Source organism: Kitasatospora sp. NPDC015120 (assembly GCF_043080305.1).
GTDB lineage: Bacteria > Actinomycetota > Actinomycetes > Streptomycetales > Streptomycetaceae > Kitasatospora.
Window position 1 is genome coordinate 42,555 of sequence record NZ_JBIBVJ010000024.1, and the last position, 56,491, is coordinate 99,045.

General features: G+C 73.4%; 50 protein-coding genes and 8 tRNA genes. 40 read left to right on the plus strand and 18 right to left on the minus strand.

The genetic code is table 11. The features are described from left to right. Nucleotides 1-686: 686 nt before the first annotated feature. Nucleotides 687-2,837, minus strand: coding sequence for a serine/threonine-protein kinase (locus ACF1AK_RS32040; protein ID WP_391502341.1), 2,151 nt, complete (start codon nt 2,835-2,837; stop codon nt 687-689). 432 nt (nt 2,838-3,269) lie between these two features. On the opposite strand from ACF1AK_RS32040, the gene ACF1AK_RS32045 reads away from it, so the two are divergent. Further along, nucleotides 3,270-3,470 (plus strand): hypothetical protein, encoded by a 201-nt coding sequence (locus tag ACF1AK_RS32045; protein WP_391502342.1) that lies wholly within the window; start codon nt 3,270-3,272, stop codon nt 3,468-3,470. Between the two features lie 314 nt (nt 3,471-3,784). On the opposite strand, the gene ACF1AK_RS32050 is transcribed toward ACF1AK_RS32045, so the two are convergent. The 6 genes from ACF1AK_RS32050 to ACF1AK_RS32075 all read right to left on the minus strand — a co-directional run bounded on the left by ACF1AK_RS32050 (nt 3,785) and on the right by ACF1AK_RS32075 (nt 4,421). Then, nucleotides 3,785-3,856: transfer RNA gene (locus tag ACF1AK_RS32050), tRNA-Val, on the minus strand. Between the two features lie 41 nt (nt 3,857-3,897). After that, nucleotides 3,898-3,969 (minus strand) — tRNA-Val (locus tag ACF1AK_RS32055). Nucleotides 3,970-4,024: 55 nt separating this feature from the next. Beyond that, nucleotides 4,025-4,096 (minus strand) — tRNA-Val (locus ACF1AK_RS32060). Nucleotides 4,097-4,124: 28 nt separating this feature from the next. Continuing rightward, nucleotides 4,125-4,199, minus strand: a tRNA-Val gene (locus ACF1AK_RS32065). Between the two features lie 35 nt (nt 4,200-4,234). Continuing rightward, nucleotides 4,235-4,308, minus strand: a tRNA-Cys gene (locus ACF1AK_RS32070). A gap of 40 nt (nt 4,309-4,348) precedes the next feature. Then, a tRNA-Gly gene (locus ACF1AK_RS32075) sits at nt 4,349-4,421 on the minus strand. Between the two features lie 301 nt (nt 4,422-4,722). On the opposite strand from ACF1AK_RS32075, the gene ACF1AK_RS32080 reads away from it, so the two are divergent. The 3 genes from ACF1AK_RS32080 to ACF1AK_RS32090 all read left to right on the plus strand — a co-directional run bounded on the left by ACF1AK_RS32080 (nt 4,723) and on the right by ACF1AK_RS32090 (nt 7,656). Next, a complete protein-coding gene (locus ACF1AK_RS32080; protein WP_391502343.1) occupies nt 4,723-5,784 on the plus strand; it encodes a chorismate-binding protein in 1,062 nt (353 codons plus the stop codon). 90 nt (nt 5,785-5,874) lie between these two features. Continuing rightward, complete coding sequence (locus ACF1AK_RS32085) at nt 5,875-6,708, plus strand: aminotransferase class IV (RefSeq protein ID WP_391502344.1); 834 nt, start codon at nt 5,875-5,877, stop codon at nt 6,706-6,708. A gap of 105 nt (nt 6,709-6,813) precedes the next feature. Then, a complete protein-coding gene (locus ACF1AK_RS32090; protein ID WP_391502345.1) occupies nt 6,814-7,656 on the plus strand; it encodes a GNAT family N-acetyltransferase in 843 nt (280 codons plus the stop codon). 51 nt (nt 7,657-7,707) lie between these two features. Here ACF1AK_RS32090 and ACF1AK_RS32095 read toward each other — a convergent pair whose 3' ends face one another. Then, nucleotides 7,708-8,208: a DsbA family protein gene (locus ACF1AK_RS32095; protein ID WP_391502346.1), complete on the minus strand. Its 501-nt coding sequence runs from the start codon at nt 8,206-8,208 to the stop codon at nt 7,708-7,710. Nucleotides 8,209-8,342: 134 nt separating this feature from the next. Between ACF1AK_RS32095 and ACF1AK_RS32100 the strand changes: the two genes are divergently transcribed. Continuing rightward, complete coding sequence (locus tag ACF1AK_RS32100) at nt 8,343-8,858, plus strand: hypothetical protein (RefSeq protein WP_391502347.1); 516 nt, start codon at nt 8,343-8,345, stop codon at nt 8,856-8,858. 32 nt (nt 8,859-8,890) lie between these two features. Here the strand turns inward: ACF1AK_RS32100 and ACF1AK_RS32105 are convergent, their stop codons facing one another. Together ACF1AK_RS32105 and ACF1AK_RS32110 are read right to left on the minus strand one after the other, a co-directional pair. Next, entirely contained in the window at nt 8,891-9,460 is a 570-nt protein-coding gene (locus ACF1AK_RS32105; RefSeq protein WP_391502348.1) for a CGNR zinc finger domain-containing protein, read from the minus strand. A 459-nt stretch (nt 9,461-9,919) separates the two neighbouring features. Continuing rightward, the gene (locus tag ACF1AK_RS32110; protein ID WP_030056266.1) at nt 9,920-10,333 is read right to left on the minus strand and encodes an SsgA family sporulation/cell division regulator; all 414 of its coding nucleotides are present in this window, start codon (nt 10,331-10,333) and stop codon (nt 9,920-9,922) included. Between the two features lie 194 nt (nt 10,334-10,527). Here ACF1AK_RS32110 and ACF1AK_RS32115 point away from each other — a divergent pair, with 194 nt between their 5' ends. From ACF1AK_RS32115 to ACF1AK_RS32125, 3 genes are all read left to right on the plus strand, one after another. Then, the gene (locus tag ACF1AK_RS32115; protein WP_391502349.1) at nt 10,528-11,049 is read left to right on the plus strand and encodes a TIGR02611 family protein; all 522 of its coding nucleotides are present in this window, start codon (nt 10,528-10,530) and stop codon (nt 11,047-11,049) included. Nucleotides 11,050-11,151: 102 nt separating this feature from the next. After that, a tRNA-Val gene (locus ACF1AK_RS32120) sits at nt 11,152-11,223 on the plus strand. A 205-nt stretch (nt 11,224-11,428) separates the two neighbouring features. Then, nucleotides 11,429-11,500 (plus strand) — tRNA-Val (locus ACF1AK_RS32125). A 66-nt stretch (nt 11,501-11,566) separates the two neighbouring features. On the opposite strand, the gene ACF1AK_RS32130 is transcribed toward ACF1AK_RS32125, so the two are convergent. Then, complete coding sequence (locus tag ACF1AK_RS32130) at nt 11,567-12,334, minus strand: exonuclease domain-containing protein (RefSeq protein ID WP_391502350.1); 768 nt, start codon at nt 12,332-12,334, stop codon at nt 11,567-11,569. A gap of 153 nt (nt 12,335-12,487) precedes the next feature. Here ACF1AK_RS32130 and ACF1AK_RS32135 point away from each other — a divergent pair, with 153 nt between their 5' ends. From ACF1AK_RS32135 to ACF1AK_RS32150, 4 genes are all read left to right on the plus strand, one after another. Next, entirely contained in the window at nt 12,488-13,042 is a 555-nt protein-coding gene (locus ACF1AK_RS32135) for a DUF4365 domain-containing protein (protein WP_391502351.1), read from the plus strand. A 31-nt stretch (nt 13,043-13,073) separates the two neighbouring features. After that, on the plus strand, nt 13,074-14,261 hold the full coding sequence (locus tag ACF1AK_RS32140) for a hypothetical protein (protein ID WP_391502352.1): 1,188 nt from the start codon (nt 13,074-13,076) through the stop codon (nt 14,259-14,261). A 99-nt stretch (nt 14,262-14,360) separates the two neighbouring features. After that, on the plus strand, nt 14,361-16,340 hold the full coding sequence (gene thrS / locus ACF1AK_RS32145; RefSeq protein WP_391502353.1) for a threonine--tRNA ligase: 1,980 nt from the start codon (nt 14,361-14,363) through the stop codon (nt 16,338-16,340). A gap of 81 nt (nt 16,341-16,421) precedes the next feature. Then, nucleotides 16,422-16,982, plus strand: a complete 561-nt coding sequence (locus ACF1AK_RS32150; protein WP_391502354.1) for an HIT family protein — start codon at nt 16,422-16,424, stop codon at nt 16,980-16,982. Nucleotides 16,983-17,060: 78 nt separating this feature from the next. On the opposite strand, the gene ACF1AK_RS32155 is transcribed toward ACF1AK_RS32150, so the two are convergent. Then, nucleotides 17,061-18,704 carry a hypothetical protein gene (locus tag ACF1AK_RS32155; RefSeq protein WP_391502355.1) on the minus strand — a complete coding sequence of 548 codons (1,644 nt, stop codon included), beginning with the start codon at nt 18,702-18,704 and terminating at the stop codon, nt 17,061-17,063. A 187-nt stretch (nt 18,705-18,891) separates the two neighbouring features. On the opposite strand from ACF1AK_RS32155, the gene ACF1AK_RS32160 reads away from it, so the two are divergent. Beyond that, nucleotides 18,892-19,317 carry a thiol-disulfide oxidoreductase DCC family protein gene (locus ACF1AK_RS32160; protein ID WP_391502356.1) on the plus strand — a complete coding sequence of 142 codons (426 nt, stop codon included), beginning with the start codon at nt 18,892-18,894 and terminating at the stop codon, nt 19,315-19,317. A 7-nt stretch (nt 19,318-19,324) separates the two neighbouring features. On the opposite strand, the gene ACF1AK_RS32165 is transcribed toward ACF1AK_RS32160, so the two are convergent. Then, complete coding sequence (locus ACF1AK_RS32165) at nt 19,325-21,382, minus strand: elongation factor G-like protein EF-G2 (RefSeq protein WP_391502357.1); 2,058 nt, start codon at nt 21,380-21,382, stop codon at nt 19,325-19,327. A 294-nt stretch (nt 21,383-21,676) separates the two neighbouring features. Between ACF1AK_RS32165 and pgsA the strand changes: the two genes are divergently transcribed. The 16 genes from pgsA to ACF1AK_RS32245 all read left to right on the plus strand — a co-directional run bounded on the left by pgsA (nt 21,677) and on the right by ACF1AK_RS32245 (nt 37,739). Further along, complete coding sequence (pgsA, locus tag ACF1AK_RS32170) at nt 21,677-22,324, plus strand: phosphatidylinositol phosphate synthase (protein WP_391502358.1); 648 nt, start codon at nt 21,677-21,679, stop codon at nt 22,322-22,324. A gap of 17 nt (nt 22,325-22,341) precedes the next feature. Next, nucleotides 22,342-23,379 carry a phosphatidylinositol mannoside acyltransferase gene (locus tag ACF1AK_RS32175; protein WP_391502359.1) on the plus strand — a complete coding sequence of 346 codons (1,038 nt, stop codon included), beginning with the start codon at nt 22,342-22,344 and terminating at the stop codon, nt 23,377-23,379. A gap of 83 nt (nt 23,380-23,462) precedes the next feature. After that, complete coding sequence (locus tag ACF1AK_RS32180; RefSeq protein ID WP_391502360.1) at nt 23,463-24,644, plus strand: glycosyltransferase family 4 protein; 1,182 nt, start codon at nt 23,463-23,465, stop codon at nt 24,642-24,644. A gap of 86 nt (nt 24,645-24,730) precedes the next feature. Then, nucleotides 24,731-25,099, plus strand: coding sequence for a 5-carboxymethyl-2-hydroxymuconate Delta-isomerase (locus tag ACF1AK_RS32185; RefSeq protein ID WP_391502361.1), 369 nt, complete (start codon nt 24,731-24,733; stop codon nt 25,097-25,099). Between the two features lie 74 nt (nt 25,100-25,173). After that, on the plus strand, nt 25,174-25,674 hold the full coding sequence (locus ACF1AK_RS32190; RefSeq protein WP_391502386.1) for a hypothetical protein: 501 nt from the start codon (nt 25,174-25,176) through the stop codon (nt 25,672-25,674). Nucleotides 25,675-25,839: 165 nt separating this feature from the next. Continuing rightward, a complete protein-coding gene (gene pdxS, locus ACF1AK_RS32195; protein ID WP_391502362.1) occupies nt 25,840-26,751 on the plus strand; it encodes a pyridoxal 5'-phosphate synthase lyase subunit PdxS in 912 nt (303 codons plus the stop codon). An 86-nt stretch (nt 26,752-26,837) separates the two neighbouring features. Further along, on the plus strand, nt 26,838-27,455 hold the full coding sequence (pdxT, locus tag ACF1AK_RS32200; protein WP_391502363.1) for a pyridoxal 5'-phosphate synthase glutaminase subunit PdxT: 618 nt from the start codon (nt 26,838-26,840) through the stop codon (nt 27,453-27,455). 95 nt (nt 27,456-27,550) lie between these two features. Further along, a complete protein-coding gene (locus ACF1AK_RS32205) occupies nt 27,551-28,309 on the plus strand; it encodes a YebC/PmpR family DNA-binding transcriptional regulator (RefSeq protein WP_049651428.1) in 759 nt (252 codons plus the stop codon). A 118-nt stretch (nt 28,310-28,427) separates the two neighbouring features. Beyond that, nucleotides 28,428-28,982 (plus strand): crossover junction endodeoxyribonuclease RuvC, encoded by a 555-nt coding sequence (ruvC, locus tag ACF1AK_RS32210; protein WP_391502364.1) that lies wholly within the window; start codon nt 28,428-28,430, stop codon nt 28,980-28,982. Next, the gene (gene ruvA / locus ACF1AK_RS32215; protein ID WP_391502365.1) at nt 28,979-29,590 is read left to right on the plus strand and encodes a Holliday junction branch migration protein RuvA; all 612 of its coding nucleotides are present in this window, start codon (nt 28,979-28,981) and stop codon (nt 29,588-29,590) included. The genes ruvC and ruvA overlap by 4 nt, the downstream gene beginning before the upstream one ends. A 52-nt stretch (nt 29,591-29,642) precedes the next feature. Then, nucleotides 29,643-30,740, plus strand: coding sequence for a Holliday junction branch migration DNA helicase RuvB (ruvB, locus tag ACF1AK_RS32220; RefSeq protein ID WP_391502366.1), 1,098 nt, complete (start codon nt 29,643-29,645; stop codon nt 30,738-30,740). 272 nt (nt 30,741-31,012) lie between these two features. Further along, nucleotides 31,013-31,438, plus strand: a complete 426-nt coding sequence (gene yajC / locus ACF1AK_RS32225; RefSeq protein WP_391502367.1) for a preprotein translocase subunit YajC — start codon at nt 31,013-31,015, stop codon at nt 31,436-31,438. 144 nt (nt 31,439-31,582) lie between these two features. Continuing rightward, the gene (gene secD, locus ACF1AK_RS32230; RefSeq protein ID WP_391502368.1) at nt 31,583-33,382 is read left to right on the plus strand and encodes a protein translocase subunit SecD; all 1,800 of its coding nucleotides are present in this window, start codon (nt 31,583-31,585) and stop codon (nt 33,380-33,382) included. Nucleotides 33,383-33,386: 4 nt separating this feature from the next. Beyond that, entirely contained in the window at nt 33,387-34,505 is a 1,119-nt protein-coding gene (gene secF, locus ACF1AK_RS32235) for a protein translocase subunit SecF (protein ID WP_391502369.1), read from the plus strand. A 25-nt stretch (nt 34,506-34,530) separates the two neighbouring features. Continuing rightward, the gene (locus tag ACF1AK_RS32240) at nt 34,531-35,082 is read left to right on the plus strand and encodes an adenine phosphoribosyltransferase (RefSeq protein ID WP_387680964.1); all 552 of its coding nucleotides are present in this window, start codon (nt 34,531-34,533) and stop codon (nt 35,080-35,082) included. 221 nt (nt 35,083-35,303) lie between these two features. Continuing rightward, nucleotides 35,304-37,739, plus strand: coding sequence for a RelA/SpoT family protein (locus ACF1AK_RS32245; protein ID WP_391502370.1), 2,436 nt, complete (start codon nt 35,304-35,306; stop codon nt 37,737-37,739). 81 nt (nt 37,740-37,820) lie between these two features. Here ACF1AK_RS32245 and ACF1AK_RS32250 read toward each other — a convergent pair whose 3' ends face one another. Both ACF1AK_RS32250 and ACF1AK_RS32255 read right to left on the minus strand, forming a co-directional pair. Further along, complete coding sequence (locus tag ACF1AK_RS32250; protein WP_391502371.1) at nt 37,821-39,050, minus strand: DUF349 domain-containing protein; 1,230 nt, start codon at nt 39,048-39,050, stop codon at nt 37,821-37,823. 263 nt (nt 39,051-39,313) lie between these two features. Further along, nucleotides 39,314-40,147, minus strand: coding sequence for a peptidylprolyl isomerase (locus tag ACF1AK_RS32255; protein ID WP_391502372.1), 834 nt, complete (start codon nt 40,145-40,147; stop codon nt 39,314-39,316). A gap of 280 nt (nt 40,148-40,427) precedes the next feature. Between ACF1AK_RS32255 and ACF1AK_RS32260 the strand changes: the two genes are divergently transcribed. The 4 genes from ACF1AK_RS32260 to ACF1AK_RS32275 all read left to right on the plus strand — a co-directional run bounded on the left by ACF1AK_RS32260 (nt 40,428) and on the right by ACF1AK_RS32275 (nt 44,804). Beyond that, on the plus strand, nt 40,428-41,135 hold the full coding sequence (locus ACF1AK_RS32260) for an MBL fold metallo-hydrolase (protein WP_391502373.1): 708 nt from the start codon (nt 40,428-40,430) through the stop codon (nt 41,133-41,135). 11 nt (nt 41,136-41,146) lie between these two features. After that, nucleotides 41,147-42,409 (plus strand): histidine--tRNA ligase, encoded by a 1,263-nt coding sequence (hisS, locus tag ACF1AK_RS32265; RefSeq protein ID WP_391502374.1) that lies wholly within the window; start codon nt 41,147-41,149, stop codon nt 42,407-42,409. Then, entirely contained in the window at nt 42,406-44,196 is a 1,791-nt protein-coding gene (gene aspS / locus ACF1AK_RS32270; RefSeq protein ID WP_391502375.1) for an aspartate--tRNA ligase, read from the plus strand. Before hisS ends, aspS begins: the two co-directional genes overlap by 4 nt. Nucleotides 44,197-44,297: 101 nt before the next feature. Then, complete coding sequence (locus tag ACF1AK_RS32275; RefSeq protein ID WP_391502376.1) at nt 44,298-44,804, plus strand: GNAT family N-acetyltransferase; 507 nt, start codon at nt 44,298-44,300, stop codon at nt 44,802-44,804. Nucleotides 44,805-44,826: 22 nt separating this feature from the next. Here ACF1AK_RS32275 and ACF1AK_RS32280 read toward each other — a convergent pair whose 3' ends face one another. Then, nucleotides 44,827-45,762, minus strand: a complete 936-nt coding sequence (locus ACF1AK_RS32280) for a LysR family transcriptional regulator (RefSeq protein ID WP_391502377.1) — start codon at nt 45,760-45,762, stop codon at nt 44,827-44,829. A 271-nt stretch (nt 45,763-46,033) separates the two neighbouring features. Between ACF1AK_RS32280 and ppk2 the strand changes: the two genes are divergently transcribed. From ppk2 to rpsD, 3 genes are all read left to right on the plus strand, one after another. Then, nucleotides 46,034-46,819, plus strand: coding sequence for a polyphosphate kinase 2 (gene ppk2 / locus ACF1AK_RS32285; protein WP_391502387.1), 786 nt, complete (start codon nt 46,034-46,036; stop codon nt 46,817-46,819). Between the two features lie 82 nt (nt 46,820-46,901). After that, on the plus strand, nt 46,902-48,359 hold the full coding sequence (locus tag ACF1AK_RS32290; protein WP_391502378.1) for a replication-associated recombination protein A: 1,458 nt from the start codon (nt 46,902-46,904) through the stop codon (nt 48,357-48,359). 314 nt (nt 48,360-48,673) lie between these two features. Continuing rightward, nucleotides 48,674-49,288 carry a 30S ribosomal protein S4 gene (gene rpsD / locus ACF1AK_RS32295; protein ID WP_350545081.1) on the plus strand — a complete coding sequence of 205 codons (615 nt, stop codon included), beginning with the start codon at nt 48,674-48,676 and terminating at the stop codon, nt 49,286-49,288. 82 nt (nt 49,289-49,370) lie between these two features. On the opposite strand, the gene ACF1AK_RS32300 is transcribed toward rpsD, so the two are convergent. Further along, nucleotides 49,371-49,664 (minus strand): tetratricopeptide repeat protein, encoded by a 294-nt coding sequence (locus ACF1AK_RS32300; RefSeq protein WP_380761315.1) that lies wholly within the window; start codon nt 49,662-49,664, stop codon nt 49,371-49,373. A gap of 111 nt (nt 49,665-49,775) precedes the next feature. Beyond that, nucleotides 49,776-52,022 (minus strand): ATP-binding protein, encoded by a 2,247-nt coding sequence (locus ACF1AK_RS32305; protein ID WP_391502379.1) that lies wholly within the window; start codon nt 52,020-52,022, stop codon nt 49,776-49,778. Between the two features lie 243 nt (nt 52,023-52,265). Here ACF1AK_RS32305 and ACF1AK_RS32310 point away from each other — a divergent pair, with 243 nt between their 5' ends. Genes ACF1AK_RS32310 through ruvX form a run of 4 tightly spaced genes read left to right on the plus strand, consistent with a single transcriptional unit; the run spans nt 52,266 to nt 56,355 of the window. Further along, nucleotides 52,266-52,742 (plus strand): DUF948 domain-containing protein, encoded by a 477-nt coding sequence (locus ACF1AK_RS32310; RefSeq protein WP_391502380.1) that lies wholly within the window; start codon nt 52,266-52,268, stop codon nt 52,740-52,742. Between the two features lie 4 nt (nt 52,743-52,746). Beyond that, nucleotides 52,747-53,190, plus strand: coding sequence for a DUF6167 family protein (locus tag ACF1AK_RS32315; protein ID WP_391502381.1), 444 nt, complete (start codon nt 52,747-52,749; stop codon nt 53,188-53,190). Next, nucleotides 53,190-55,859: an alanine--tRNA ligase gene (alaS, locus tag ACF1AK_RS32320; protein WP_391502382.1), complete on the plus strand. Its 2,670-nt coding sequence runs from the start codon at nt 53,190-53,192 to the stop codon at nt 55,857-55,859. The genes ACF1AK_RS32315 and alaS overlap by 1 nt, the downstream gene beginning before the upstream one ends. Nucleotides 55,860-55,875: 16 nt before the next feature. After that, nucleotides 55,876-56,355 carry a Holliday junction resolvase RuvX gene (gene ruvX, locus ACF1AK_RS32325; protein WP_391502383.1) on the plus strand — a complete coding sequence of 160 codons (480 nt, stop codon included), beginning with the start codon at nt 55,876-55,878 and terminating at the stop codon, nt 56,353-56,355. Nucleotides 56,356-56,491 lie beyond the last annotated feature (136 nt).

Here is a 56,491-nt window from a genome sequence, read left to right on the forward strand (position 1 = left end):
GGGGGCCTCAGCCGTGCCTGGCGTCGGTGGCCGTGTGGGGAGGTGGGGCCCGCCGACTCTCAGCGGCGGCGCTTGCTGCCGCTGCGCGAGAAGTCGAGCCCGTCGACTTCTTGTTCCGGTGCGGGGCTGTTGCTGGGGTGCCTTCGCCCGGGCGGTTGCCGCCGGGGGGTGCGGTGTCGTTGCGTGGGACGTCGGGCTGGCCGATTTCCTGTTCCGGGCCGCTTGCCCATGGCAGCGCTGTGCGGGGCCCCTGGGGCGCGCGGTGTTGGGGGTCTCGGCGAGGCGGGGGTCCGCCTGCTGGGGGGCCTCAGCCGTGCCTGGCGTCGGTGGCCGTGTGGGGAGGTGGGGCCCGCCGACTCTCAGCGGCGGCGCTTGCTGCCGTTGCGCGAGAAGTCGGGCCGGCCGACTTCCTGTTCCGGGCCGCTTGCCCATGGCAGCGCTGTGCGGGGCCCCTGGCGCGCGCGGTGTGGCGGGCTCGCCGACTTGCTGTTTCGGCGTGCCTGCCTGCGGCGGCGGTTTCGGCTGTCCGGACTGCTGGGATGCGTGGCGTGCGAGGTCGGGCTGGCCGACTTCCTGCTCCGGTGTGCCTGCCTGCTCGTGGTGGCGGTTTCGGCTGCGCGGGCTGCTGGGGGGCGTGGCGTGAGAAGTCGGGCCCGCCGACTGCCTGCTCCGGGCCGATGCGGGGGTCAGCCGGTCGTCGGGGCGGTCGGGGGGGCCGGGGCGGCGGCGGGGGGTGGGGTGGTGGCCGGGGGAGTCAGGGTGGGGGAGCCGGGCCAGGACTCCTCCAGGGTGCCGTCCGCGCGCAGCGTGTAGCGGGTGGATGTGGCGGCCCCGGTCTGGGCGACCCGCTCCTCCCGCACCAGTGCGCCGTTCTCCAGCCGCCAGGACGCCGTCGCCTGCGGATCGGCCGCCGAGGAGCGCGAGGTGACGGCGACCGGGTTGGCGCCGCTGAAGGCGAACAGCTGCACCAGGTCGGCCGGGACCGAGCCCTCCGAGCGGCGCAGCACGACCACGGTCGCCGGCTCGCCCTTGTACCGCGCCGGGAGGACCGCGCTGAGTACGACCTGCGGCCCCGCGCCCGTCGTCGAGCGGCCGTCCCGCAGGGCGATCGCCGGGCCGCCCGCCGGGTCGGAGTAGCTGCGGTTCGGCCAGTCGACCCCCGGGGTCGGGCCCTGGGCGGGCAGCAGCGCGCCGTCCGCGGCGCCGCCGCCCGGCGCCCCGTGCGCCGCGGCCGCCAGCGGCGTGGTCGACGGCGCGAGGCCGTCGGCCGAGATCCCCGTCCCGGCCGGCGCCTCCGGCCCCGAGCCGGCCGCCGGGGCCGCCGAGGGTGCCGAAGCCGTGCCCCCCGGGGAGGCCGGGGCGGACGCGGAACTCGCGGGTGCCCGGAGTCCCTGCTTGTCCCGGTTCTCGCACCCCTGCGCCGCCGCGATGGCCAGCGCCACGCCCACCGTCACCGTCACGAACACCACCAGCCGCTGCCGCAGCAGCCGCCGTCGCGCCGTCGCGGGCCGCCCGCCGGGTGCGGGCGTGTGCTGCCGGTCGCCGGCGCGGCCGCGCGGCCCGCCCGGCCGGGGCGCGCGGCCGCGTGCGGGCGGCGGGGTCTGCTGGCGCTCGCGCATCGGCCGGGTCGCCTGGGCGGTCTCCGGCCGGGGGAGCGGCGCGGTGGCCGCCTGCCCGTCGGCCGGACCGGGGGCCCGCCGCGGTACGCCGCCGGCCGCGCCCGCCCGGGCCCGGGCGGCGGCCGGGGCCTGCTCGGGTGCCCGTCCGGGCGCCGGGACGCCGCGCGGAGCGGCGGCCGGCGGCGCGGGCGGCACCGGCCCGGCCGGGCGCACCGGATGTCCCTGCTGCCCCTGCGGGCCCGGACGTCCCGGCTGCCCCTGGTACGCGGGCTGTCCCGGGCGCCCCGCGACCCCGCCCCGCTCCGCGCCCGCCGCCCCGGCGGCGCCGGCCTGGCCGCGCGCGGCCGCGCGCCCGCGGCCGAACGGTCCGCCGGAGCCCTGGCCCGCCCCGCCGGCCGAGCCGCGCGCGGCCAGTTCGCTGAGCCGCTCGTGCAGGGCGGCCGCACCGGGCCGCTCGGCGGGCTCCTTGGCCAGGCAGGCCCGGATCAGCGGTGCCAGCTGCGGCGGTACCGCCGACAGGTCGGGCTCCTCGTGGACGACGCGGTAGAGCATGACCTCCGAGGAGGCGCCGGAGCCGAACGGACTGTCCCCGGTGAGCGCGTACGCGAGGGTCGCGCCGAAGGCGAAGACGTCGGTCGCGGGCGTGACGGCGGCCCCCCGGACCTGCTCGGGGGCGAGGAAGCCGGGCGAGCCGACGGCGGTGCCGACGTGGGTGAGCGTGCTGGCGCCGCGCGACCAGGCGATGCCGAAGTCGATGATGCGCGGCCCGCGCGGGGAGAGCAGGATGTTGGACGGCTTGAGGTCGCGGTGGACGACGCCGGCCTCGTGGACCTTGACCAGGCCGTCGGCGAGCGCGGCCCCGATCCGGGCGACCTCGGGCCAGCCGAGCGCCCCCTCGTCGCCGACCCGCTTGTACAGCGAGGGCCCGGGGACGTACGCGGTGGCCAGCCAGGGCCGGTCGGCCTCGATGTCGGAGCCCATGACGCGGGCGGTGCAGCCGCCGCGGATCCTGGAGGCGGCGGCGATCTCGCGGGCGAAGCGGGTGCGGAACTCGACGTCCTCGGCCAGTTCGGAGCGGATCAGCTTGAGCGCGACGCGCTGCCCCCGGCGGTCCGACCCCAGGTAGACCACGCCCATGCCGCCGGCCCCCAGCCGACGGTGCAGGCGGTACGGCCCGACGACGCGGGGGTCCTCACGCCGCAGCCGCATCATCGCCATTCTCGTTTCCCCGTCAGACTGTGGGTGAGGCCCCGTCGGATGGGGCGTCGTCAGTTCCTGTCGGGCACAGCTTACGGACTGCCCGCTGCGGTGTGCTGATACGCAACACCTCAAGCCACCGTCCGATTGTCGGATCTTGGACCGGCCTTCGGGTGGTGGGCTGCCGAATCGTTTCTCGGGGTTCCCCCTCAGGGTTCCCCTGGGACCGTGGAGCGGGCGTCTCCCCCTGCGGTAGTAGGCCCCAGGTCTGATCATCATCCTCCTGGAGGCCAGGAGAACAGTACGACGGCATGACGCCCGCCAACCCCCTCCCGCCATACCGTTGTTCTCAGCGGTGGACGGGGAGCTCGTCCCCCGAGGTAAGCCGTCCACCGCGTCCACGTGCACCACCGTCCATCCACCGGCCGAGCTCACGAACCAGGAGTCAAGGGCATGGCACCGCAGCCCACGGGATCCACCTCCCGACGACGTCGGCCGGCCTTCACCCAGCCCGGAGCCACGGAGCCCACCCGGCACCCCGCGGTGGCGGTGGCCATGGCACTGCCCTGCGCGGTGCTGCTGGCGGTCCTGTTCGGCGGGTGGGAGCAGATGGCCGACCAGGCCCATACGGTGGCCGAGTTGATCGGCCACTGACCGGCCGGGCACCGAGGGTGCCCACAGAGCGGGCACTGATCCCCTGGGGACGGGGAACCAGTGCCGCCGGGGAGGCCGCGCCCGCGATGACCGCGGACGGGCGAGAGCGGCGCGCAGAGCGCCCCGGCAGGCGGAGATGCCGCGTACGGACGTCGGTGAGGGCGACCGTACGCGGCTCTTCTGCGTTCTTCTGCGTTCCCCTGCGTTCCTCCACCGTCCCCGGTCCCTCCCGGAGAGCGCCGAAACGGCCGGGGGCACGCCCGAAAACGGCCGGGGCCGCGACCCGTGGTGGATCGCGGCCCCGGCCGTCACTGTGCGCGATACTGGGATTGAACCAGTGACCCCTACCGTGTCAAGGTAGTGCTCTCCCGCTGAGCTAATCGCGCCTGGTCAGGCGGTGGTGCAACGGGTCCCGGAGGACCTGGCGTGCGCGATACTGGGATTGAACCAGTGACCCCTACCGTGTCAAGGTAGTGCTCTCCCGCTGAGCTAATCGCGCTGGTGCGGTGCTACCGCAGCGAACCCCAGGACCCGAGGATCCGGAAGGTCCGACGTGCGCGATACTGGGATTGAACCAGTGACCCCCACCGTGTCAAGGTGGTGCTCTCCCGCTGAGCTAATCGCGCCTGGAAAGGTGTCCGGCAGGGCCGGGCATGGTGCGCGATACTGGGATTGAACCAGTGACCCCTACCGTGTCAAGGTAGTGCTCTCCCGCTGAGCTAATCGCGCGGGGAGGCCACCCGGCGGGAGCCGGGCGAGCCTCTTGGAGGTGGAGACGGGATTTGAACCCGTGTAGACGGCTTTGCAGGCCGTTGCCTCGCCTCTCGGCCACTCCACCAGGCAACACTCGAAGGACGATCTTACACTGCCCTTCACCGAGCGGACGACGAGATTCGAACTCGCGACCCTCACCTTGGCAAGGTGATGCTCTACCAACTGAGCCACGTCCGCCTGTCTCCCGGGATCTTCACCGGTTTTCCCGGCTGCGCTCCCTGGCGACGTGTTGAACTCTAGCGGATTCCCGGGCCAGCGAAAAATCCGTTCCCGCAGCATGCCCGGCCGGTGGGCGCCGGACGCCCTCCGCGTGCCCCGGCGCCGGACGGCCCGGACGGCCCGGGCGCGGGCGGACCGGCACCCTGAGTGACACCCGCAGGTCACCCGGCGTACGCCCGCGCGACCCCGGGATCTGCTCACGCCCCCCGACCTACACTTCAGGCACCGCCACCCGAGCAGAGCCCCGCGCAGGAGAACCGTGTCCGGCCACCCCGACCCCCAGCACCCCCTCGCCCGCTTCGGCGGCCGCCTCGCCACCGGGCTGCGCGACGTCACCTCCGACCCCGCCGCCCTGGACTCCGCCGGCTGGTGGGCCGTCGCCTACGACTTCGAGGGCCGGCTGACCTGCGCCCGCTTCGACGACGTCCGCCCGGCCCCCGCCCCGCCCTCCGGCGCCGGCTGGCTCGGCCCGGCCGCCGGGGACTGGCGCAGCTCGCTCGACCGCGCCGCCTACACCGCGGGCGTGCGCCGCGTCCGCGAGCACATCGCGGCCGGCGAGGTCTACCAGGCCAACCTCTGCCGGGTGCTCCGCGCACCGCTGCCCGACCCCGCCCGTACCGACATCGACGCCCTCACCGGACTGCTCGCCCACGGCAACCCCGCCCCCTACGCGGGAACGATCCGGCTGCCCGGCCACGGCGTGGAGATCGCCACCGCCTCCCCCGAGCTCTACCTGCGCCGCACCGGCCGCACCGTCTCCTCCGGCCCGATCAAGGGCACCGGGCGCACCGAGCACGACCTGCTCGACAAGGACCACGCCGAGAACGTGATGATCGTCGACCTCGTCCGCAACGACCTCGGCCGGGTCTGCGCCACCGGCACCGTCACCGTGCCCGACCTGTGCGCGGTCGAGAAGCACCCCGGCCTGGTCCACCTCGTCTCCACCGTCGAGGGCACCCTGCGCCCCGACGCCGGCTGGCCCGAACTGCTCGCCGCCACCTTCCCGCCCGGCTCCGTCACCGGCGCGCCCAAGTCCAGCGCCCTGCGGATCATCGAATCCCTGGAGACCGCCCCGCGCGGCCCCTACTGCGGCGCCGTCGGCTGGGTCGACGCCGACCGCGGCGAGGGCGAACTCGCCGTCGGCATCCGCACCTTCTGGATCGACCGGACCGACCCCGCGGCACCCGAACTGTGCTTCGGCACCGGCGCCGGCATCACCTGGGGCTCCGACCCCGGCCGCGAGTGGGCGGAAACCGAGCTGAAGGCCGCCCGCCTGGTCGCGATAGCGTCGGGCACCGACACCCCGCCGCCCACCGACTGAACCCCCCACGGATCGAACCCCGACACGGGCCGAACCCGCCGCCACCCGCAGCCGGCCGGCCCGCGCCCGTCCCGCGAGGAGCACCCCGCGATGCAGCACCCCACCACCAGCTGGGTCAACGGCACCCTCGTCGACTCCGCCGACCCGGCCCTGTCCGTCCTGGACCACGGACTCACCACCGGCGACGGCGTCTTCGAGACCATGAAGGCCGTCGACGGCCGGGCCTTCGCCGTCACCCGCCACCTGGAGCGGCTCACCCGCTCCGCCCGCGGCCTCGGCCTGCCCGACCCCGACCACGACCTGGTCCGCGAGGCCTGCGAGGCCGTCCTCGCCGCCAACCACCCGATGCCCCTCGGCCGCCTGCGCATCACCTACACCGGCGGCACCGCGCCGCTCGGCTCCGAGCGCGGCGACGACGGCCCCACCCTGGTCGCCTCCCTCGGCACCGCCACCCGCCGCCCCGACACCACCGCCGTCACGGTCGTCCCCTGGCGCCGCAACGAGCACAGCGCCGTCGCCGGCCTCAAGACCACCTCCTACGCCGAGAACGTCGTCGCCCTCGCCGCCGCCCACCGCGCCGGCGCCTCCGAGGCCCTGCTCGCCAACACCGCCGGCCGGCTCTGCGAGGGCACCGGCTCCAACGTCTTCGTCGTCCTCGGCGGCCGCCTGCTCACCCCGCCGCTCGCCTCCGGCTGCCTGGCCGGCATCACCCGGCAGCTCGTCGTCGACTGGTGCGGCGCCGAGGAGGCCGACCTCCCGCTCGACGCCCTCCAGGAGGCCGAGGAGATCTTCCTGACCTCCTCCCTGCGCGACGTCCAGGCCGTCACCCGCGTCGACGACCGCGAACTGCCCGGCCCCGGACCGGTCACCACCAAGGCGATGGCCGTGTTCACCCAGCGCAGCGGCGACGACCTCGACCCCTGAGCACCCCGCCCGCCGTTCCGCCGGAGAACCCCTCCGGCGGAACGGCGCAGTCCCGGAGCGGGTCCGACCGGTAGAAGACCCGGGCGGCGGGGAAGGGACCCCGACATGACCACCACGCTGCGCCCCGAGAGCCCGGAGACCCCCACCCCCGCCGGCGGCCGCACCCGGCGCTGGCAGATCTGCGTCAACGGCCGCCCGGTCGGCGGCCTGCGCACCACCGCCGTCCCGCGTGGCAACCGACTCTGGGGCGAGATAGCCGAGTTGGAGGTGCGCAGCGGGCGCGGCCGGGGGCGCGGGACGATCGGCGCGCTGGCCGCCGAGGAGGTGCTGCGCGGCTGGGGCTGCGTCCGGGTGGACGCCGACATCCCCGAGAGCGCGCAGGTCGCCCGCTCCCTCGCCGTCACCCTCGGCTACACCGAGCGGATGCGGAACATGGTCAAGCGGCTGGAAACGGCCCCCGCCCTGCCGCCCGGCACCGCCGCGCGCCCGCTCGGCGCCGCCGACTTCCCCGCCTGGCTGGCCGAGGCCAAGGCCGGCTACCTGCACGACCTGCGCGCCTCCGGCCTCGGCGAGGACGAGGCCCGCGCCAAGTCCGAGGCCGACCACGCGAGACTCCTGCCGCAGGGCGCGGACACCCCCGGCATCGTGCTGCGCCGGCTGTACGGGGCGGGGGAGGAGCCGCTGGGCTCGCTCTGGCTGGCGCTGCGGCTGCGCGACCTGCCCGACGGCGCCCCGCTGGCCTGGGTCATGGTGGTCGAGGTGGCGGACGCCCACCGGGGCCGCGGCCACGGCCGGACGCTGATGCGACTGGCCGAGCGCGCATGCCTGTCGGCGGGCGTCCGCGACCTCGGGCTGAACGTCTTCAGCGGCAACGAGGTCGCGCTGCGCCTCTACGAGTCGCTCGGCTACCGGGTCACCAACCGGGTCTACGGCAAGCCGCTGCTGTGAGCGGCGAGCGGCGAGCGGTGCGCGCGGCCGGTGCGCGGTGCGCGGCCGAGGTCAGGACGCCTTGACGCCCTCCACGGCGGCGATGACGCGCTCCAGCAGGCCGTCCTGGCTCTGCCCGCCGTCCAGGCGCTGCCCGGCGACCACGTACGTCGGCGTGCCGCTCACCCCGATCGCCCGGCCCTCGGCCTGGTCGGCGTCCACGGTCAGCATGTGCCGTCCGTCCACCAGTGCGGTGTCCACCTCCTCGGCGTCCACCCCGACCTCCCGGGCCACCTCCAGCAGCACCGCGGTGCCGCGCGCTTCCAGGTCCGCCACCCGCTCCAGCAGCGCCTCGACGAAGGGCCAGCCGAGTCCCTGGGCGAACGCCTCCTCGGCCGCCTCGGCGGCGGGGTAGGCGTACTTGTGCTTCTCCAGCGGGAAGTGCCGCAGCTCGATCGCCAGCGCGTCGCCGTAGCGGGCGCGCAGCGCGCGGACGTCGGCGAGGGCGGTGCGGCAGTCCGGGCACTGGAGCTCGCACCAGAACTCAAGACGGGGGAGGGAACCTTCGATCATGCCCCCAGTGTTCCACCAGTGGGGCCTGTGCCGTTCCGGCGGCCGGGTCCGCGCAGTCCACCAGACCGGAGCGATGGGAGGTCCGACGAGATGACCAGTCCGACGGCCGGAGTGACGGCGTCCCGGAGGCGGCCGTGCTGACGGCGGCGGCGGCCTTCGCCCTGACGGCGGCGGGCGTGGCCGTGGCGGGCCTGCGGGCCTACCGCAAGCGCTTCCTCTCCGCGACCCGCTGGTTCGCCGTCGCGCTGCTGCCCGCCGGCCTCTATCTGACCGGCCTGTTCCCGGTGGCCCGCACGATCGGCGACGAGATCGCCGACTGGGCGGTCAAGCTGGTCTTCGACCCCCGGGTGTGGACCGGCATCGTGCTGCTGGCGGTCTCCGTGGGGCTGCTCGTCACCACCCGCTGGGTGGGGCGGCGCGGCGCCGTGACCGAGGGCCGTGAGGCCGCGACCCCGGCCGCCGGGCCCGCCCCGGCCCGTCCGGCCGTGGCTCCCGCCGCCGGCGCCCCGGCCGCCGCCGCGGCGCCCGGGCGCCCGGGGAAGGACGGCCGTGCGGAGAAGGCCGGGCGTGCGGAGAAGAAGGGCAAGGGCGGCGACGGCCTCGACGAGTTCGCCGACATCGAGGAGATCCTGCGCCGCCGCGGCATCTGAGCGCGCCGGCCCCGCGGCCGGTCCGGGCCGGTTCAGGCCGAGGTGACGGAGTCCGCCGAGCGCTGGCGGGCCCGGTAGGCGGCCACGTGCAGCCGGTTCCCGCAGGTCCGGCTGTCGCAGTAGCGGCGCGAGCGGTTGCGCGAGAGGTCCACGAAGACCCGTGCGCAGTCCGGCGCCTCGCAGCGGCGCAGCCGTTCGCGCTCGCCCGCGGTGAGGATGAACGCCAGCGCCATGCCGAGTTCGGCGGCCAGGTGGTCGCCGAGGGCGGCGTGCGGCGCGAAGTAGTGGATGTGCCACCCGTGGTGGTCGTGGTTGGTCAGCCGGGGCGTGGTGCCGGCGGCCGCGACCAGGGCGTTGACCAGCTCGGCGGCCTCCTCGGTGGACTCCGTGCCGTAGACCTCGCGCAGCCGGGCGCGCAGCTCGTGCACCTGGCGCAGGTCGTCCTCGGTCAGCGAATCGATCTCGCTGATCTCCTGCCGGACCACGAAGGCGTCGAGGGCGGCCACGTCGGGCATCAGTTCGGTGCCGCACACCTCGGGGGCGGTGTTGAGCAGCTCGACGAGGATGCTCAGCGCGCACTCGGTGTCATGGGTGATCAGCACGTGGAGGCTCCTCGTGCGGAGGGGGCCGTGGGCACCCCGCGACTACGGGTCATTCCCAGACCTTACCGGGGCGGTGCGGCGAGCGACGGCGGCTTGCGTCGAAGATGCGTACGGATTCCGTCAGTCTGTACGGAGTTTTCCGCGGGGGCCGTCCCCGGCGGGTGTCCGCCCGGCCAGGCGTCCGGGCAGCCGGCGCGGCGGCCGGCGCGACGGCCGTCCGGGCGGGAGAACGGCCGCGCCCGGCAGCGAGGCCGGCCATCCACAGGATGGCCGGCCTCGCTGCCGGGCGCCTTCGGTGCCGCAGGCCCGCTCCGATGGGAGAGAACCGTTTCGCCACCGGCCCCGAGACCGCGTCGTGCGCGGCTGAGTCTGCTGCCGTGCCCCCGAGTAGGACGGCTGCGGTTGACGGCAGGGGCTACGACCCCGCCGACAGCGGGGTGTGACCGCCTCCGGTCGGGGTCAGCTTTCGGCGAGGATGTGGGACAGCTCCCGGTCGAGGTCGAAGTGACGGTGTTCGGTGCCGGGCGGCACGGCGGCGTCCGTCCGCTTGAGGAACGACTCAAGCGCCCGGGCCGGGGCCTCCAGCAGGGCTTCTCCTTCCGGAGAGCTCAGGGCGATGCAGACCACCCCTTGCCCGTGGCTGCGCGAGGGCCACACCCGGACGTCGCCCGTACCGGTGGGTCGGTGCAGCCCCTCCGCAAGGAGATCTCGGGCGAACACCCACTCCACGGTCTCGTCGGCACCGGTGTGGAAGGTGGCGTGCACGGCATAGGGGTCGGCGGTGTCGTAGCGAAGGCCCGCGGGGACGGGCAGTGAGGACTCGCTGGACACGATGAGGCGCAGGTGCAGCTCGCAGCTGACCGTGGTGTTCATAAGCGCCATGGCCTTTCGCTCAGTGTGCGCTCGGGGAATCGCACGTCGGCGAACGGACCATCCCACCTCCACGACCGATGTAAACCCCTCTGTCCCGATTCGGGCGCGAGTCGTACCCCTTACGGCGCATTGCGGAATCGCCACAGAGTGCCCGGCCGGCGATTACCGGGCCCCTTCTCGGTTAGTTTCCTGGCATGACTGTGCGAAGCGACGAGGCACGCGGCGACGCGGGCGGGAACACCGGAACGGGGGACGCGATCGTGCCGGACGACACGGGGGTGCCGACGGGGGCGGGCGACGGGGGAGCGACCCCCGGCGGCGAAGGCGGTACGCAGGGTGACAAGCCACTGGGCTCGCGCGCCCCGCGGTTCATCCGCCGCTCCCGCCCGCTGCACCTGAGCTGGCAGGTGGCCGTCTTCCTGGTCGGCCTCGCCGTGGTGGTGCTCGGCGTGATCATGCTCCCGCTGCCGGGTCCCGGCTGGGTGGTCATCTTCCTCGGCATGGGCATCTGGGCGACCGAGTTCGTCTGGGCCCAGCTGGCGCTGCGCTGGACCCGCCGCAAGGTGGCCGAGGCCGCGCAGAAGGCCCTGGACCCGAAGGTCCGGCGCCGCAACCTGACGCTCACCGCGATCGGCCTGACGCTGATCGCCGCGCTCGGCGGCTGGTACCTGTGGAAGTACGGGCTGGTCATGCCCTGGAAGATCCACGAGGACTGAGCCGGTCCGCCCGTCTCCGGCCGGCGGTCCGGACGGGGCCGCCCCGGCGGGGCGGCGTGTTCGGACCACCCCCCGGGATGCGGTAATGTTTTCCCTGCACCCGGGCGATTAGCTCAGCGGGAGAGCACTTCGTTCACACCGAAGGGGTCACTGGTTCGATCCCAGTATCGCCCACCGGAATGCATTGTGACAGGTGAGGCCCAGCCGATTATCGGCTGGGCCTCACCTGTATTTCCGCAATCCGGCGAACGGCGCCGGGAGAATGTGCTGAGGCACAGTCATCTTCCGCGTGACGCACGAGTTCTGCGGAGGCGTCGGAGGCGCTCCGAACGAGTTGTACGGCACCCCCCGAATGGTGCTACAGTTCTTCTCGTTGCCCGGGCGATTAGCTCAGCGGGAGAGCACTTCGTTCACACCGAAGGGGTCACTGGTTCGATCCCAGTATCGCCCACCGGACAGCACGCAGGCCCTGATCGGGAGACCGGTCAGGGCCTGCGGCGTTCCCGGCCCCCGCGCGCTACGCCGCCACCTCGCACTCGTGCTCCGGCGACAGCCGCCGGCCGCACCCGCACCGGGCCGGCCGCAGCGGCCAGGACAGGTCCACCCGCTCGTCCGCCCCCGACCGGTCGAACCACGCCTGCAGCCCCCGGGCCTGCGCCGCGTGCCAGACCGCCTGCCGCAGGTGCAGCTCCGCCGCCGTCAGTCCGCCCAGCGCCCCCGGATAGCGCGCGCCGATCGTCCGCACCACCCCGAGCGCCGCCGTCGCGTCCGCCGCCGCGTCGTGCGCACCGGTCAGCTCCACCCCGTAGTGCGCGCACAGGTCGGTCAGCGTCCGCCGGCCCCGGCGGTAGCGGTCGACGTACTTGTCCAACACCCGCGGATCCAGCACCAGCAGCGCCGCCGGAGCGATCGTCTCGGCCAGCGACACCCCTCGGTGCCGGCGCAACTCCCGGTCCAGCAGCGTCAGGTCGTACGGCGCGTTCATCACCACCACCGGCCGCCCGGCCCGGGCCTGCTCGGCCAGCGCGGCGGCCACCTCCGCCACCACCACCGGCGCCGGCCGCCCGTGCGCCCGCACCGTCTCGTCGCTGATCCCGTGCACCGCGCGGGCGCCGTCGGGTATCGGGACCCCGGGATCGGCGAGCCAGCCGGTGGCCGCCGGGGCGGCGCCGGGGGCGGACTGGACGACCAGGGCGGCCGAGACGATGCGGTCGCTCTCGACGTCCACGCCGGTGGTCTCGGTGTCGAAGGAGGCGAGCGGGCCGGTGAACCAGTGCTGCTGCATGACTGCCCCTCGGAGAACGGCGCGATCCCGCCCCGGTGATACCCGCCCCTGACGCACCCTCAACCGTTTGGCGCCGCACCGGCCGGGCACCCTGCCCACGGGTGCCCTGTTCGAATCCGGACGGGCCGGGGGGACGGGGGAGGACGGACGGTCATGGCGCTGACGCAGCCGCAGCCCGAGGGGGCGGCGGCCGTCCTGCGGGGCGACCTGGCGGTGACCGCCTGCATGGAGACCCTGCAGGTCGGCTACCTGCACGCGGTCGCCGCCGCGGCCGGCTGCTCGCTCTCCCAGCCGTTCCCCGACAACGGCATCGACTGGCAGGTCAGCCACGGCTCGCGCAGCCACGAGGTCGACGACGAGGTCACCGTCAAGATCCAGTTGAAGGCCACCCAGCAGATCGCCCCCGACCCCCGCGGCGCGTTCTTCTCCTTCACCCTGGACAACGACCACCTGCGCAAACTCGCCCGCCCGCGGGTCGCCGTGCCCCGGATCCTCGTCGTCATGCTGCTGCCCCGCCGCGTCGACCGGTGGCTCGCCGCCGGCCCCGACGCCCTCGAACTGCGGCACTGCTGCTACTGGGTCAACCTGGCCGGCCACCCCGTCACCGGGCAGCGCCGCACCAACGTCCGCGTCCCCACCGCGAAGGTCTTCGACGACCGCGCCCTGTGCGCCATCATGGCCCGGGTCGGAGCGGGCGGCAGCCCGTGACGGCCCGGCCCCGGCCGGGAGGAGCCGCCCCATGACACTGCCCCACGGGCCGATGCGCGCCACGCCCGGCGGACCACCACGGACCGCGCCGCTGCCCGATCCGTCCGCCGTCGACCCCGCGGTGCTCGCCACTCTGCTCGCCCGGCACGGCTGGGTCCGGCGCGGCGGGCCCACCGCCCGCTACGGCCGCTGGACGCCCCCCGAGGGCACCGACCCCGGCGTCAGCCTGCTCGTCCCCGCCGGTGACGGCTTCGACGACGCGGTCGACCTGCTCACCGACGCCGTCACCGCGCTCTCCCGCTCCGCCAGCCCCTCCGCCCGCGCCATCCTGCTCGCCCTGGCCGTCCCCGGCGACGAGCTCCAGTGGCACCGCGACCTCGCCGCACCCCCCGCCGCCGCCGTCCCCGGCGCGGCGCCCTGGGACGACACCGAACGGCTGCGGCACGCCGCCCGCGCCATGCTCGCCGCCGGCGCCAAGGCCGGCCGCACCCGCGCCGCCTACTTCGGCGCCCGCCTGGACGCCTGGGCCGGCGACTTCCTCGACCGCGTCCTGGTCGTCGCCGGCGGCCCGGGCCTGACCGCCTACACCCCCGCCCCCGAGGGCCGGGCCGCGGTCACCACCCTGGTCCGCGCCCTGGAGGCACTGCGCGACGCCGTCGACTACCGGCGGGTCAGCGGCGGCGGCGAGGCCTTCGAGAACGCCGTCCAGTCCGGCGTCAGCCGCGAGCTGGTCGAATCCGTCCGGGAACTGGTGCGCGGCGCCACCGCCGGCCGGTTCACCGTCGCCTGGTCCGCCGCCGCCGGCACCCCCGGCGGCTTCGGCGACCGCCGGATCGCCGTCGAGTTCTCACCCGGCGACCTGCCCGCCCTCGACGAGGCCGCCGAACTCCTCGAACGCATCGAGCCCGCCGTCGCCGTCACCGTCGTCGGCCTCGTCGTCCGCCTCAAGCGCGCCGACCCCGCGGGGCCCGGCAGCGTGCGCCTGCGGGTGCTCGGCGGCGCCGAGGTCGACGAGGTCAAGGTCCGCCTCGCCGACCCCGCCTACCGGCTCGCCGCCGAGGCCCACCTGGCCGGCACCCCGGTGCGGATCAGCGGCCGCCTGGAACGGCGCGGCGGATTCCGGCGGCTCACCCGGCCCACCGGCCCGGAACCGTGCGGGCTGGAGGACGCCGAGCGGGAGCGCCTGCTCAAGACACTGGGGGAGGGGCGGGGCGAGTAGGAAGGGTACGGAGGTGACGGTGGGGTCACCGCTCTCGGTACCATCGTCAGGCGCAGCGCTGTGCTGCGTCCTCTGAATCCAGCACGTCAGGAGAGACCGGTGACGGACGTCCGGGTAATCATCAACCGCGAACCCGATCGGGAAGAGCGCGTGGTGACCACGGGCACTACGGCCGCCGAGCTCTTCGCCGACGACCGCTCGATCATCGCCGCCCGCGTCGGCGGCCGGCTCAAGGACCTCGCCCACGCCCTCCAGGACGGCGACGAGGTCGAGCCGGTCGCGATCTCCAGCCCGGACGGCCTGGACATCCTGCGCCACTCCACCGCGCACGTCATGGCCCAGGCCGTGCAGCAGCTCTTCCCGGAGGCCAAGCTCGGCATCGGCCCGCCGGTCAAGGACGGTTTCTACTACGACTTCGACGTCGAGAAGCCGTTCCACCCCGATGACCTCAAGGCCATCGAGAAGCGGATGCAGGAGATCATCAAGCGCGGGCAGAGGTTCTCCCGCCGGGTGGTCACCGACGAGGCCGCCCGCGAGGAGCTGGCCGCCGAGCCGTACAAGCTGGAGCTGATCGGCCTCAAGGGCTCCGCCGCCACCGCCGGCGAGGGCGCGGACGTCGAGGTCGGCGCCGGCGAGCTCACCATCTACGACAACCTGGACGCCAAGAGCGGCGAGCTGTGCTGGGGCGACCTCTGCCGCGGACCGCACCTGCCGTCGACCCGGATGATCCCGGCGTTCAAGATCATGCGCTCGGCCGCCGCCTACTGGCGCGGCAGCGAGAAGAACCCTATGCTCCAGCGCCTGTACGGGACCGCCTGGCCGAGCAAGGACGAGCTCAAGGCGCACCTGGAGTTCCTGGAGGAGGCCGCCAAGCGCGACCACCGCAAGCTCGGCAACGAGCTCGACCTCTTCTCCATCCCCGAGGAGATCGGCTCCGGCCTCGCCGTCTTCCACCCCAAGGGCGGCATCATCCGCCGCGCCATGGAGGACTACTCGCGCCGCCGGCACGAGGAGGAGGGCTACGAGTTCGTCTACACCCCGCACGCCACCAAGGGGAAGCTCTTCGAGAAGAGCGGCCACCTGGACTGGTACGCGGACGGCATGTACCCGCCCATGCAGCTCGACGAGGGCGTGGACTACTACCTCAAGCCGATGAACTGCCCGATGCACAACCTGATTTTCGACGCGCGTGGCCGCTCCTACCGTGAGCTGCCGCTGCGCCTGTTCGAGTTCGGCACGGTGTACCGGTACGAGAAGTCCGGCGTGGTGCACGGTCTGACCCGCGCCCGCGGCTTCACCCAGGACGACGCGCACATCTACTGCACCCGCGAGCAGATGGCGGACGAGCTCGACTCGACGCTGACCTTCGTGCTCAACCTGCTGCGCGACTACGGTCTGACCGACTTCTACCTGGAGCTGTCCACCAAGGACCCGGAGAAGTTCGTCGGCACCGACGACGCGTGGGAGGAGGCCACCGCCGTCCTCGCCGCGGTGGCCGAGAAGCAGGGCCTGCCGCTGGTCCCGGACCCGGGCGGCGCGGCCTTCTACGGCCCGAAGATCTCGGTGCAGGCGCGGGACGCCATCGGCCGTACCTGGCAGATGTCGACCATCCAGCTGGACTTCAACCTGCCGGAGCGCTTCGACCTGGAGTACACGGCGGCGGACGGCTCGCGCCAGCGGCCGGTCATGATCCACCGGGCGCTGTTCGGCTCGATCGAGCGGTTCTTCGCGGTGCTGCTGGAGCACTACGCCGGCGCCATGCCGCCGTGGCTGGCCCCGGTCACCGTGACCGGCATCCCGATCACCGACGAGCACGTGCCGTACCTGCTGGAGGTCGCGGCCGAGCTGAAGAAGCGCGGGATCCGGGTCGAGGTGGACACCTCGGACGACCGGATGCAGAAGAAGATCCGCAACGCCCAGCGCAGCAAGGTGCCGTTCATGCTGATCGCCGGCAACGACGACGTCGAGGCGGGCGCGGTCTCCTTCCGCTACCGCAACGGCGAGCAGAAGAACGGCGTGCCGGTCGCCGAGGCCGTCCAGGAGATCGTGGACGCGGTGGAGCGCCGGATCCAGGTCTGACGCCGTCGGTCGTGCGCGGGCGCGGGGCGGGCTCCTTCAGGAGTCCGCCCCGCGCGTCTTTGCAAGCACGGTTGGGCGAATATGCTGATCAGCATGACGACTGAGCCGGAACTGCAGCAGGGCGTCGGGGAGCCGGACGGCTTCCGCCGCCTCTGGACCCCCCATCGGATGGCCTACATCCAGGGCGAGAACAAGCCCACCGGTCCGGCTCCGGACGACGGCTGTCCGTTCTGCTCGATCCCGTCGCTGAGCGACGAGGACGGGCTGGTCGTCGCGCGCGGCAACTCCGTGTACGCGGTGCTCAACCTGTACCCGTACAACGGCGGGCACCTCATGGTGGTCCCGTTCCGGCACGCGGCGGACTACACCGAGCTGGACGAGGCGGAGACGGCCGAGCTGGCGGTGTTCACCAAGAAGGCGATGACGGCGCTGCGCGCGGCCTCGGGGGCGCACGGCTTCAACATCGGCATGAACCAGGGCGCGGCGGCCGGTGCCGGCATCGCGGCCCACCTGCACCAGCACGTGGTGCCGCGCTGGGGCGGGGACACCAACTTCATGCCGGTGGTCGGCCACACCAAGGTGCTGCCGCAGCTGCTGGCGGACACCCGGAAGATGCTGGCCGACGCCTGGCCGCAGGACTGATCCGGACGGATCCGTACGCCCTTCACGGCGCAGGGCCCCGGCGACCAGCGGGTCGCCGGGGCCCTGCGCCGTGTCCGGTCAGGCGTCGTACTGGTCGACCTTGAACGGGCGGCTGCCCTGGGCCTCGGCCTTGAGACCGGCCGCGCGGCCCTTGAACGCGCGCTCGGTGTCGAGGTCGTGCTCGGCGAGGAACTCCAGGGTGGCGGTGTGCACGGCCCCGAGCACCGGGTGGGAGGCGTTGAGCGCGTTGTCCGCCATGGTGCGGGTGCCCCAGGGCGCTCCGGCCCAGGTGTGCCGGAAGCCGAAGGGCTCGGGCAGGCCGAGGCCGCCGCCGAGCCAGGAGAGCAGGCCGGGCGTCCGGTGGAAGGGGGCGCGGACGGCCTGCCGGACGACCTCGTCGTTGTCGATCAGCCGGAGTTTGACCGTGCGCTCCTCCCAGAACCGGAAGGTCTTGGCGACGGACTTCTCCTTGTCCGCGGGCTTGTCGCCGAAGAAGCCGGCGATGGGACCGAGGGCGTAGCCGGCGACGGTGATGTTGAGGGTGTTGGCGAGCAGTACCACGGTGACGGTGAAGGTCAGGACGAGCTTTCCGTCGTGGGTGATGAACTGGGTGGCGAGGTAGTGCCGGGGGCCGCCGGAGAAGGTCTGCTTGTCGGCGATGGCCTGGACGGCGAAGTCGCGCATGTGGTCGCCGTCCATGTCGGCGTTGCCGGGGCGGCTGATCTCGTCGGCGCTCTCGCCGACCTCCAGGACGACCCACTGCTTGACCTGGACGCCGGGCATGCCGCTGTTGGCGACCTCGCTGATGCCGAGCGCCTTGAGGTGGCCGGAGATCTTGCGGACGAGGTCCCAGGGGTGGAACTGGCGGAAATCGATCTGGCCCTCGGCGGGGCGCAGGGTGTCGATGAGCTTCCACTCGCCCCAGCGGCGGCCGGCCCCGAGGATGCCCTTGGCCCCGGCGTAGTGCTGGATGTTGGTCTCCTGCTCGGAGTCCAGCCGGCCGAGCTTGGCGCGCAGGTCGGCGGCCTTCTTGTCGAGGTCGTCGCGGGGGACGGCCATCGGGACGGTGGCGGCCACGGCGTTGCCCTCGGCCAGGGCGAGCCAGCGGGCGCGCAGGTCGACGGCGGTGCGTTCGACGATGCGCCGGGCCAGGAACCAGCCGATGACCGGGGCGAGCAGCACGATCCGCAGGTAGAGGCCGAGGACGCCGCCGGCCGGGGGCTTGATGGCGAGCAGCGCGGCGAGGCCGGCGACGAGGGCGAGCACGACGGCGCCGTACGCGGTGGCGTTCTTCGGGCTGTCGCGCCTGAGCCAGGCGCGCAGCTGGAACGCGCCGAGCCACACCAGCGTGCCGGGCAGGCAGAGCAGCCCGGTGACGACGGAGACGGTGGACAGCTGCCGGTCGCGGTTGCGGCGGATCTCCTCGGCGGCGAGGCAGTGCTCGACGATCTGGCGGGTGTCGAGGCCGAAGGAGGGGACCAGCGGCTTGCGGTCGCCGCCGAGGGTGCGGGAGATGAGCGCCTTGCTCCAGGCCTCGCCGAAGTTGGGGGCGAAGAGGGCGAAGCGGCCCTTCTTGACGCTGGTCCCGGCGAGTTTGGCGGCGCCCTCCTCCAGGGTGATGTCGCGGTACGCCACCGAGGAGATCGCCTGGGTGCCGGCGGTCTGCGGGCCGGCGTCGGTCCGGGGTATCTGCGCACCCGGGGTCATGTCGAGTGTGGTCACGGTGGCGGTCCCCTCCTCCCCTTTGTCCTGCGGCAGGTTACCGTGCCGGGGCACCGCCGCGGGCATGATCGTCTGAAGTGCCGTCACGAACGGGCCACGGTGGGCCTGTGGGGCATGATGCCCACGTTCCGGCTGTGCGACGCGCCCTGGTGCGGGTCGTCGGCGCGTGATGGTGCACGATGGCGGCATGACGAGCGGTGGGCTGACGGATCCGGTGCTGGTGTTCGACGGGGACTGCGGGTTCTGCACGACGTGCGTGACCTGGGGGGAGCGCTTCCTGCGCCAGACGCTGGCGTCGGGGGGCTGGGAGGCGGTGCCGTTCCAGTTCGCGGACCTGGCGGAGCTGGACGCGGTGGCCGGGGGGCGCGGTGAGGTGTCCTGGGAGCGCGCGGAGCGCGAGGTGCTCTGGGTGACGCCGGCGGGCCGGGTGTACGGCGGGGCGCAGGCGGTGGCGCGGCTGCTGATGCGCTCGGGCGGGGTGTGGGCGTACCTGGGCGGGGTGCTGGCGCTGGCGCCGGTGCGGCCGGTGGCGGCGCTGGTGTACCGGTGGGTGTCGGTCAACCGGCACCGGATGCCGGGCGGTACGCCGGCCTGTGCCCTGCCGCGCCGCTGAGGTCCTTTCACCCCTCCTGGTCGGTGAAGCGGGTGGCGAGGGCGGCGGGCATCGGTTCGTGGCGCAGGTGGGCGCGGCTGAACTCGGCGGTGCCGTGGGTGAGCGAGCGCAGGTCGACGGGGTAGCGGGCGAGTTCGAGTTCGGGGACCTCGGCGCGCAGCAGGGTGAGGCCGGGGCCGCCGGTCTCGGTGCCGAGGACGCGGCCGCGGCGGGCGGAGAGGTCGCCGAGGACGGCGCCGAGGTAGTCGTCGGGCAGCAGGACGCTGACGGCGGCGACCGGTTCGAGGAGCCGGATGACGGCGTGTTCGGCGGCGTCGCGCAGGGCGAGGGCGGCGGCGGTCTGGAACGCGGAGTCGGAGGAGTCGACGGAGTGCGCCTTGCCGTCGGTGAGGGTGACGCGGATGTCGACCAGCGGGTGGCCGGTGGCGACGCCCTTGGCGAGCTGGGCGCGGACGCCCTTCTCGACGGAGGGGATGAAGTGCTTGGGGACGGAGCCGCCGACGACGTGCTCCTGGAACTCGAAGCCGGAGCCGGCGGGGAGGGGTTCGACCTCCAGGTCGCAGATGGCGTACTGGCCGTGGCCGCCGGACTGCTTGACGAGGCGGCCGTGGCCGGCGGCGGCGGTGCCGAAGGTCTCGCGCAGGGCGACCCGGTGTCCGACGGTGTCGACGTGGACGCCGTGGCGGTTGCGGAGCCGGTCGAGGACGGCTTCGGCGTGGGCCTCGCCGGTGCACCAGAGGACGAGCTGGTGGGTGTCGGGGTTCTGTTCGAGGCGGAGGGCGGGGTCTTCGGCGGCGAGCCGGGACAGGGCCTGGGAGAGCTTGTCGTCGTCGGCCTTGCTGTGGGCCTCGACGGCGACGGGCAGCAGGGGTTCGGGCAGGGTCCAGGTGTCGAGTTCGGCGGTGCGGCCGGGCTCCTGGACGGTGTCGCCGGCGCGGGCGGTGGTGAGCTTGGCGGCGCAGACGAGGTCGCCGGCGACGGCGTGCGGGACGGGTCGCTGGAGTTTGCCGAAGGGGCTGGTGAGGCCGGTGACGCGTTCCTCGGCGTCCTGGTCGGCGGGGTGGCCGGGGCCGGTGAGGCGGATGCGGGTGTCGGGGCGCAGGGTGCCGGCGTAGAGGCGCAGCAGGCTGACGCGCCCGACGTAGGCGTCGCCGGTGACGCGGACGACCTGGGCGGCGAGGGGGGCGTCGGGGTCGCACTCGGGGGCGGGGCGGGTGCGTTCGGCGGGGGTGGGGAAAGTGGTGGCGATGAGGTCGAGGAGTTCGGTGGCGCCGAGGCCGTGTTCGCTGGTGGGGACGGCGGGGTGCAGGGTGCAGGCGAGGACCTCGCGGCGCATGCCGGCTTCGAGGGAGTCGGTGTCGGGGGTCTCGCCGGTGAGGTACTGCTCCATGAGGGTGTCGTCCTGGCCGGAGATGGCTTCGACGAGGCTCTCGCGGGCGGGGGCGGTGTCGGGCAGGGGGTCGGCCCGGCCGTAGGTGTGGCCGGTGAGGAGGTCCACGCTGCCGTCGGGCCGGCCGTCGTGGTGGACGGGCAGGAAGAGCGGCCGCAGGGTGTCGGGGCCGAGGCCGAAGGCGTCGTGGCAGGCGGTGAGGATGTCGTCGAGGCTGCCGCGGGCGATGTCGAGCTTGGCGACGGCGATGGCGCGGGGGATGTTCTCGGCGGCGCACTCGCGCCACAGGGCGCGGGTGGGGGCGGTGACCGGGTCGGTGGCGGAGACGACGAAGACGGCGGCGTCGGCGGCGTGGAGGGCGGCGCGCAGCTCGGCGGCGAAGTCGGGGTGGCCGGGCGGGTCGATCAGGTTGATCTTGGTGCCGCGCCATTCCAGGGGGAGCACGGAGAGCTGGACGGAGCGTTGCTGCTGGTGCTCGATGGGCTCGTGGTCGGAGACGGTGGTGCCGTCGGTGACCCGGCCGGGGCGGCCGACGGCGCCGGCGGCGTGGGCGAGGGACTCGGCGAGGGTGGTCTTCCCCACGCCGGCGCAGCCGATGAGGACGACGTTGCGCAGGTCGCCCGGTCCGGCGACGGCGGGGGCCTGGCCGGCTCTGGCGGTGCTGCGGTCGGGCATCGGGGTCTCCTCCCGTCGCGCCGAGGCTGTCGGTGAAAGTCTAGGGCGTGTCCTGTGGATCAGCTCGGACGAGGCGGTGGTGCCGGGGCGCGTGCCTCGCAGGGCGGGGGAGGGGGCACCGCCCGGCCGGAGCCCCCGGGGGCGCGCGAGCGGCATGCGGGGACGGTGCGCGCGCGGGGAAGGCCGGCGGGCGTGGCTACGATGGGTGGGCCGGATGGGCTGATCCATCGGGTCGTCTGCCGCGCACTCTGGCCGCAGGCGGGTACCAGGGAGATCGGAGCGGTCGGGAAGGCCATGCTCAACAAATACGCGCGTGCCTTCTTCACACGTGTTCTGACCCCGTTCGCCGCGTTCCTCATCCGTCTGGGTGTGAGTCCGGACACCGTGACGCTGGTCGGCACGGCCGGTTCGGTGGCGGGTGCGCTGGTGTTCTTCCCGCGCGGGGAGTTCTTCTGGGGCACCGTCACGATCACGCTGTTCATCTTCTCGGACCTGGTGGACGGGAACATGGCGCGGCAGCTGGGGCGGTCCACGAAGTGGGGGGCGTTCCTGGACTCGACGCTGGACCGGGTCGCGGACGCGGCGGTCTTCGGCGGCATCGCCCTGTGGTACGCCGGCAAGGGTGACAACGACCTGCTGTGCGCGGTGGCGGTGTTCTGCCTGGCGAGCGGGCTGGTGGTGTCGTACACCAAGGCGCGGGCGGAGAGCCAGGGGCTCCCGTGCGACGTGTCGGGGCTGGTGGAGCGGGCCGAGCGGCTGGTGATCAGCCTGGTGGCGGCCGGTGTGGCGGGTCTGCACACGTTCGGGGTGCCGTACGTGGAGTGGCTGCTGCCGGTGGCGCTGTGGCTGGTGGCGGCCGGCAGTCTGGTGACGGTGTTCCAGCGGATGCTGACGGTGCGCCGCGAGGCGTTCGAGGCGGACCGCACGGCGGCCGGGAGCTGAGAGGGGGCGGTCCCGCAGTGAAGGACCGAGTGGTGGACCGGCTGGTGTACACGGCGTACGCGGCGGGCTGGGGGGCGCTCAAGCACCTGCCCGAGCCGGCGGCGCGGGCGCTGTTCGACCGGCTGGCGGATTCGGCGTGGCGGCGGCGCGGGAAGCGGGTGCTGCAGCTGGAGGCGAACCTGCTGCGGGTGTGCCCGGAGGCGGACGAGGCCCGGCTGCGGGAGCTGTCGCGGGCGGGGATGCGCTCGTACATGCGGTACTGGCAGGAGTCGTTCCGGCTGCCGGTGTGGGGCCGCGGGCGGGTGCTGCGCGACGTGCGGGTGGACGGCTTCGAGCTGCTGCAGGAGGCGCTGGAGTCGGGCCGCGGCGCGGTGATAGCGCTGCCGCACATGGGCAACTGGGACCTGGCGGGCGCCTGGGTGGCGACCCGGGGGTACCCGTTCACGACGGTGGCGGAGCGGTTGAAGCCGGAGCGGCTGTTCGACCGGTTCGTGGCGTTCCGGGAGAGCCTGGGCATGGAGGTGCTGGCGCTGACCGGCGGCTCGGTGAGCGTGGTCGGCACGCTGGCGCGGCGGCTGCGGGCGGGCAAGCTGGTCTGCCTGGTGGGGGACCGGGACCTCTCGGAGGCGGGCATCGAGGTGTCCTTCTTCGGCGAGGCGACGCGGATGCCGGCCGGCCCGGCGGCGCTGTGCCAGCGGACCGGGGCGGCGCTGCTGCCGGTGTCGCTCTGGTACGAGGGGCGGACCATGCGCGGGCGGGTGCACCCGGAGGTCGTGGTGCCGGCGGAGGGCGACCGGGCGGAGAAGACCCGGGCGATGACGCAGGCGATGGCCGCGGTGTGGGAGGCGGCGATCCGGGAGCACCCGCAGGACTGGCACATGCTGCAGCGCTTCTGGCTGGCCGACCTCCCGGTCCGTGAGACGGTGGAGCCGGGGGCGGACCGGGCCGCAGGCACCGCCCGTCCGGCCGTCCGCAAGGCCGCCGTCCGCCAGGCCGCCGTCCGGCCCGCGGCGGCGGAGGCCGGGGAGCCGGCGGCCGAGGCCTCGGGGGCCTGAAGCACCGACGGGCCCCGGGACGTCCCGGGGCGCCGTCGTACCCGCACCGCACCGCACCCGCCCGCAGGACTTCGAGGAGACCCGTGAAGATCGGCATCGTCTGCCCCTACGACTGGGACGTTCCCGGCGGCGTGCAGTTCCACATCCGGGACCTCGCCGAGCACCTGATCGGCCTGGGCCACGCGGTGTCGGTGCTGGCGCCGGCCGAGGACGACGAGGCGCTGCCGCCGTACGTGGTGTCGGCCGGGCGGGCGGTGGCGGTGCCGTACAACGGCTCGGTGGCGCGGCTGAGCTTCGGGATCCTGTCGGCGGCCCGGGTGCGGCGGTGGCTGCACGAGGGGCGGTTCGACATCCTGCACGTGCACGAGCCGGCCTCGCCGAGCCTGTCGATGCTGGCGGCGTGGTCGGCGTCGGGTCCGATGGTGGGCACCTTCCACACCTCGAACCCGCGCTCGCGGGCGATGATCGCGGCCTCGCCGATCCTCCAGCCGGGGCTGGAGAAGATGCGGGCGCGGATCGCGGTGAGCGAGTACGCGCGGCGCACCCTGGTGGAGCACCTGGGCGGGGACGCGGTGGTGATCCCCAACGGCGTGGACGTGGGGTTCTTCGCGCAGGCGGAGCCGGACGAGCGGTGGACCGGCGGGGCGGCCGAGGGGCGGCCGGGGACGATCGGCTTCATCGGCCGGATCAACGAGCCGCGCAAGGGCCTGCCGACGCTGCTGGCGGCGCTGCCGCGGATCCTCGCGCAGCGGCCGGGGGTGCGGCTGCTGGTGGCGGGCAAGGGCGACGAGGAGGAGGCGGTCGCCGGGCTGGCGCCGGAAGTCCGCGCGCAGGTGGAGTTCCTCGGCATGGTGAGCGACCGGGACAAGGCCCGGCTGCTGCGCAGCGTGGACCTGTACGTGGCGCCGAACACCGGCGGCGAGAGCTTCGGGATCATCCTGGTCGAGGCGATGTCGGCGGGCGCGCCGGTGCTGGCGAGCGACCTGGACGCGTTCAAGCAGGTGCTGGACGGCGGGGACGCGGGCGAGCTGTTCCCGGTGGAGGACGCGGACGCACTGGCGCGTGCGGCGCTGCGCCTGCTGGGGGACCCGGCGCGGCTGGAGGAGCTGCGCAAGGCGGCCTCCCGGCACGTGCGGCGGTTCGACTGGTCGACGGTGGGCGCGGACATCCTGGCCGTGTACGAGACGGTGACGGCGGGCGAGGCCGCGGTGGTGGAGGACGAGCGCAGCGGGCGCCGCGGCCGGTTCGGGCTGGCCCGGGACTGACCGGGGGGCGCGCGGTCGGGGAGCGCGCGGTTAGGGTTCGGACGGTCTCCCGTCCGCAGTTCCCGTTCCCGTCCCTGGAGGGCCCGATGCCGCAGATCTCCGTCGACTACTCCCCGAGCCTGGCCGGCTCCTTCGACCGCCGTGAGCTGGGCGCGGCGATCAACCGGCTGGCGGTGGAGACCATCGCCGCCGCGCCCGAGGGCTGCAAGACGGTCTTCCGGGCGACCGACCCGGAGGTCGTGGTGGGGTTCGGGGAGCGCGCCGAGGCGCAGCTGTTCGTGCAGTTCCAGATCTTCCCGGGCCGCAGCCCGGAGGCGAAGGCGGCGCTCACCGAGGGGGTGCTGGCGCTGCTGGCGGAGCGGGTGAAGCCGGCGCCGGGGGAGCGGCTGCACCTGGCGGTGGACGTGCGCGACATCGACCGCGGGGCCTACCGGAACACGACCGTCGAGGGGTGAACCGGGGTCACCCGGTAGCGTAGCGCCCCGTGACTACCTGGATCTGGGCCGGCGTGGCCGTGGTGCTGTTCGGCATGTACCTGAGCTGGACGGCCGGAAGGCTGGACCGGCTGCATGCCCGGATCGACGCCGCCCGTGCGGCGCTGGACGCGCAGCTGGTCCGCCGGGCGTCGGTGGCGATGGAGCTGGCGACGTCCTCGCTGCTGGACCCGGCGGCGTCGCTGCTGCTGCTGGACGCGGCGCACGCGGCGCGCCAGACGGAGGACGAGCAGCGCGAGGTGGCGGAGAGCCAGCTGAGCCTCGCGCTGCGGGCGGTGTTCGCGGAGTCCGAGCAGGTGGCGGCGCTGGTGGCGGAGCCGGGCGGCGAGGACGCGGTGCGGGACCTGACGGCGGCGGTGCGGCGGGTGCCGATGGCGCGGCGGTTCCACAACGACGCGGTACGGGCGGCGCGGGCGGTGCGCGAGCACCGGCTGGTGCGCTACTTCCGGCTGGCGGGCAAGGCGCCGTTCCCGATGGCCTTCGAGATGGACGACGCGCCGCCGGCGGCGCTCACCCCGCAGGGCGCTCCGGCCTAGCCGGACGGCCGCGGCCCGGTTCCGCCCAGGTCGACGGGAGGGTCCGGATACGGCCTCTTTGTCGTATCCCGCCGGACCGGCTGGACTTGGTGGCGCATGGAGGGGCAGTACCTTCCGCCTACCATAGGGCGATAGCACTGGTTCATTCTTCGAGTGAGGTCTCACGTGTCCACCACCCCCACCACCGCAGACCAGCCGCAGATCGGCACCGCCCGGGTGAAGCGCGGCATGGCCGAGCAGCTCAAGGGCGGTGTGATCATGGACGTGGTCAACGCCGAGCAGGCCAAGATCGCCGAGGACGCCGGCGCTGTGGCCGTCATGGCCCTGGAGCGGGTGCCGGCCGACATCCGCAAGGACGGCGGCGTGGCGCGCATGTCGGACCCGAACATGATCGAGGAGATCATCGACGCGGTCTCGATCCCGGTCATGGCGAAGTCCCGGATCGGCCACTTCGTCGAGGCCCAGGTCCTGCAGTCGCTGGGTGTCGACTACATCGACGAGTCCGAGGTGCTGACCCCGGCCGACGAGGTCAACCACTCCGACAAGTGGGCGTTCACCACCCCCTTCGTCTGCGGCGCCACCAACCTGGGCGAGGCGCTGCGCCGCATCGCCGAGGGTGCGGCCATGATCCGCTCCAAGGGCGAGGCCGGCACCGGCAACGTCGTCGAGGCGGTCCGCCACCTGCGCCAGATCAAGAACGAGATCGGCCACCTGCGCGCCCTGGACCACAACGAGCTGTTCGCCGCCGCCAAGGAGCTGCGCGCCCCGTACGAGCTGGTCAAGGAGGTCGCCGAGCTCGGCAAGCTGCCGGTCGTGCTGTTCTCCGCCGGTGGCGTGGCCACCCCGGCCGACGCCGCGCTGATGCGCCAGCTGGGCGCCGAGGGCGTCTTCGTCGGCTCGGGCATCTTCAAGTCGGGCGACCCGGCCAAGCGTGCCGCCGCGATCGTCAAGGCCACCACCTTCTTCGACGACCCGAAGATCATCGCCGACGCCTCCCGCAACCTGGGCGAGGCCATGGTCGGCATCAACTGCGACACCCTGCCGGAGAGCGAGCGGTACGCCAACCGCGGCTGGTAATGCGCCCCGGACGGCCCGCCGCACGGTGATCACCGGCGCGGCGGGCCGCCGTGCGTCGTCCGTTCGAGAGTCAAGAGGTACGAGAAGTGTCCACTCCAGTCATCGGCGTCCTCGCCCTGCAGGGTGACGTCCGCGAGCACCTGATCGCGCTGGCCGAGGCCGACGCGCTGGCCCGCCCGGTGCGCCGCCCGGAGGAGCTGGCCGAGGTCGACGCGCTGGTGATCCCCGGCGGGGAGTCCACCACGATGTCCAAGCTGGCACTGCTGTTCGGCGTGATGGACCCGCTGCGCGAGCGGGTCGCCGCCGGCATGCCGGTGTACGGGACCTGCGCCGGCATGATCATGCTGGCGGACAAGATCCTGGACGGGCGCGAGGACCAGGAGACGGTCGGCGGCATCGACATGACGGTGCGCCGCAACGCCTTCGGCCGCCAGAACGAGTCCTTCGAGTCCGGGATCGCCTTCCGGGGCCTGGACGACGCCCCGGTGCACGGCGTGTTCATCCGCGCGCCCTGGGTGGAGTCGGTCGGCGCGGGCGTCGAGGTGCTGGCCGAGCTGCCGGCCGCCGACGGCCCGGAGAGCCGGATCGTGGCCGTCCGTCAGGGCAACCTGCTGGCCACCTCGTTCCACCCGGAGCTCACCGGCGACCACCGGGTGCACGGCCACTTCGTGCGGATGGTCGAGGAGCACCTCGCCGCCGCGTGACCGCGCGTGCCCGACCGTGCGCGGTCGGGCGGCGGCCGCCGCACCGGTAAGATCTCATCTGTTCATTTCCCATTGGCGACGTAAAGGAGCTGGCGATGTCCGGCCACTCTAAGTGGGCTACCACCAAGCACAAGAAGGCCGTGATCGACGCCAAGCGCGGCAAGCTCTTCGCCAAGATGATCAAGAACATCGAGGTGGCGGCGCGCACCGGCGGCCCCGACCCGGCCGGCAACCCGACGCTCTACGACGCCATCCAGAAGGCGAAGAAGAGCTCGGTCCCGATCGACAACATCAACCGCGCCGTCAAGCGCGGTGGCGGCCTGGAGGCCGGCGGGGCCGACTACCAGACGATCATGTACGAGGGCTACGGCCCGAACGGTGTCGCGGTGCTCATCGAGTGCCTCACCGACAACCGCAACCGCGCCGCCTCGGACGTGCGTGTGGCGATGACCCGCAACGGCGGCTCGATGGCCGACCCGGGCTCGGTGTCCTACCTGTTCACCCGCAAGGGCGTCGTCATCGTCCCCAAGGCGGACGGCGTGGACGAGGACAAGCTCTTCGAGGTCGTCCTCGACCAGGAGCCCGAGGAGATCAACGACCTCGGCGACTCGTTCGAGATCGTCTCCGAGGCCTCCAAGATGGTCGCCGTGCGCACCGCCCTGGTGGACGCCGGCGTCGACTACGACTCGGCGGAGGCCAACTTCCTGCCGAGCATGCAGGTCGAGCTGGACGTCGACGGCGCCCGCAAGATCCTGAAGCTGATCGACGCCCTGGAGGACAGCGACGACGTGCAGAACGTCTTCGCCAACTTCGACATCAGCGACGAGGTCGGTGCCCAGCTCGACGCCGAGTGACCGCACCCCCTCCCGGCCCGGCGGTCCCCAGGACCGCCGGGCCGGTGTCGTTCGGGGCGCTGTCGGTGGCGGGGGGTAGCCTTCGCAGGTCGGAGCACATGGTGATGGAGGGGGAGCCTTGGTACGGGTGCTGGGTGTCGACCCCGGGCTGACCAGGTGCGGGGTCGGCGTGGTCGAGGGCGCGCCGGGCCGGCCGCTGCGGATGGCCGGGGTCGGTGTGGTCCGCACCCCCGCCGAGGCGGAGACCGGGCAGCGGCTGCTGCTGGTCGAGCAGGGCCTGGAGGCCTGGCTGGACGAGCACCGGCCCGACCTGGTGGCCGTCGAGCGGGTCTTCGCCCAGCACAACGTCCGCACCGTGATGGGGACGGCACAGGCCAGCGCGGTGGCGATGCTCTGCGCGACCCGGCGCGGCATACCGGTCACCCTGCACACCCCGAGCGAGGTCAAGGCCGCCGTCACCGGTTCCGGCCGGGCCGACAAGGCGCAGGTCACCGCCATGGTGCAGCGGCTGCTGCGGCTGGACGCACCGCCGAAGCCGGCCGACGCCGCCGACGCGCTGGCGCTGGCCATCTGCCACATCTGGCGCGGCGGCGCCGCCAACCGCCTGGAGGCCGCGATCCGGGCGGCCCGCACCACCACCTCCCCGCAGGGCCCGAAAGGAACCGTCCGATGATCGCCTTCGTGCAAGGACCCGTGGCCGCGCTGTCCGGCGGCGTCGCGGTGGTCGAGGTCGGCGGGGTCGGCATGGCCGTGCAGTGCACGCCGAACACGCTGGCCGGCCTGCGGCTGGGGGAGCCGGCCCGGCTGGCGACCTCGCTGGTGGTCCGGGAGGACTCGCTGACCCTGTTCGGCTTCGCGGACGACGACGAGCGGGCGGTCTTCGAGATCCTCCAGGCGGCGCCCGGCGTCGGCCCGAAGCTGGCGCAGGCGATCCTCGGCGTGCACAGCCCCGACGCGCTGCGCGTCGCGATCGCCAACGGCGACGAGAAGGCGCTGGTGGCGGTGCCCGGCATCGGGAAGGCCAAGGCCGCCAAGCTGCTGCTCGAATACAAGGACAAGCTCGGCGCCCCGCACGGCGGGGTCCCCGCGCAGAAGCCGGTCGCCACCGGTCCGGCGCCGTGGGGCGAGCAGCTGCACTCCGCGCTGGTCGGCCTCGGCTACGCGCCCCGCGAGGCGGACGACGCGGTCGCGGCGGTCACGCCGGAGGCCGAGGCGCAGCCGGTTCCGGACGTGGGCGCCCTGCTGCGGCTGGCGCTGCGCGGACTCAACCGTTCTCGCTGAAGCCATCCGACGACCTGTCCTCTTGTCGACACCGATCTGGGAGCCGCCCGCGATGAGCCCCTTCGACTCCGAGCCCGCCGACCGGCTGGTGACCGCCGCCGCCGACGGTGAGGACCAGGCCGTCGAGGCGGCGCTGCGCCCGCGGCTGCTGGACGAGTTCATCGGCCAGGAGCGGGTGCGCGAGCAGTTGTCGCTGGTGCTCCAGGCGGCCCGCCAGCGCGGCGCGGCCCCGGACCACGTGCTGCTCAGCGGCCCGCCCGGGCTCGGCAAGACCACGCTCTCGATGATCATCGCGGCCGAGCTGGGTGCCCCGATCCGGATCACCTCCGGCCCGGCGATCCAGCACGCGGGCGACCTCGCGGCGATACTCTCCTCGCTCGCCGAGGGCGAGGTGCTGTTCCTCGACGAGATCCACCGGATGTCGCGGCCCGCCGAGGAGATGCTCTACATGGCGATGGAGGACTTCCGGGTCGACGTGATCGTCGGCAAGGGGCCCGGGGCGACCGCCATCCCGCTGGAGCTGCCGCCGTTCACCCTGGTGGGTGCGACCACCCGGGCGGGCCTGCTGCCGCCGCCGCTGCGCGACCGGTTCGGCTTCACCGGGCACATGGAGTTCTACGCGCCGGCCGAGCTGCAGCGGGTGGTGCACCGGTCGGCCGCGCTGCTGGACGTGGAGATCGACCCGGCCGGCGCCGCCGAGATCGCCGGCCGCTCGCGGGGCACGCCGCGGATCGCCAACCGGCTGCTGCGCCGGGTGCGCGACTACGCGCAGGTGCGCCACGACGGCGTGGTCACCGCCGCGATCGCGGGCCAGGCGCTGGACGTCTACGAGGTGGACGCCCGTGGTCTGGACCGGTTGGACCGGGCGGTGCTGGACGCGTTGCTGCGGCTGTTCGGCGGCGGCCCGGTCGGGTTGTCGACGCTGGCCGTCGCGGTGGGGGAGGAGGCCGAGACGGTCGAGGAGGTCGCCGAGCCGTTCCTGGTGCGCGAGGGCCTGCTGGCCCGCACCCCGCGCGGCCGGATCGCCACCGCCGCGGCCTGGCAGCACCTGGGTCTGACCCCGCCGGCGCAGCCCGGGCGCGGCGGCGTGGTGCCGGCCCAGCCGGAGCTCTTCGCCCCGGACGGGGACCGCGCCGGGGACCAGGGGTGAACGACGCGCCGTCGCGCTGAGCCGAACGGGTGAGGGCGGAGCGTGTGCGGATCATGCGCGCCCGCCGTGGGGGCGCCTGCGGAAGCCGGGGAAGAAGTCCGGGGAAACTGTGCAGGCGGAGGGTCGCCACTTTCGGCGGCAGGATGCGATGCTTGGCGTTGTCCGATCAGTTCGGGGTCGCCTAGACTCCGCCGGACCGCCCCTCTCACCCGACGGGACGACCAATACCACACAGGCCGCCGGCCGGCGGCCCGTAAAGGACCCTGGCTGCAGTGAACCTCATCATCCTCCTCCTCCCGATCCTCGCCATCGTGCTCATGTTCCGGGCGCAGAAGAAGCGCCAGGCGCAGATGACCCAGATGCAGACGGCTCTTGAGCCGGGGGCGGGCGTGCGGACCATCGGCGGCCTGTACGCGCAGGTGAAGGCGGTCAACGAGGAGACCGTCGAGCTGGAGATCGCGCCGGGCGTGGTCACCCACTTCACCAAGAGCGCGATCGCGGCGGTCCTGGATCCCGCCGAGTACGACGCGATCATCAACGGCCGTCCGGACGAGGACGAGGGGGTCGGTGCCTCGGACGAGGACGCCGAGGTCGAGGCCGCGCCGGCCGACGCGAAGCCGCTGTCGTTCAGCAAGGACGACGCCGACAAGGGCGACGCGAAGGCCGAGGCCGAGGGCGGGGCTCCCGCGAGCAAGTAGTACGGTCGGGCACCCGCCCGGCCGCGCGGCGTTGTGCCGCGAGCCCACAGGACTCAGGGCCGCAGTTCCGCCACTCCCCGCCCGGCCGCGTGCCGGGCGGGGGTCGGTGGGGGGAAGTGGCATGGACAGGGAGAAACGAGCAAGGTGGCAACACCCAAGTCGCGCCCGCGCGACGGTTACCCAGGGCGGGCGCTGGCCCTCATCCTGGTCGTCACCGTCGGACTGGTCGCCCTCATGTTCGGGACGGGCAACACCAAGCCCCGCCTCGGGATCGACCTCGCCGGCGGCACCAGCATCACGCTGAGCGCGAAGTCGACCGACCCCAAGGCGATCAACAAGTCCAACATGGACATCGCCACCGGGATCATCGAGCAGCGGGTCAACGGGATGGGCGTCTCCGAGGCGGAGGTCCAGACCCAGGGCGACCGCAACATCATCGTGAACATCCCCAAGGGCGGTGACAAGCAGAGCGCGGCCGACCAGGTCGGCACCACCGCGAAGCTGTACTTCCGCCCGGTCCTCGCCCTCGCCCCCAGCGGCATCCAGGCCCCGGCCCCGACCGAGACCCCGTCGGCGGGCGCGAGCGGCACCCCCGCCGCCGCCACCCCGAGCGCGAGCGGCACCCCGGCCGCCGCCGGCGCGCCCAGCGCGAGCGCCACCAAGCAGGGCCGTCCGGCCGGTGAGGCCCTCGCGGCCGACAACCCGACCGCGCCCGCCGCCACCGGCGCCGCCGCGACTCCCCCGGCCGCCACCGGCGCCCCGAGCCCCGCCGCCGCCACCCCGCCGGCCACGCCGGACCTGTCCTCGGCGATGACCTCGGGCACCGTTCCGCCGGAGCTGGCCGCCCAGTTCGGCGCGCTGGACTGCACCAAGCCGGACCAGCGGAACAAGAACTACCAGAGCGGCGAGGGCACCCCGACCGTCGCCTGCACCCAGAAGGACGAGAACGGGCTCTACTACAAGCTCGCCCTCGGCCCGGTCGCGGTCTTCGGCTCGGACGTCTCCAAGGCGCAGGCCACCATCGACACCCAGCAGGGCGGCGGCTGGCAGGTCCAGCTGCAGTTCAACGGCAAGGGCACCGACGCCTTCACCGCCGTCACCGGCCAGCTGGCCAGCCAGCCCGAGCCGGGCAACCAGTTCGCCATCGTCCTGGACGGCCAGGTCGTCTCCCACCCGTACGTGCGCAGCGCCATCCCCGGCGGCTCGGCCGTGATCTCCGGCAGCTTCACCCAGACCGAGGCGCAGAACCTCGCCAACGTGCTGAGCTTCGGCGCCCTGCCGCTGGAGTTCCAGACCAGCGACGTCACCACCGTCTCCCCGCAGCTCGGCGGCGACCAGCTGAAGGCCGGCCTGGTCGCCGGTCTGATCGGCATGATCCTGGTGGTCCTCTACTCGCTGGTCTACTACCGGGGCCTGGGCCTGATCTCGATCGCCGGTCTGATCGTCTCGGCGGTCCTGACCTACTCGATCATGAGCCTGCTCGGCGCCGGGATCGGCTTCGCGCTGAACCTGCCGGCGGTCTGCGGTGCCATCGTCGCGATCGGTATCACCGCCGACTCCTTCATCGTCTACTTCGAGCGCATCCGCGACGAGGTCCGCGAGGGCGCCCCGCTGCGCCCGGCGGTCCAGCGGGCCTGGCCGCGCGCCCGGCGCACCATCCTGGTGTCGGACTTCGTGTCCTTCCTCTGTGCCGCCGTGCTCTACCTGGTCTCGGTCGGCAAGGTCCAGGGCTTCGCCTTCACGCTGGGCCTGACCACGGCGCTCGACGTCGTCGTCATCTTCCTGTTCACCAAGCCGCTGATCACGCTGCTGGCCCGCCGGAAGTTCTTCTACGAAGGCCACCCGTGGTCCGGTCTGGACCCGAAGCGGCTGGGCGCCCGCCCGCCGCTGCGCAGCACCCGCCGTCGCACCCCGTCGTCCTCCGCCGCCGTGAAGGGGGCCTGACACCGTGTCGCGCTTCTCCAATCTGGGCCACAAGCTCTACCAGGGCGAGGTCAGCTTCGACTTCGTCGGCCGCCGCAAGCTCTGGTACAGCATCTCCGCGGTGATCGTCCTGATCGCCGGGATCGGCCTGGCGATGGGCCTGCACCTGGGTATCGAGTTCAAGGGCGGCTCGGTCTACACCGTGGCCAAGCCGGGGCTCTCGGTGTCGCAGGCGCAGGACGCGGTCGACAGGATCGTCTCCTCGCACCCGCTGGTGCAGTCGACCGACAACGGCAAGATCCGCATCCAGATCTCCTCGGAGGACAAGACCACCTCCTCGGAGTTCACCGGCAAGCTGTCGCAGGAGATCGGCGTCCCGGTCGCGGAGATCGACACCCAGGTGATCGGTCCCAGCTGGGGTGAGCAGATCTCCAACAAGGCGCTCACCGGCCTGATCATCTTCATGATCCTGGTGACGATCTACCTGGCGATCGCCTTCGAGTGGCGGATGGCGGTGGCCGCCCTGGTCGCCCTCATCCACGACCTCCTGATCACCATCGGCGTCTACGCCCTGGTGGGCTTCGAGGTCACCCCCGGTACGGTGATCGGCTTCCTGACCATCCTCGGGTACTCCCTCTACGACACGGTCGTCGTCTTCGACACCGTGAAGGAGAACACCAAGGACCTCACCAAGCAGAACAAGCTCACCTACAGCGAGGCGGCCAACGCGGGCCTCAACCAGACCCTGGTCCGCTCGCTCAACACCACCGTGGTCGCCCTGCTCCCGGTGGCGGCGCTGCTGTTCATCGGTGGCGGTCTGCTCGGGGCCGGCACCCTGAACGACATCTCGCTGGCGCTGTTCATCGGTCTCGCCGCCGGTGCCTACTCCTCGATCTGCGTCGCCACCCCGCTGCTCGCGCAGCTGAAGGAGGAGGCGCCGGAGATGAAGGCCCTGGCCAAGCGGGTGGCCCAGCGCCGCGCCGCCGACGCCAAGGCCGCCGCGGCCAAGGACGCCGGGGAGACCAAGGAGACCGGGGACGCCGAGGAGATCGCCGACGAGGACCTGCCGGCGGGTATGGTCGGTCAGCGCGGCAGGGCGGCCGGCACCACGCGTGCCAAGGGCCGTCCGTCCACCAAGCGCTGATCCCCGCCGACCCTAAGGACCCTTCGTGACCACCGCCGACACCGCACTGGCCGAGCTGCTCACCAGCCGGATCCGGGACGTCCAGGACTACCCGAAGCCGGGCGTGCTGTTCAAGGACATCGCGCCGCTGCTCGCCGACGCCGAGGCCTTCGCCGCGCTCACCCGGGCGCTGGCGCAGCGGGCGGCGGAGCTCGGGGCCACCAAGGTGGTCGGCCTGGAGGCGCGCGGCTTCGTGCTGGCCGCCCCGGCGGCCTTCGCGGCCGGGGTCGGCTTCGTGCCGATCCGCAAGCAGGGCAAGCTGCCCGGCGAGGTGTTCCGCCGCTCGTACGAGCTGGAGTACGGCTCGGCGACGCTGGAGGTGCAGTGCGACGCCTTCGCGCCCGGTGAGCGGGTGCTGGTGGTGGACGACGTGCTGGCCACCGGCGGGACCATCGGTGCCTCGCTGGACCTGGTCAGGGAGGCCGGCGCGGAGCTGGCCGGCGTGGTCGTGCTGATGGAGCTGGGCTTCCTCGACGGCCGCGAGCGGCTGACCCCGCACCTGGGCGGCGCCCCGCTGGAGACGCTGGTCACGGTCTGAGCCCCGCGGGGCCCATCGGACGACGGGCGGCGGCCGGAACATTCCGGCCGCCGCCCGCTGTTGTGTCGGCCGTGTGTCCGCAGCGTGTGCGGGCCCGGCCGACCGAACGTCCTGGCGCAAGGCTCGGTACCATGAAGATTCATCCCCTCCCGGTTGCGCGAGGCGCGGCCCGAGCCGCCCGGCGCCCGCGGGGGGCAGGCCAAGTGCCCTGAGGAGTGTCCTTGCCCGACGAGGTTGTGCCCGCGGCCGCTGCGTCCGCCCCCGAGAACCGGCCCACGCCCTCGGGGGCCACCCCGGCACGTCCGGCGCCGACCCCGTCCCGCCCGTCCGCCCCGGGCGGCCGCAGCCCCTCGGGCGGCGGCGGCATGCGGGCCCGCCTGGCCCGCCTCGGCGGTCAGCGCTCCAGCGTCCTGAACCCCGTCCTGGAGCCGCTCTTCCGCTCGATCCGGGCCAACGACCCCAAGGCCGACCCGGCGCTGCTGCGCGACATCGAGAAGGCGTACGCGGTCGCCGAGAAGTGGCACCGCGGGCAGAAGCGCAAGAGCGGCGACCCGTACATCACCCACCCGCTGGCCGTCGCGACCATCCTGGCCGAGCTGGGCATGGACGCCCCGACGCTGATGGCCGGGCTGCTGCACGACACCGTCGAGGACACCGACTACGGCCTGGAGACCCTGCGCAAGGACTTCGGCGACTCGGTGGCCCTGCTGGTGGACGGCGTCACCAAGCTCGACCGGGTCAAGTTCGGCGAGGCCGCGCAGGCCGAGACGGTCCGCAAGATGGTCGTCGCGATGGCCAAGGACCCCCGGGTCCTGGTGATCAAGCTGGCCGACCGCCTGCACAACATGCGCACCATGCGCTACCTCAAGCGGGAGAAGCAGGAGAAGAAGGCCCGCGAGACGCTGGAGATCTACGCCCCGCTGGCGCACCGGCTGGGCATGAACACCATCAAGTGGGAGCTGGAGGACCTCGCCTTCGCGATCCTCTACCCCAAGATGTACGACGAGATCGTCCGGCTGGTCGCCGAGCGCGCCCCCAAGCGGGACGAGTACCTGGCGACCGTCATCGACCAGGTCCAGGGCGACCTGCGCGGCGCCCGGATCACCGCGTCCGTCACCGGCCGGCCGAAGCACTACTACTCGGTCTACCAGAAGATGATCGTCCGGGGCCGGGACTTCGCCGAGATCTACGACCTGGTGGGCATCCGGGTCCTGGTCGACACCGTCCGCGACTGCTACGCGGCGCTGGGCACCATCCACGCGCGGTGGAACCCGGTGCCGGGGCGGTTCAAGGACTACATCGCCATGCCCAAGTTCAACATGTACCAGTCGCTGCACACCACGGTGATCGGTCCCGGGGGCAAGCCGGTCGAGCTGCAGATCCGCACCTTCGACATGCACCGCCGCGCCGAGTACGGCATCGCCGCGCACTGGAAGTACAAGCAGCGCGCGGTGGCCGGCGCCTCCAAGGTGCGCACCGACACCCCGGCCCAGACCCGCAAGGACGACAAGGCCGGCGCCGTCAACGAGATGGCCTGGCTGCGCCAGCTGCTGGACTGGCAGAAGGAGACCGCCGACCCCAGCGAGTTCCTGGAGTCGCTCCGCTTCGACCTGGCCAGCAACGAGGTCTTCGTCTTCACCCCCAAGGGCGACGTCATAGCCCTCCCGGCCGGGGCCACCCCGGTCGACTTCGCCTTCGCGGTGCACACCGAGGTCGGCTACCGCACCATCGGGGCCCGGGTGAACGGGCGGCTGGTGCCGCTGGAGTCGACCCTGGAGAACGGCGACACCGTCGAGGTGTTCACCTCCAAGGCGGAGAACGCCGGGCCGTCCCGCGACTGGCTGGGCTTCGTCAAGTCCCCGCGCGCCCGCAACAAGATCCGCGCCTGGTTCTCCAAGGAGCGCCGCGAGGAGGCGATCGAGCAGGGCAAGGAGGCCATCGCCCGCGCGATGCGCAAGCAGGGCCTGCCGATCCAGCGGATCCTCACCGGCGACTCGCTGGTCACCCTCGCCCACGAGATGCGCTACCCCGACATCTCCTCGCTGTACGCGGCGATCGGCGAGGGCCACGTCACCGCGCAGAACATCGTCCAGAAGCTGGTGCAGGCCCTCGGCGGCGAGGAGGGCGCCACCGAGGACCTCGCCGAGACGGCCACCCCGACCCACGACAACCGGCGCGCGGTGCGCCGCCGGGCCAAGGGCGACCCGGGCGTGATCGTCAAGGGCGTCGAGGACGTCTGGGTGAAGCTGTCGCGCTGCTGCACCCCCGTGCCGGGCGACGCCATCGTCGGCTTCGTCACCCGCGGCAACGGCGTCTCGGTGCACCGCGCCGACTGCGTCAACGTCGAGGCGCTCAGCCAGCAGCCCGAGCGGATGATCGACGTGGAGTGGGCGGCCACCCAGTCCTCGGTCTTCCTGGTGGCCATCCAGGTCGAGGCGCTGGACCGCTCCCGGCTGCTCTCGGACGTCACCCGGGTGCTGTCCGACCAGCATGTCAACATCCTGTCGGCGGCGGTGCAGACCTCCCGCGACCGGGTGGCGATGAGCCGCTTCACCTTCGAGATGGGCGATCCCAAGCACCTGGGCCACGTCCTCAAGGCGGTCCGCGGCGTCGAGGGCGTCTACGACGTCTACCGCGTCACCTCGGCCCGCAAGTAGCCGGCGGACACGGCGAGGGCCCCCGGGGGATCGCTCCCCGGGGGCCCTCGCCGTGCGTGCGGTGCGCGTCGGCGGACCGGATCAGCCGCTGAACTCCTCCTGGCTGCGGTGCGCCTGCTCCAGCAGCTCCTGGACGCCGGCCAGCTCGGACTCCAGCTTCGCCGCCCTGGAGGCGTTGCCGGCCGCCCGGGCCTTGTCCAGGTCGGCCCGGAGCTTGTCCGCCTTGGCCTGGAAGAGGCCGACCATGCCGGCGGCGCGGGCCTTGGCCTCCGGGTTGGAGCGCTTCCACTCGGCGTCCTCGGCCTCGCGGACGGCCCGCTCGACCGCGTTCAGCCGGCCGTCCAGCTTCGGGCGGACGTCGCGCGGGACGTGGCCGATCGCCTCCCAGCGCTCGTTGACCTCGCGCAGGGCCGCCTTCGCCGCCTTGAGGTCGGTGATCGGCAGGATCGCCTCGGCCTCGGACGCGAGCGCCTCCTTGAGCTTCTGGTTGGCGACCTGCTCGGCGTCACGCTCGCTGAACACCGCGGAGCGCGCCTGGAAGAAGACGTCCTGGGCGCCGCGGAACCGCGCCCACAGCTCGTCCTCGACGTCGCGCTGGGCCCGGCCGGCGGCCTTCCAGCGCGCCATCAGGTCACGGTAGCGGGCCGCGGTGTCGCCCCACTCGGTCGACGAGGAGAGCGCCTCGGCCTCGGCGACCAGCTGCTCCTTGGTGAGCCGGGCCTGCTCGCGCTCGGCGTCCAGCGCCGCGAAGTGCGACTTGCGGTGCTTGGAGAAGACCGAGCGGGCGTGCGAGAAGCGGTGCCACAGCTCGTCGTCGCTCTTGCGGTCCAGGCGGGGCAGGCCCTTCCAGGTGTCCACCAGGGCGCGCAGCCGGTCGCCGGCCTCCCGCCACTGGGTGGACTCGGCGAGCTGCTCGGCCTCGGCGACCAGCGCCTCCTTCGCGGTGCGGGTCTCGTCCTGGGCCTTGGCCCGGGCCGCCTTGCGCTCCTCACGACGGCTCTCGATCTCGCCGGAGAGCACGTCCAGCCGCTGGGCCAGCGCCGCCAGGTCGCCCACCGCGTGCGCCTCGGTGACCTGCTCGCGCAGGTGCTCCAGGGCGGCCTGGGCGTCCTTGGCGGCCAGGTCGGTGGTGCGCACCCGCTTCTCCAGCAGGCCGATCTCCACCTCGATGCCCTGGTACTTGCGCTCGAAGTAGGCGAGCGCCTCCTCGGGCGAGCCGGCCTGCCAGGAACCCACGACGCGTTCGCCGTCGGCCGTCCTGACGTAGACCGTGCCCTGCTCGTCCACACGGCCCCACGGGTCGCTGCTCATAGCGCGTCCTCCACATGACGTCGCGCCCGCGCCGGGGCGGTACGCGTCCGTCGTCCACAGTTGATGTGCGGCGGACCGATGAGTCCGCCGTCCCCGTCCGCCGTGTTCTGCTGCCGAGGGTGACGGCAGGCGGGTCCGGGCACCCTACACAACGCCAACATAGGCGACCAGGACCGGTGCTGTCCGCATCCGGGCCGGGCGATTTCGGTCCGGGGCCGCCCCGGTCACGCCGCCGGGGCGGCGGGGGACGGCCCCGGGGCGGGTCAACCCTTGACGGCGGTCACCGAGTTGAGGGTGACGTCGGCCATCGGGTGGCCGTCCCCGCCGCCCTCCAGGGTGCCCGCGGCGGCGATCTTCTGGAGCACGTCCAGGCCGCCGGTGATCGTGCCGAACGGGGTGTAGTTCGGGGACAGCTGGGTGTCCTTGTAGACCAGGAAGAACTGGCTGCCGTTGGTGCCCGGGCCGGCGTTGGCCATCGCCACGGTGCCGGCCGGGTAGGTGGCGCCGGTGAGGTTCTCGTCGGCGAACTTGTAGCCGGGGCCGCCGGTGCCGCCCGGGGCGGTGGCGCTGGCCGTCGGGTCGCCGCACTGCAGCACGAAGATGCCGTCGGTGGTGAGCCGGTGGCACTTGGTGTGGTCGAAGTACTGCTCGCCGGCCAGGAAGGTGAAGGAGTTCACGGTGTGCGGCGCCTTGGCGGCGTCCAGCGAGAGCGTCACCTTGCCGCAGTTGGTGTCCAGCGTCACCGCGTAGGTGGCCTTGGTGTCGACGGTCATGGCCGGCTCGGCCTGCCACTGCTTGCCGTTCGGCGCGCCCGCCGCCGGCTCCCCGCAGCCCTCGACCGGCTTGCGGGCCGGCACGGTGGGCTCGGCGGGGGTCGGCGCGGCCTGCGCGGCGGGGCTGTCCTTCTTCTTGTCGTCCGAGTCGAAGGCGCCGGTCGCGAACAGGGTGCTGCCACCGGCCAGCACGACCACGGCGAGTGAGGCACCGAGGATCGTGTTGCGACGCTTGCGCGCGGCCGCCTGGGCGGCCCGGCGCTCCATCTGGCGCTCGTACTTCTCCCGGGCGAGCTGCCGCCGCCGCTGTTCGCTGCTGACCACCGGCTGTGTCTCCTACGGATGTGCTGATCGCGGATGTGGGGGCTTCGTCTGTGTGCGACGCCGATGCGGATCATCGCACCCATCGGCGGTCAAGTGTAGGGACCGCGACCGTAAGAACGGGGTGAACCGTTCAGCTCGAAGTGAACCTGTCACGCCTATCTGGTTCGCAACCGGACCCGCACCGCCGGTAGGCTGCCCCTACATCACAGTTCGTAGCCGCAGCCGAGGCCGCCACGGCGAGGAACGCCGAAGAGCCGAAGACCGACACCGAAGGACGCGCGTGTTCATCGCCGGATTCCCCGCAGGAGCCTGGGGCACCAACTGCTACCTGGTCGCGCCGGGGCCGGGCGAGGAGTGCGTCATCGTCGATCCGGGCCACCGGGCCGCCGCCGGCGTCGACGAACTGGTCCGCGAGCACCGGCTCAAGCCGGTCGCCGTCCTGCTCACCCACGGCCACATCGACCACGTCGCCTCCGTGGTCCCGGTCTGCGGCGCCAGGGGCGTGCCGGCCTGGATCCATCCCGAGGACCGCTCCATGATGAGCGACCCGGAGAAGGCGCTCGGCCGCTCGCTGGGCACCCAGCTGATGGGCGAGCTGACCGTCGGCGAGCCCGATGACGTGCGCGAGCTCACCGACGGCAGCGTGCTGGAGCTGGCCGGCCTGTCCCTCACCGTCGACCACGCCCCCGGCCATACCAGGGGGTCGGTGACGTTCCGGACGCCCGGCGCCGAGGACCTTCCCCCGGTGCTCTTCTCGGGCGACCTGCTCTTCGCCGGCTCCATAGGGCGAACCGACCTCCCGGGCGGGGACGGCGAGGCGATCATGCGCTCGCTGGCCCGGGTGTGCCTGCCCCTCGACGACGCCACCGTGGTCCTCTCCGGCCACGGCGGACAGACCACCATCGGCCGCGAGCGCGCCACCAACCCCTACCTCCGGCAGGCAGCGGGGGCGGCCGGCGCCCCGGCTTTCCCGCGACGAGGAATGTGACGGAAGAGAAGTTGAGCACCTTCACCGCCCCCAAGGGCACCTACGACCTGCTGCCGCCCAGCTCCGCGACCTTCCTGGCGATCCGCGAGGCGATCGCCGCGCCCGCCCGCCGGGCCGGCTACGGCTACGTCGAGACCCCGGTCTTCGAGGACGTCAAGCTGTTCTCCCGCGGCGTCGGCGAGTCGACCGACATCGTCACCAAGGAGATGTACACCCTCACCACCAAGGGCGGCGACGAACTCGCGCTGCGCCCCGAGGGCACCGCCTCCGTGCTGCGCGCCGCGCTCCAGGCCAACCTGCACAAGCAGGGCAACCTGCCGGTCAAGCTCTGGTACTCCGGCTCCTACTACCGCTACGAGCGCGCCCAGAAGGGCCGCTACCGCCAGTTCTCGCAGGTCGGCGCGGAGGCGATCGGCGCCGAGGACCCGGCGCTGGACGCCGAGCTGATCATCCTCGCCGACGACGCCTTCCGCGCGCTCGGCCTGAGCGACTACCGCCTGCTGCTCAACAGCCTCGGCGACAAGCAGTGCCGCCCGGTCTACCGCGCCGCCCTGATCGAGTTCCTCGCCGGCCTGGACCTCGACGAGGACACCCGCCGCCGCGCGGAGATCAACCCGCTGCGGGTGCTCGACGACAAGCGCGAGTCGGTGCAGGCCCAGCTCGGCGACGCCCCGATGCTGCGCGACTACCTCTGCGAGGACTGCAAGGCCTACGACGAGAAGGTCCGCGAGCTGCTCACCGCCAACGGCGTCGCCTTCGTCGACGACCCCAAGCTGGTCCGCGGCCTCGACTACTACACCCGCACCACCTTCGAGTTCGTGCACAACGGCCTCGGCGCCCAGTCCGCGATCGGCGGCGGCGGCCGCTACGACGGCCTGTCCGAGATGATCGGCGGCCCCGCGCTGCCCTCGGTCGGCTGGGCGCTCGGCGTGGACCGCACCTTCCTGGCCCTGGAGGCCGAGGGCGTCGCCCTCGACCTGCCGGCCGCCACCTCCGTCTACGCCGTCGCGCTCGGCGAGGAGGCCAAGAACGTCCTGTTCGCCAAGGTGATCGAGCTGCGCCGGGCCGGCGTCGCCACCGACCTCGCCTTCGGCGTCAAGAGCATCAAGAACGCCATGAAGTCCGCCGACCGTTCCGGCGCCCGCTTCGCCCTCGTCGCCGGTGACCGCGACCTCGCCGAGGGCGTCGTCCAGCTCAAGGACCTCACCACCGGCGAGCAGAACCCCGTCGCCCTCGACGCACTCGTCACCACCCTGAAGGAGAAGCAGCTGTGATCCGCACGCACGACGCGGGCACGCTCCGCCCGGAGCACGCAGGCACCACCGTCACCCTGGCCGGCTGGGTCGCCCGCCGCCGCGACCACGGCGGCGTGGCCTTCATCGACCTGCGCGACGCCTCCGGCACCGTGCAGATCGTGGTCCGCGACCTCGACTCGGTGCACGGCCTGCGCGCCGAGTACTGCGTCAAGGTGGTCGGCGACGTCCGGGTGCGCCCCGAGGGCAACGAGAACCCGGACATCCCGACCGGCGCCGTCGAGGTCGTCGTCAGCGCGATCGAGGTCCTCTCCGAGGCCGCGCCGCTGCCGTTCCCGGTCGCCGAGTACGAGCCCGGCACGGTCAACGAGGAGGTGCGCCTGCGCTACCGCTACCTCGACCTGCGCCGTGAGGGCCCGGCCAAGGGCCTGCGCCTGCGCTCCAAGGTCAACAACATCATCCGCCGGGTGATGGAGGAGAACGACTACCTCGACATCGAGACGCCGTACCTCACCCGCTCCACCCCCGAGGGCGCCCGCGACTTCCTCGTCCCGGTCCGCCTGCAGCCCGGCCACTGGTACGCCCTGCCGCAGTCGCCCCAGCTGTTCAAGCAGCTGCTGATGGTGGCCGGCATGGAGCGCTACTACCAGATCGCCCGCTGCTTCCGCGACGAGGACTTCCGCGCCGACCGCCAGCCGGAGTTCACCCAGCTGGACATCGAGGCCTCCTTCGTCGACCAGGAGGACGTCCTGGCCCTCGGCGAGAAGATCATCGGCGCCATCTGGCGCGAGGTCCACGGCTACGAGATCCCCGACCCGCTGCCGCGGATGACCTACGCCGAGGCCATGGGCCGCTACGGCTCCGACAAGCCGGACGTCCGCTTCGGCCAGGAGCTCACCGACCTCACCGCCTACTTCCAGGGCACCGACTTCCGGGTCTTCCAGGCCCCGTACGTCGGCGCCGTGGTCATGCCCGGCGGCGCCTCGCAGCCGCGCAAGCAGCTCGACGCCTGGCAGGACTGGGCCAAGGCGCGCGGCGCCCGCGGCCTCGCCTACGTGCTCATCGACGCCGAGACCGGCGAGCTGCGCGGCCCCGTCGCCAAGAACCTCTCCGAGGAGCACCTGGCCGGCCTGGCCGCCGCCGCCGGCGCCAAGAACGGCGACGCGATCTTCTTCGCGGCCGGCAAGGAGCGCCCCTCCCAGGAACTGCTGGGCGCCGCCCGCCTGGAGATCGGCCGCCGTTGCGAGCTGATCGACGAGTCCCAGTGGGCCTTCCTGTGGGTCGTCGACTTCCCGATGTTCGAGCCGATCGAGGACGACAAGGGCGCGTTCCAGGGCTGGCACGCCGTGCACCACCCCTTCACCGCCCCCACCGCGGAGTCGCTGGCCACCTTCGACACCGACCCGGGCAGCGCCCTGTCCAACGCCTACGACCTGGTGCTCAACGGCTCGGAGCTGGGCGGCGGTTCGATCCGTATCCACCAGCGGGACGTGCAGAAGCGGGCGTTCGACGCGATCGGCCTGTCCGAGGAGGAGGCCGCCTCGCAGTTCGGCTTCCTGCTGGACGCCTTCAACTACGGCCCGCCGCCGCACGGCGGTGTCGCCTTCGGCCTGGACCGGATCGTCACCCTGCTCGGCGGGTACGACACCATCCGGGACGTCATCGCCTTCCCGAAGACGTCCACCGGCGGCGACCCGCTGACCGGAGCCCCCACCCCGATCACCCCGGCGCAGCGGCGCGAGGCCGGCGTCGACGCCCAGCCGAAGGTCCGCGAGGACGGCAAGTCCGAGGGCCAGCCGAAGGCCTGACACCCCGTCGGCCGACATCGGCTAACCTTTCACGGCCCCGGGCGGCATTTCCGCTGTCCGGGGCCGGTCCACAACGGTGTGCGACAGAGAGAGGTCCCGCTGTGAAGGTCAGTACCAGGATCGAGTGTCCCGAGGACGCCCCGGCCACCAGACGTGTCCACATGGCCGCCTTCCCCGGCCCCGACGAGGCCGACCTGGTCGACGCGCTGCGCCGCGATCCGGCCTGGCTGCCGGACCTGTCGGTGGTCGCGGTCGACGACTCCGGGCTGGTGGTCGGCCACGCGCTGCTCACCCGGCTGCGGGTCGGCGAGGGCAGGGGGCTGGCGCTCGCGCCGGTCGCCGTCGCGCCCGAGTGGCAGCGCAAGGGGGTCGGCGAACTGGTGGTCAGGGCCGCGCTGACGGCCGCCGAGGACGCCGGCGAGAAACTCGTCGTCGTGCTCGGCGATCCCGACTACTACAGCCGCTTCGGCTTCATCCCGGCCCAACGGCACGAGGTGAGCGGTCCGTTCGACGTGCCGGAGGGCTACCTCCAGACGCTCGCGCTGCCCGCCTACGACGGCTCCCCGCGGGGCCTGTGCCACTACCCCGAACCCTTCGAGGCCGTCTAGCCGCGTCCGGCCGGCGGACCCGTCAGACCGACGGAGCCGTCCGGGCCCACCGGGCCGGCTCTCCACCCAGGCCTATCGTGGCGCGGCAGCTGCGCACGAACGCGGTCATGGCGGGCGTCGGCTCCCGGTCCTTCGGCCAGTAGAGCCCGACCTGGCTCGGGCTCAACCCTCGCACCGGCCGGTACGCGACATCCTCGCGCGGTGCCAGCCGGCTCATGGTCTCCGGGGCGAAACCGACGCCCTGGCCGCACACCACCGCGGCCAGCCACTCGTCGGTGTTGTGCGCCACCGCGCCGATCCGCACAGGTCGCCCGCCCCGCTCCCGGACCGCCAGCCAGTAGTCGCGCCAGTGCCCGGCCTCGTGCGGGATCGCCACGAAGGGCTCGTCGAGCAGCTCCTCGAAGTCGATCACCGCACGGGCGGCCAGCCGGTGTCCGGCCGGCAGCGCCGCGCAGCGCGCCTCCTCGCCCAGCACGGCCACGTTGTACCGCTCGGAGAGCGACGGCGGGGCGTGCCAGAGCGTCAGGTCGATCTCGCCGCCGGCCAGGCCCGAGGTCGGGTCGAACCAGTTGTTCTGCCGCAGCTCCACCTGCCAGCCCGGCATCCGGCGGACGAAGTCCGCGACGGTGCGCCGGCTCATCAGGTTGATGATGCCGCCCTCGAATCCCACCCGCAGCGTCGAGCCCTGGTCCGCCGCGGCCGCCCGGGTGGCGCGCAGCGCCTCCTCCCAGCCCGCCAGCAGCACCCCCGCGTGCGCCGCCAGCGCCCAGCCGGCCCGGGTGGGCGCCATGCCGCGCCGCGAGCGTTCGAACAGCTCCACCCCGAGGACGCTCTCCAGCTGGCGGATCTGCTTGGTCAGCGTCGGCTGGGAGACGAACAGCCGGGCCGCCGCCGCGGTGAGCTGGCCCTCCTCGCAGACCGCGGCGAAGCTGCGCAGCAGGCGGGTGTCGACATCCATGCCCCCAGGTTATGGAACCGGAAATTGGACCCGTCCGGCAGGTCTGGGTCATGGTGGATCGTTCGGTCTTCGGACCGGTCGACGGGGGAGCCCGGCAGCGGCGGTTCAGGGGGCCGCCGCTGCCCGGCCGAAACCCCCGGACCTGCGGGAATCCATGCCAGGACGTACGGTGAGGGGTCATCAGCACCCACCGAACGGAGGCACCCAGGTGGCAGCGAAGGCCCAGCGCGAGAAGAGCGCCGCGGACCGGCGGACCGCTCCGGGCGAACGTCTGGCGAAGAAGCCCTACGAGCAGGAACTGCTGCGGCTGCAGAACGAGTTGGTGAAGCTCCAGGAATGGGTGCGCGCCGAGGGGGCCCGGCTGGTGGTGGTCTTCGAGGGGCGTGACGCGGCCGGCAAGGGCGGTGCGATCAAGCGGGTGACGGAGTACCTGAACCCGCGCATCGCCCGGGTCGCCGCGCTGCCCGCGCCCACCGAGCGGCAGCGCACCCAGTGGTACTTCCAGCGGTACGTCGAGCACCTGCCGGCCGCCGGGGAGATCGTGCTGTTCGACCGCAGCTGGTACAACCGGGCCGGGGTCGAGAAGGTGATGGGCTTCTGCACCGACGAGGAGTACTGGCAGTTCCTGCACCAGTGCCCGACCTTCGAGCGGATGCTCACCGAGTCCGGTCTGCTGCTGCGCAAGTACTGGTTCTCGGTCAGCGACACCGAGCAGGAGCGGCGCTTCCGGGACCGGCTGGAGGACCCGATGCGGCGGTGGAAGCTCTCGCCGATGGACGTCGAGTCGATCACCCACTGGGAGGACTACTCGCGGGCCAAGGACGAGATGTTCCTGCACACCGACACCCCCGAGTCGCCCTGGCACGTGGTGGAGAGCGACGACAAGCGGCGGGCCCGGATCAACATGATCGCCCACCTGCTCTCCACGCTGCCGTACCGCGAGGTGCGGCCGCCGGAGATCGAGCTGCCGGAACGCCCGCCCTCCAGCGGCTACCAGCGGCCCCCGCGCGAGCGCCAGAAGTTCGTCCCGGACCACGCGGCGGAGCTCGGGTCCTAGGAGGGCCGGTCGGTGCCGGGCGGGTCGTGCCGGTCCGCGGGAGGCGCCGCGGGCTGTCGGCGGGCTCGCATAGGCTTCCGGTGTGGACGAACCGGACCTCTTCACCGCCGCCGCCGAGGAACGCCAGAGCAAGGAACCCGGCCGGGCGCCGCTCGCCGTGCGGATGCGCCCGCGCACCCTCGACGAGGTGGCGGGCCAGCGGCAGCTGCTCAAGGAGGGTTCCCCGCTGCGCCGGCTGGTCGCGGGGTCGCGCGGTCCGGCGGCGACCAGTTCGGTGATCCTCTGGGGCCCGCCCGGCACCGGGAAGACCACCCTGGCGCACGTCATCAGCCAGGCGGTGGAGGGCCGGTTCGTCGAGCTGTCCGCGATCACCGCCGGGGTCAAGGAGGTCCGCGCGGTCATCGACGGCGCCCGCCGCGCGGTCGGCATGACCGGCCGCGAGACGGTGCTCTTCCTCGACGAGATCCACCGGTTCTCCAAGGCCCAGCAGGACTCCCTGCTGCCGGCCGTGGAGAACCGGTGGGTCACCCTGATCGCGGCGACCACCGAGAACCCGTACTTCTCGGTGATCTCCCCGCTGCTCTCCCGCTCGCTGCTGCTCACCCTGGAGTCGCTGACCGACGACGACGTCCGGGCGCTGCTGCGCCGCGCGGTCGCCGACGAGCGCGGCCTGGAGGGCGCGGTCGAGCTGAGCGCCGAGGCGGAGGACCACCTGGTGCGGCTGGCCGGCGGGGACGCCCGCAAGGCGCTCACCACGCTGGAGGCGGCGGCCGGCGCGGCGCTGGAGAAGGGCGAGGCGAGCATCACGCTGGCCACCACCGAGACCGCCGTCAACCACGCGGCCGTCCGCTACGACCGGGACGGCGACCAGCACTACGACGTGGCCAGCGCCCTGATCAAGTCGATCCGGGGCAGCGACGTGGACGCCACGCTGCACTACCTGGCCCGGATGATCGAGGCGGGGGAGGACCCGCGGTTCATCGCCCGCCGGCTGATGATCTCGGCGAGCGAGGACATCGGCCTGGCCGATCCGACGGCGCTGCAGACGGCGGTGTCGGCGGCCCAGGCGGTGGCGCTGATCGGCTTCCCCGAGGCGCGGATCATCCTCTCCCAGGCGGCCATCGCGCTCGCCCTGGCGCCCAAGTCCAACGCCGCGTACCTGGCGATCGACGCGGCGCTGGCGGACGTCCGGCAGGGGCTGGCCGGGCCGGTGCCGCCGCACCTGCGGGACGCGCACTACGGCGGCGCGGGCAAGCTGGGGCACGGCCAGGGCTACCGCTACCCGCACGACCTGCCGGAGGGCATCGCGGCGCAGCAGTACGCGCCGGACGCGGTGCACGGCAAGGCGTACTACCGCCCGACCCGCCACGGCGGGGAGGCCCGGTACGCCGACGTGGTGGAGTGGACCAGGGCGCGGCTGCGGGGGGAGCCGCGGAGCGCCGCCAAGGGGGAGCCGAAGGGGGCGTCCGGGGCCGGGCCCGCGGCCGGGGCCAAGGGCGAGCCGGAGGGCGGGGAGCAGCCCGGGTCGGGGGCCGGGTGATCTGCCGGTATACTCGTGCGGAGTGCCATGTCCCGGGACGGCGGCGGGGGAGACCCCGGCCGACCGGCCGCACCAGCGGGACACCGGCCGTCGGCCTCCTCCGGGAGGTCCGCACCAGGAGCGTCGCGCACCGTCCCGGTGTCGCGGTCGAACCGGTTCCCGGTTCGACCGTGTGACCTGCACATTCTCGTGCCCGGCTCCGGAGAGCGGCTGATCGCACTGCCCTCGGGCGGTGGGGTTTTCTCCGGGTCGCGACATGCGACCTCCGTCAACACCTGGTGAAGCCGTATTCGTGAGCAAGGAAGGTTTGGTTCATGGCGAACCAGAAGCGCCCCAAGGTCAAGATCGCGCGTGCGCTCGGCGTGCCGCTGACCCCGAAGTCCGTCAAGTACTTCGAGGCCCGCCCGTACCCGCCCGGCCAGCACGGCCGTGGTCGCAAGCAGAACTCGGACTACAAGGTCCGTCTGGTCGAGAAGCAGCGTCTGCGCGCTCAGTACGACCTGAGCGAGAAGCAGATGGCGCGTGCGTTCGACCGCGCGAAGAAGGCCGAGGGCAAGACCGGTGAGGCGCTCGTCGCCGAGCTGGAGACCCGCCTCGACGCCCTGGTGCTGCGTTCGGGCATCGCCCGCACCATCTACCAGGCCCGTCAGATGGTCGTCCACGGCCACATCGAGGTCAACGGCGGCAAGGTCAACAAGCCGTCGTACCAGATGAAGCCGGGCTACGTGGTCACCGTCCGCGAGCGCAGCAAGGAGAAGGTCCCGTTCCAGGTCGCCCGTGAGGGTGGCAACGCGGGCGAGGGCCAGACCCCGAAGTACCTTGAGGTCAACCTGAAGGCCCTGGCCTTCCGCCTGGACCGCGCGCCGCAGCGCAAGGAGGTCCCGGTGATCTGCGACGAGCAGCTCGTCGTCGAGTACTACTCGCGCTGACCCGCGAGCGGTATCACCTGCGGTACCCAGCGAGCCCCCGTCGCCCTCGTGGCGACGGGGGCTCGCCCCTGTTCCGGGCGGGTCAGTAGGACTCGCCGGTCATCGCGGAGGCCAGCCGCAGGTGCGGGCGGGCCTCCTCGGCGCGGCCCTGGCGCTCCAGGGTGCGGCCGAGCATCAGCCGGGCGTAGTCCTCGGTGGGGTCGGCGTCCAGCACCCGGCGCAGCTCGGCCTCGGCCTTGCGCAGCTGGGCGGAGTGGAAGTAGCTGCGGGCCAGCAGCAGCCGGACCGACAGGTTGGCCGGCTCCTCGGCGAGCACCCCTTCGAGCATGCGGGCGGCGTCGGTGTACGCCTTGGACTCGAAGTAGAAGTTCGCCATGCGGTACTCGTCGGCGATGTTGGCCACGGGATGCTCCCTCGGTGGTGCGGTGGTTCCGCCCGCTCCAGCAATGGACAAGATTCAACTATTCCCGGCCCCCGGCGGCGCTCCTCACCGCCCGACGGGGGAGGGCCGGGGCGCCGGCGGCGGCAGCGGTCCGGGGCCCGGCCGCGGGCCCGGGCCGTCCGGGGACCCGCCGCCGCCCAGCGCCCGGTGCACGGCGGCGTCCAGGTCCAGCCGGGCGCCGGTGGCGAAGGAGTCGGTGAACTCCTGCTCGGTCAGCCCGGCGCCGGCGCGCTCCTCGCAGGCCCGGTGCGGGCCGTTGAAGGCGCGCGAGCCGAAGAACGGCCTGCCCACCGCCCGCCAGATCCGGTGCGCCGCCCCCTGCAGCACCCGGGCCTCGCGCAGGTCCCCGCTCTCCCCGGGGCCGGCCGGCTCGGTCTCCAGCAGCGCCAGCAGGTCGATCGCCAGCACGATGCCCAGCAGGTCGTGGAAGAGGTGGTTGAGCCGCACGCTCTCCCGGGCCAGCGTCCGGGCCGGGCGGATCTCGCCCTTCAGCCAGTGCGCGTACGCCAGCGCGTAGAGCGCGTACGCGTACGCCCACTGCTCGCCGTGCTCCTCGCACAGCTCGCGGACCTGGCCGAGCCACAGCTCGCCGCTCTCCCGGTCGCCCTGGAAGAGGTGGGCGAGGCCCAGCTCGAACATCGCCATCAGCACGTTGCTGTCGAGTTCGCCGATGGTGCGGTAGTGCCAGAGCGACTCCTCGAACAGCTCGACGGCGCGGGCGGGCTCGTCGCCGATCAGCGCGGCGCAGCCCTGCCGGTGCACGGCGTGGGCGAGCGCGCGGTCGTCGCCGGTGGCCAGTGCCTGGCGGCGGCACTCCTCCAGGGCGGGGCGGGCGGCCGCCAGGTCGCCCTGCAGGGTGGCGGTGTAGCCGGTCACCCAGAGGGCCTTGGCGCGGGCCCCGGTGGGTTCCGGGGCGAGCGCCAGCGCCCGGTCCAGCCAGTGCCGCCCCTCGCCGAGGTGGCCGCAGCCGACCCAGTAGAACCAGAGGGTGCCGGCCATCAGCAGGGCCGTCTGCTCCTCGCCGGGCTCGGTCAGGCAGTACTCCAGGGCGGCCCGCAGGTCGGCGTGCACCAGCGCGGTGCGCTCGGCGGTCTCGGCCTGCCGGGGCCCGAACCACTCGACCTCGCCCCAGGTGGCCACGCCCAGGAACCAGTCCCGGTGCCGGCGCAGCAGCCGGTGCTCCTCGCCGCCGGCCCGCAGCCACTGCAGCCCGTACGCGCGGACGGTGTCCAGCAGCCGGAACCGCACGCCGTGGGGGCCCGCCACGCGCAGCACGACGGACTTGGCGACCAGCTCGGTGAGGTGGTCGAGCAGATCGTCGGGGTCGACGCCCTCGCCGGTGCAGACGTACTCGGCGGCGTCCAGGTCGAAGCCGCCCGCGAAGACCGCGAGGCGGGCCCAGAGTAAACGTTCCTGCACCGTGCAGAGCTCATGGCTCCAGCCGATCGTGGTGCGCAGCGTGCGGTGCCGCGGAAGGGCCGCCGGATCGCCGCCGGTCAGCAGCCGGAAGCGGTCGTCCAGCCGGGCCTCGATCTGCTCCACCGACAGCGCCCGCAGCCGCCCGGCGGCCAGCTCCACGGCCAGCGGGATGCCGTCCAGCCGGCGGCACAGACGTGCGACCGTCCCGGCGTTCGCGGCGGTCACCTCGAAGGACGGCAGCACCGCCCGGGCCCGGTCCGCGAACAGCCGCACCGCGTCCGGCAGGGCGGCGTCCCCCTCCGGGGCGGCCGTCGCCGCCGGATCGTCCGGATCATCCGGACCGACCGGACCGACCGGGCCGACCGGCAGCGGGTCCAGGGTCAGCAGGTGCTCGCCCGCCGTGCGCAGCGCCACCCGGCTGGTGGCCAGCACCCGCAGCCCCGGCACGGCCCGCAGCAGTGCCCCGGCCAGCTCGGCGCAGTCCGCCGCCAGGTGCTCGCAGCCGTCCAGCACCAGCAGCAGCCGGCGCCCGGCCAGCTGCTCGGCCAGCACCTCCAGCGGGGCCCGCGCGGTGCCGTCGGGCAGCCGCAGCGCCTCCAGCACGGCGTGCCCGAGCAGCCGCCCGCTGCGCACCGGGGCGAGCTCGACCAGCCAGGTGCCGTCCGGGAACGCGCCGGCCGCCCGGGCCGCCGCCCGCAGGGCCAGTCGGCTCTTCCCGACCCCGCCGGGGCCGGTGACCGTCACCAGCCGGTGCCCGGCCAGCATCCCGGCCAGCGCGGCCAGTTCGCGCTGCCGGCCGACGAAGCTGGTGACCTCCGCCGGGAGCCGCCCCGGTGCCGGCCGGTCCGGCCGTGGTCTCGATTCCCCGTCCAAGCCCGCTCCCCGCTTCGAGGCCCCGGCCTGGCCGGCCCGGGCGTCCGTCCGTCTGCGCCGCCTGGGTGGCGGCCCGCCTGGCAGAACGAGGTGACCGGCGGGTAGGTTACGCGCGCGGATCGCACACCCGGTCGGATCGCCGCGCCCCGCGCGGGAAACCCGGTCCGGAAAGTCCGTGCGGTCGCGATAGGGTTCCGTAGGGCATGAGTGCCCGGAGAACTGCAAGGCGAGGGAGCGCGCAAGGTGTCCGTGGGAGAGCTGGCCGGCCTGCTCGTCGCCGTGTTCTGGGCGGTCCTGGTCACCCTGCTCGCGGTCGTGCTGGTCCGGCTGTCGCGGGTGCTCAAGGAGGCCACCGTCCTGGTCTCCGCCGTCACCGAACAGGCCGTGCCGCTGCTGACCGACGCCGGCACCGCCGTGCGCAGCGCCAACGAGCAGCTGGAGCGGGTGGACGAGATCACCGCCAACGTGCAGGACGCGGCGGCCAACGCCAACGCGCTCTCCTCCACCGTCGCGGCCACCCTCGGCGGCCCGCTGGTCAAGGTCGCGGCGTTCAGCTACGGCGTGCGCAAGGCGGTCGCCAAGCAGCAGGGCGGGGTGTCGCTGCCGGCCCAGCCGGCCGAGCGCGAGGAGCTGGCCCGGCTGATCCGGGCCGAGGTGCGCGCCGCGACCGCGCCCAGGAACGGCCTGCTCTCCCGGGTCCGGCGCGCGGTGAGGGGCTGACGGCATGGTGCGACGCATCTTCTGGATGGCGGTCGGCGCCGGCGCCACCGTCTGGGCCATGAACAAGGCCAACGAGGCCGTGCACCGGCTCACCCCGGACAGCCTCTCCGGCACCGCCGCCCGCAACGCCCTGCACCTGGGCGACCTGGCCAAGCAGTTCGCCCAGGACGTGCGTTCCGGCATGAACGAGCGCGAGGAGCAGCTGCGCGAGGACCTCGGACTCGACGGCACCGCCGTCGTCGAGCCGCGCCGCCGAGGGGTGCTGCGCGGCGAGCCCCAGTACCGAGCTATCTCGGCGGCGCCCGGGAGCCCGGCCGCCGCCCTGCCTCCGTCCAGCAGTGCCCGCGCATCGTCCTCCGACGGTGCCCGCACCACCCCCCAAGCCATCGAGAGAACGCCCCGGCGCGCGCTTCCGCCGCGGGGCGGTACCAACCGGAAGGACCACTAATGGAGTCGGCAGAGATCCGCCGCCGCTGGCTGCGCTTCTTCGAGGAGCGCGGCCACACCGTCGTTCCGTCGGCGTCCCTGGTCGCCGACGACCCCACCCTGCTGCTGGTCAACGCCGGCATGGTCCCGTTCAAGCCGTACTTCCTGGGCGAGGTCAAGCCGCAGTTCTCGCGCGCCACCAGCGTGCAGAAGTGCGTGCGCACCCTGGACATCGAGGAGGTCGGGAAGACCACCCGGCACGGCTCCTTCTTCCAGATGTGCGGCAACTTCTCCTTCGGTGACTACTTCAAGGAAGGAGCCATCAAGTTCGCCTGGGACCTGCTCACCACGCCCGTCGCGGACGGTGGCTACGGCCTGGAGCAGGAGAAGCTCTGGATCACCGTCTACCAGGACGACGACGAGGCCGAGCAGATCTGGCGCGAGGTCATCGGCGTGCCCGCCGAGCGGATCCAGCGCCTCGGCATGAAGGACAACTTCTGGTCGATGGGCGTCCCCGGCCCGTGCGGCCCGTGCTCGGAGATCAACTACGACCGCGGCCCCGCGTACGGCGAGGAGGGCGGCCCGGCCGTCAACGGCGAGCGCTACCTGGAGATCTGGAACCTGGTCTTCATGCAGTACGAGCGCGGCCACGGTGACGGCAAGGACGGGTTCGAGATCCTCGGCGACCTGCCGAGCAAGAACATCGACACCGGCCTCGGCCTGGAGCGCCTGGCCGCCATCCTCCAGGGCGTCGACAACCTCTTCGAGATCGACACCAGCCGGATGATCCTGGACCGGGCCGCGGCGCTGACCGGCCACCGCTACGGCGCCGACCACAAGGCGGACGTCTCGCTGCGCGTGGTCACCGACCACATCCGCACCGCGCTGATGCTGGTCGGCGACGGCGTCACCCCCGGCAACGAGGGCCGCGGCTACGTGCTGCGCCGCATCCTGCGCCGCGCCATCCGCAACATGCGGCTGCTGGGCGCCACCGAGCCGGTGGCCAAGGAGCTCATCGACACCGCGATCAAGGCGATGGCCCCGCAGTACCCGGAGCTGGAGACCGACCGCAAGCGCATCGAGACGGTCGTCGTCGGTGAGGAGGCGGCCTTCCTGCAGACCCTGAAGGCAGGCACCAACCTGCTGGACGCCGCGGTCACCGAGACCAAGCAGGCCGGCGGCGTGGTGCTCTCCGGCGACCAGGCGTTCAAGCTGCACGACACCTACGGCTTCCCGATCGACCTGACCCTGGAGATGGCCGAGGAGCAGGGCCTCCAGGTCGACGAGGCCGGCTTCCGCCGTCTGATGCAGGAGCAGCGGGACCGCGCCAAGGCGGACGCCAAGGCCAAGAAGACGGGCCACGCCGACGTCGCCGCGTACCGGGAGGTCGCCGACACCTCGGGCGCCAGCGTCTTCACCGGCTACACCCTCACCGAGGGCGAGGCCACCGTGGTCGGCCTGCTGGTGAACGGCGTCCCGGCGCCGGCCGCCTCTGAGGGCGACGAGGTCGAGATCATCCTCGACCGCACCCCGTTCTACGCCGAGGGCGGCGGCCAGCTCGCCGACCACGGCCGGATCCGGCTGGAGTCCGGCGCGGTCGTCGAGATCCGCGACGTGCAGCAGCCCGTGCCGGGCGTCATCGTGCACTCCGGCGGCGTGCTGTTCGGCGAGGTCGTGCTCGGTTCCTCGGCGTACGCCACCATCGACGTCGAGCGCCGCCGGGCGATCGCCCGCGCCCACTCGGCCACCCACCTGACCCACCAGGCGCTGCGCGACGCGCTCGGCCCGACGGCCGCCCAGGCCGGCTCCGAGAACGCCCCGGGCCGCTTCCGCTTCGACTTCGGCTCTCCCGCCGCCGTGCCCGGCAGCGTGCTGACCGACGTCGAGCAGAAGATCAACGACGTGCTGACCCGCGAGCTGGAGGTCACCGCCGAGGTCATGACGATGGACGAGGCCCGCAAGGCCGGCGCCATCGCGATGTTCGGCGAGAAGTACGGCGACGAGGTGCGGGTCGTCACCATCGGCGACTTCTCCAAGGAGCTGTGCGGTGGCACGCACGTCGGCAACACCGCCCAGCTGGGCCTGGTGAAGCTGCTCGGCGAGTCCTCGATCGGCTCCGGCGTGCGCCGGGTGGAGGCCCTGGTCGGCGCCGACGCCTACCGGTTCCTGGCCCGTGAGCACACCGTGGTCGCCCAGCTGACCGAGCTGGTCAAGGGCCGCCCGGAGGAGCTGCCGGAGAAGATCTCCGGCATGCTCGCCAAGCTCAAGGACGCCGAGAAGGAGATCGAGCGCTTCCGCGCCGAGAAGGTGCTCGCGGCCGCCGCGGGCCTGGCCGACTCGGCCGAGGACGTGCACGGCATCGCCGTGGTCGCCGCCCGGGTCGCCGACGGCACCGGCGCCGACGAGCTGCGCAAGCTGGTCCTCGACGTGCGCGGCCGCCTCGGCTCGCGCCCGGCCGTGGTCGCCGCCTTCACCGTGGCCAACGACCGCCCGCTGACCGTGATCGCCACCAACGAGGACGCCCGCGGCCGCGGCATCAAGGCCGGCGAGCTGGTCCGCACCGCGGCCAAGACCCTCGGCGGCGGCGGTGGCGGCAAGGACGACGTCGCCCAGGGCGGCGGCACCAACCCGGCCGCGATCGACGAGGCCGTCGCCGCGGTGCGCGGCCTGGTCGCGGAGCGTGCCTCCTGATGGGGTCCGCGGTCTGATGGAGTTCGAGGAGAAGCCCTTCCGGCGCGGGCGGCGGATCGCCGTCGACGTCGGGGACGCCCGGATCGGGGTCGCGTCGTGCGACCCCGACGGGGTGCTCGCCACCCCGGTGGAGACCGTGCCGGCCGGGGTGAAGTCGCAGGCCAGGATCGCCGCGATCGTCGAGGAGTACGGCGCGATCGAGGTGATCGTCGGGCTGCCGCGCTCGCTGAGCGGCAAGGAGGGGCCGGCGGCGGAGAAGGTCCGCGGCTACGCGGCCCGGCTGGCCAACCGGCTCTGGCCGGTGCCGGTCCGCCTCGTCGACGAGCGGATGTCCACCGTCACCGCGACCCACGGGCTGCGCGCCTCGGGGGTCAAGGCCAGGAAGGGCCGCTCGGTGGTCGACCAGGCCGCCGCGGTGGTGATCCTGCAGACCGCCCTTGAGTCCGAACGGGTGAGCGGACGCCCTCCCGGCGAGAGCGTCGAGGCGGCGGGCTGACCGGCCTGTTCTAACGTCCCGAAGAGGGGTGCGGGGGGGCGCGGCCGCCCCCCCCCCCCAGCCCGGGGCGGCGGGGCCCCGGGCCCCCCCCCCCCCCCCCGGGCCCCCCCCCGCCCCCCCACCCACCCAAACCCCC

Bases quoted from the DNA above. Each gene is read 5' to 3' on its own strand.
- ACF1AK_RS32040 (WP_391502341.1), bottom strand. From the start codon at position 2,837: ATGGCGATGATGCGGCTGCGGCGTGAGGACCCCCGCGTCGTCGGGCCG.
- ACF1AK_RS32045 (WP_391502342.1), top strand. From the start codon at position 3,270: ATGGCACCGCAGCCCACGGGATCCACCTCCCGACGACGTCGGCCGGCC.
- ACF1AK_RS32085 (WP_391502344.1), top strand. From the start codon at position 5,875: ATGCAGCACCCCACCACCAGCTGGGTCAACGGCACCCTCGTCGACTCC.
- ACF1AK_RS32090 (WP_391502345.1), top strand. From the start codon at position 6,814: ATGACCACCACGCTGCGCCCCGAGAGCCCGGAGACCCCCACCCCCGCC.
- ACF1AK_RS32095 (WP_391502346.1), bottom strand. From the start codon at position 8,208: ATGATCGAAGGTTCCCTCCCCCGTCTTGAGTTCTGGTGCGAGCTCCAG.
- ACF1AK_RS32110 (WP_030056266.1), bottom strand. From the start codon at position 10,333: ATGAACACCACGGTCAGCTGCGAGCTGCACCTGCGCCTCATCGTGTCC.
- ACF1AK_RS32115 (WP_391502349.1), top strand. From the start codon at position 10,528: ATGACTGTGCGAAGCGACGAGGCACGCGGCGACGCGGGCGGGAACACC.
- ACF1AK_RS32130 (WP_391502350.1), bottom strand. From the start codon at position 12,334: ATGCAGCAGCACTGGTTCACCGGCCCGCTCGCCTCCTTCGACACCGAG.
- ACF1AK_RS32135 (WP_391502351.1), top strand. From the start codon at position 12,488: ATGGCGCTGACGCAGCCGCAGCCCGAGGGGGCGGCGGCCGTCCTGCGG.
- ACF1AK_RS32140 (WP_391502352.1), top strand. From the start codon at position 13,074: ATGACACTGCCCCACGGGCCGATGCGCGCCACGCCCGGCGGACCACCA.
- ACF1AK_RS32150 (WP_391502354.1), top strand. From the start codon at position 16,422: ATGCTGATCAGCATGACGACTGAGCCGGAACTGCAGCAGGGCGTCGGG.
- ACF1AK_RS32160 (WP_391502356.1), top strand. From the start codon at position 18,892: ATGACGAGCGGTGGGCTGACGGATCCGGTGCTGGTGTTCGACGGGGAC.
- ACF1AK_RS32165 (WP_391502357.1), bottom strand. From the start codon at position 21,382: ATGCCCGACCGCAGCACCGCCAGAGCCGGCCAGGCCCCCGCCGTCGCC.
- pgsA (WP_391502358.1), top strand. From the start codon at position 21,677: ATGCTCAACAAATACGCGCGTGCCTTCTTCACACGTGTTCTGACCCCG.
- ACF1AK_RS32185 (WP_391502361.1), top strand. From the start codon at position 24,731: ATGCCGCAGATCTCCGTCGACTACTCCCCGAGCCTGGCCGGCTCCTTC.
- ACF1AK_RS32190 (WP_391502386.1), top strand. From the start codon at position 25,174: ATGTACCTGAGCTGGACGGCCGGAAGGCTGGACCGGCTGCATGCCCGG.
- ACF1AK_RS32205 (WP_049651428.1), top strand. From the start codon at position 27,551: ATGTCCGGCCACTCTAAGTGGGCTACCACCAAGCACAAGAAGGCCGTG.
- ruvA (WP_391502365.1), top strand. From the start codon at position 28,979: ATGATCGCCTTCGTGCAAGGACCCGTGGCCGCGCTGTCCGGCGGCGTC.
- ruvB (WP_391502366.1), top strand. From the start codon at position 29,643: ATGAGCCCCTTCGACTCCGAGCCCGCCGACCGGCTGGTGACCGCCGCC.
- ACF1AK_RS32250 (WP_391502371.1), bottom strand. From the start codon at position 39,050: ATGAGCAGCGACCCGTGGGGCCGTGTGGACGAGCAGGGCACGGTCTAC.
- ACF1AK_RS32280 (WP_391502377.1), bottom strand. From the start codon at position 45,762: ATGGATGTCGACACCCGCCTGCTGCGCAGCTTCGCCGCGGTCTGCGAG.
- rpsD (WP_350545081.1), top strand. From the start codon at position 48,674: ATGGCGAACCAGAAGCGCCCCAAGGTCAAGATCGCGCGTGCGCTCGGC.
- ACF1AK_RS32300 (WP_380761315.1), bottom strand. From the start codon at position 49,664: ATGGCGAACTTCTACTTCGAGTCCAAGGCGTACACCGACGCCGCCCGC.
- ACF1AK_RS32315 (WP_391502381.1), top strand. From the start codon at position 52,747: ATGGTGCGACGCATCTTCTGGATGGCGGTCGGCGCCGGCGCCACCGTC.
- alaS (WP_391502382.1), top strand. From the start codon at position 53,190: ATGGAGTCGGCAGAGATCCGCCGCCGCTGGCTGCGCTTCTTCGAGGAG.
- ruvX (WP_391502383.1), top strand. From the start codon at position 55,876: ATGGAGTTCGAGGAGAAGCCCTTCCGGCGCGGGCGGCGGATCGCCGTC.